Genomic DNA, 57,671 nt, shown 5'->3' on the forward strand with positions numbered 1-57,671 from the left:
GAGGTTGGCCTCGCCGTCTCCGCGCCCCCCGCCCGCTGTTTTGTATTCGGACGGGGCGGGGGGGGGGGGGGAGTGTTCCCAGGCCGCGAAGGGTTATCCCACACTTCAGATGGAGTGCCACGGTGCCAACGGAATCCAGGCCTCGGCTAGCTTGAGCCTGCCAACCCTAATTCCCGGCGACCACGGCGCAGTACTTGGGTGGACTCTTCATCCACAACCCACGCATCCGGTTGAATCCGTACGCCGTACTCTTGCATGGCCGTGGCGCGGTCGTAGTACCCGCGCCGCACGTCCTGGAGCACCAGCGCCGCCGGCCGCTCGAAAGGATCCCCGTAGCCGCCGCCACCCGGTGTTCTCAAGCTCAGCACGTCGCCCGGCTCCATGTGCACACCTTCATCTTTGCTGATATGTTCCGGGCGGAATTCCTCTCCCCGGAGGGTAAAAACGTGCTCGGCAGTCTGCGCAGACTGGCCGCCCAGAATGCCAAAGGGCGCAAAACGTCCCCGCTCTCCCAGCAGCGACGCGCTGGCGTCTCCATGACGTATTTGGAACTCAAAGATCACGCCGTACCCGCCCCGCCGCTTGCCCGCGCCTCCCGAACCTTCGCGAATGGCGTAGCGCGTGAAGAGTACCGGGTAACGGAACTCAAAGATCTCCAGCGCCTGCGTACGCGCCACGGCGATCGTGGGATTGCCGTTGATCAGCCCGTCGGTGAGGAAGTTGCCCCCGTAGCCGCCGCCGATGAATGAGTAGAAGACGTAGTAGCCCCGGCCCGGATTCTCACCGCCAACCGAGAGATTCGTCACCGTACCCATGGGCGCGGCGTAGGCCCTATCCGGAATCGCCTGCCCCAGCGCGCCGAGCATGACGTCAATCACGCGCTGGCAGACTTCGGCAGCACAGCCTGCCACCGGGCGCGGCGGCTGCGCGTGGAGAAACGTCGTGGTCGGAATGTCGACCGTGATCGGCGCAAAGCAGCCGGCGTTGATGGGCACGTCGGGAAAGATATGCTTGAAGGTGATAAACACTCCGGCGAGCGTCGTGCTGAAGACGCTATTGAGCGGCCCCCGACAAGGAGGACTGCTCTCCGAAAAGTCCACGTGGACGTCGCTGCCGCTCACCGTCAGTTTCAGCCGGAGTGCAAGAGGTTCCCACTCCACGCCATCGCTATCGATGTAATCGGTAAACTCATACGTGCCGTCGGGGATCGTTTCAATGTGACTCCGCATCAATCGTTCCGAGCGCGCCTTCATCTCATCTACGGCCTCAAAAACAGTCGCTTCACCGTAGCGATCGAGAAGCTTTGTCAAGCGGTCGGCGCCAAGATTGAGCGCGGTGATCTTCGCGATGATATCGCCTTGACGTTCGGCTGAAACCCGCACGTTGTAGAGAATGATGTCGAGAACATCTTGATTCAGCTTGCCCTTGTCCATAATTCGCACCGGCGGCAGTCGCAAGCCCTCTTGGTAGATCTCCGTAGCCCTGGTCGAAAAGCCGCCGGGCACACGCCCGCCGATATCCGGCCAATGACCGCTGTTTGCCAAGAAGGCCGTGAGCTTGCCTTTGTAAAAGAACGGCCTCACCATCTTGACGTCCATCAGGTGGGTGCCGCCCATGTAGGGATCGTTGACGATGTAGACATCGCCGTCCGCGATATTCGTCACTCGCTCGATTACGGAGCGGACCGTGAATTCCATCACGCAGATGAAATTGGGCAGGCCCCGCGGCCCCTGCATGATCACCTCACCGTCCCGCACGTGGTAGATGCCGCTGGCGCGGTCGAATCCATCCGAGATTACGGGAGAGAATGCCATCCGCTCGAGGGTAGCGTCCATCTCATCGGCGATTTGCTCCAAGCCGCCACGGATCACCGCCAGTGTAATTGGGTCAATGGGCATCCTAGGTCACCCCTATAAGCAGGCTACCGCCCTCTGCCACAGTGGCGCGGCACCAAGGTTCCAGCCAAACCGTCGTGTCCGATTGCTCGATGAGCGCCGGGCCGGACAGCACAGTGCCCCAAGGCAGCTCAGTACGATTGTAAACCGGGCATGACACGAAGCTCTCGTCTACGTATACGGAACGTTCCCCCTTGAGGGCGTCCACCAACGAAGTTTCAGGGGCTTTTACAAAGTCTCTCAATTGCACGTCGGTGCGCACGCCAACCACTGCCGTCCGGAGGTTGAGCAGGCGAATGGGGATCTGTGCCAGTAATTCCTCCAAGCCGCTAAGGCCCTCTTCTACGCGGCCATAGTGTTGCAGGTAGGCGCTGCGAAAACTCGCGGCGATGGCATCACGGCTGAGTTCTCCCGCCGGTAACGTAGTACGGATAACGTGGGTCTGCCCTTCATAGGAAATGTCGGCTTCGCGGACGACGTGCACGCGAGTGAGAGGCACGTTCTCGCCTGCAAGCATCTCCTCACCTGCCGCGAGATGGTCGGCAAGGGTGCGCTCTACCGCGGCTAGATCAAGCTCGCTAAGCAGACAGTTCTGCATAGTTACGAAGTCATGCTGGCGGTCGGCAATCACGCATCCCCACGCGGACGCGATTCCGGGATAGTACGGTACAATGCCTTGCCCGATGCTCAACTCTCGCAGAAGATATCCCACATGCAAAGGGCCGCTGCCGCCAAATGAGAAGAGCGCAAAGTCACGCGGGTCGTGGCCCTTGTCGATAGAAACACGGCGGAGGCTGCCGGCAATCCGGTTATTTGCAACTGTTACAATCGCGTGCGCCGCCTGCTCGGTGGAGAGACCCAGCGGCTTGCCGATATTCTCCGTAATTACCGTTCGAGCACTCGCTACGTCGAATGATGCGCCCGCAACGCCGGCTATTGGGTAGTTGGGGTTGATTCTGCCAAGGATCAAGTTGGCGTCCGTGAGAGTCGGCGCCGTACCGTTCCTGCCGTAACAGACTGGCCCAGGTTCCGCGCCTGCGCTCTGCGGCCCCACCTGCAGCAAGCCCCCCTGATCGATCCGCGCAATGCTCCCCCCACCTGCGCCAATCGTATGGATATCGATCATCGAGACCATGAGGGGAATGCCGAATTCCAGATCCATGCCGCCAGACGGGAGGGGCTTGCCCTCCTGCACGAGCGAGACGTCGAGGCTCGTTCCCCCCATGTCATAGGTGATGAGATTGGAGAAGCCACTCTCGGCGGCAACTCTCGTAGCGGCGATCACGCCTGCCGCGGGACCGGAGAGCACAGTGTTAAGGGGCAGGTTGCGTACGGATGCGGCGGACATCATGCCGCCATTCGACTGCATGATGAAGAGATCGCTCGCGTATCCACGCTCGCTGAGCCGTTCTTCCAACTGTTCCAAGTACCGGCCCACGTTCGGCTGGACGTAGGCGTTCACGACTGCCGTGCTCGTGCGCTCGAATTCGCGGAACACCGGCAGTGTCTCGCTCGACGCAACGACGTAGAGATGCGGCCACTCTGCCTGCAGGATCTCCTTGGCGCGAAGTTCGTGCTCCGGGTTCGCGTACGCGTTCATGAAGCTGACGACGACGGCTTCCACCCATTGCGCCAATAGCAGTCTCCCCGCCTCCAGCACATCCTCTTCGCACAAAGGGGTAAGCACAGTGCCTTCGGCGGCGATGCGCTCGGTCACCTCGAGGCGGCGGTCACGCGGGATGAGGGGTTCGAATGACCCGGTGAGGCCGTACATGTGGGGGCGGTCGCGGCGGCGCAGTTCCAGAATGTCGCGGAAACCACGCGTCGCTATCAGGCCGCAGCGTCCGCCGTCGCGCTCCAAGACGGCATTGGTAGCTACGGTCGTGCCATGGGTGACGAGATCGATATCGGCGTAAGATACATGCAAACCGTCCAAGGCAGAAATGAAGCCGCTGGACTGATCGTCGGGAGTGGTGGCGACTTTGTCTATTTGCAGTTCGCGGCGCGCCTCATCGAGCACGACCACGTCCGTGAACGTGCCGCCAATGTCTACACCAACGAGCGTGCCCATGCGCTGTGACCCTATAAGACAAAGATGATTGACAATATTGTGGAGTAAAGTGTTTAGGAGATGAGGCCCAAGCGCTTACCAACTTGGTAGAAGTTTATGCTCCAACCCCAGCCAAAAATGTGCGGCGTAAGAATGCGCGTGTCCTCCGGATTCCACAATCGTCCCTTAAGCCGCTCGATCGTCGGCGGGCTGAAGCTATAGGGAATGCCCAGTAGTTCTCCCTCAGTTTCGCGGCGCATGAAGGCTACAAGGCCGACAATTGCCGTGGCCACTGCGGCAAGCACGCCGGCGCGTTCGCTACGGTTGATCCTGCCAAAGGGTGCGATTGACACGATGCCAAGCAAGAGAGCAAAGACAATGAGGAGTATACGTTTGGTATTGTCGGACATGCCTAGTCTCCCTGCAGCCAGGTGCCGGCGAATACCGTCTGCGCCGATCCCCGCATGAGCACGCGACCCTCGCCGTCCCACGAAATGGTCAAATCGCCACCGGGTAGACCCACGGTGACGGTCTCGTCCGTCAGGCCATGCAAGCGGGCGGCCACAGCCGTAGCGCATGCGCCGGTGCCGCAGGCCAGCGTGGGCCCCGCTCCGCGTTCCCACACTTTGACTTCGATCCGATCGCGCCCAACCACGTGGGCAATCTCGAAGTTCGTGCGCTTTGGAAACGCCGGATGGTGCTCTACTTCCGGGCCGATAGTTGTTAGCGGGAAGGACTCGATGTCATCGAGAAACGTAATGGCGTGAGGGTTGCCCATTGAAACTGCCGTTATGGCTAGATCGGTGCCATTTACGCTGAGCGGCATGTCCTTTACCGGGGTAGTGCTCGCCTGAACCGGAATCTCCGCCGGGGCGAGAAAGGGCGGTCCCATGTCAACCGAAACGGAGAAATTGTCGTTATCTCCCGGGTGCACGTTGACCTTGAGCATTCCGGCAAGCGTATCGACCTCCAGCCAACCCTCGCCAATCTCTCCCGTATCGTAGAGATACTTGGCAAAGCAGCGGATACCGTTGCCGCACATCTCAGCTTCGCTGCCGTCGGGATTGAACATGCGAAATTGGTAGCTCTGGCTACCATCCGTATCGATAAGCAGCAAGCCGTCGCTGCCCACGCCGAAATTGCGGTCGCAGAGCTTTGACGCCAGGTCTGCCCACGCCCTTGCACCGTTGGCGCGGGTGTCTACCACGACAAAATCATTGCCCGTTCCGTGCATCTTTGTGAATTCTATGTCCTGTGCCATCACGTGCTCCCTACTCTCAGTTGCCAATCTGAAATAGACGCTAATGTCCTAGCGCGGGGGCTTGCCCCTCCCATCGGCGGGGGCCGACACAACTGTCTCCGCAATCACGTCAATCCAAGCGCATCAACTCTGACTGCCGCCCATTACCAGCTTACACAGATCGCCGCGGGCGTTACCAGAGCAAGCCTATTGCTAACCTCACACCTGGGCTAACGTCTCTTCGCCACCCAAGACAGGAGGCTTTCCCAATAATCCTCGTCTTACACACTGCGCTGCGATCAGAAGTACATCTCAGCAGCGTGTTGCCTAGCGCGGTATGAGTTCCAGCGCCGCCAAAACGCCAATAACCACAATTGCCACGGCATAGAGGTGCAACCGCATGCGCAGTTCCATCTCGCGCATGTCTGACTTGGTCGCTGTTTCCAATACCTTGATGTCGCCTTTGACTCCATCTATGTCGGCTCTGACACCATCTATGTCGACTCTTGTCGCCGCTTCCAATGCCTTGATGTCGCTTCTGACACCATCTATGTCAGCTTTGGTCGCCGCTTCCAATGCCTTGATGTCGCCTCTGACTCCATCTATGTCGGCTTTGGTCACCACTTCCAATGCCTTGATGTCGCCTCTGACTCCATCTATGTCGGCTTTGGTCGCCGCTTCCAATGCCTTGATGTCGCCTCTGACTCCATCTATGTCGGCTTTGGTCGCCGCTTCCAATGCCTTGATGTCGCCTCTGACTTCATCTAGATCTGCCTTGGTCGCAAGGGTATCCCACGAATCGCCAAGCGTATCCAGGAGGGCTTCGGCCATTTCCTTGCTGTATCCCGCGCCCCTGAGTCGCTCGAACACCTTATGGGTATCCTTAACCGCCACAGCTCATTGCTCCTTTACTCGCCCGGTACCTGGACCGCCGCTCGCATTCCCTGTAGAATCCTCTAATCTCTTCCCCCACAGATACTACAGTATCGGTACCAATCTCTGTCCATTGTATGCCCTTTTGCTTGCGGAACCAAGTCTCCTGACGTTTGGCGAGCTGGTGCGTGGCATACTTGGTCTGCTGGATTGCCTCCGTCAATGTGCATGATCCCTGCAAGTAGGCGGCGAGCTGGCGATACCCGGCGCTCTGCATGCTTGGAAGGTCGGTCGCAATGCCTGCGGCGAGCAAACCTTCGACCTCTGCAATGAAGCCATCCGCAATCATGCGGTCAACGCGTTCGTCTATGCGCTGATACAAGCTGTCGCGGTCGGTGCGCAGTCCAATCTGCAGAATGGGGAATGAGGGCGGACGGCGTTTGCGCTGCGCAGAGAACGGCTCGCCGGTAACTATACTGACCTCTAAGGCACGAATGAGCCGCCGTGGATTATGTCGATCTATTTGCGCCGCAGCCGCGGGATCTAGGCGCAGCAATTGTGCAAACAGAGCGTCGATGCCCTCGTCCCGCATTGTCTGTTCAAGCTCCGCCCGCAACTCAGGTTCAGGCGGCACAGCAGGAAGTACCAGGCCGTCTACGATGGACTGGACGTACAGTCCGGTACCGCCCACGAGCCACGGGCGCTTGCGGCGGGCAACGAGCTGCTGAATCGCGGCCTCTGCTTGCTCGCGCCAAACCGAAACAGAGTAGGAAGCACTATCCGCTGGCGCCACGTCCACAACGTGGTGAGGTACCTGTTTTCGTTCCGCCAGCGTCGGTTTTGCCGTACCGATGTCCAAACCGCAATAGACCTGGCGGGAATCGGCGCTGACAATCTCCGCATCAAACTCTGCAGCGAGGGCCATAGCCACCGCACTCTTGCCCACGGCGGTAGCTCCGACGATAGTTACGAGGGCGTCGGACGAATGGCATGTTGTCACAGGTCGGTCAATTGAATACGAGGCCTAATCTGCACTACTGTCAGCACTTACAGGGCTGCGTCGTGTCCTCGAATCAGAGCATGGATGACAACCATCTTCCTACGCAACAAACTCAAGGAGGGGAAAGAATTACAGTGCTAGAGTCGGTCTACATTTGGGACACTATAGGCCAAGTTCGCGGATGAAAGGCGATTCAATTGAATTGGCTTCTCTCCTGCCAATACGCTTGGGTACCAAAAGGAGAACTCTTTCCCGCGCCCGCGTGAATGCCACATAGAAGATCCTGCGCTCAGCTTCCGTCTGTAGTGGCGTAGTTGCATTCTTGCTTGGCCATATCCCGTCAATTACGTCTAGTAATACTACCGTGTCAAACTCCTTGCCCTTTGCGCGCAATGCAGTCATCAGATGCAAAGGGTGTTTCCAAAGATCGGTCTTTTGATCTTGACTGTCGTCGTCAAATGGCGGTATGTAAACTAGAGTATCCTTGGCACGTTCAATATCGTCTATGAATGTGTCGTAGTCTTCCCCGTAATGAGACGCGTATTCAGCTAACTGATAGAATGGCGGGTCTGTATAGAAGATGTCGTCTTCAGCTTTTCCAACATCATACTGCAGGCCTTCGAAATTGACACTCAGTTGCATCAGTGCATCTGAGACAGTCTCGGCATTCACGAATGCTTTCACGGCCTCTGAAAATGCCACGCTCATTGCACCTTCGGCATTCTTGCCCTTAAGCGCTCCTCAGTAGTTGGCTAGTGTATCGGACGCCGAAAAGACATCCCTTAGATTGCATTGCTGGAGAAACTTCCTTAAAGACTGCTTATCTTTCTTGTTTAGAGGGTAGCGCTTTACCAAATCGCACAACTCAATTAAGTCGTTTACGACTTGCGATTTCCGTTGACGTACTCTAGAACGAGTCTTAATCAATAGAAGGTCGAGGAGTTTGTCGAATGCGTTGCCCAAGAATACTTGCAAGTCTTCAGCAGCGCAAAAGGCAATCTCCTTGGACGCAAAGTGGACTTGATACGGAATGATTTGAGCTCTCTTGCGACCAATTATTGCGATGCGGCTTGGGCTCTTACTTTGAGTAATCGATTCCTCTATCATATTTGAAACATATTGAAGTGACGCTATAGGCCCATCAGTTCTCTTGATATCAATCTGTGCATCTTTGGAGGATGACGCACTTATTTGCTTTGGGACTCTGCGCATGTTGTTGGCAATCAACTGCTGCGACTTCTCAACAATGTTGTGAGGTGAACGGTAATTTACGCTAAGCGTGAAAGTTTCAAATCGCGATTTAAAGTAGTCTTCAGGCTCTAGGATGTACTCGGGCGAAGCCCCTCTCCACTCAAAAATGGCCTGGTCATCGTCACCCGCGATTGTCAATGTAGCGCGATTGCGTTCGACAATTGCCTTGATTAATGCAAGATCGAGTGGGTTGATATCCTGAAACTCATCAACAAATACATGATCGTAGCTTGCCGCACCAGAAAGCAGTTGCCCCTGTTCGATATTCTCGCGTGCATCAATGAAAGCAAAATACTTCTGGTCTTCCAAGGTGAACGTGGCATTACTCATTAAATGTGACACACCCTCTAGCCAAAACTTAAAAAACTGTTCGAAAGTTGTGCTGTTTCCATTGCGAAGCACCTCTTGACCACTCTCGTCCACTGAAACGTCAAGCACATCAAGACTTGCCAAAGCCTCAAGCTGTTCCTTCAGCTTCCAAGACAACCCTTGTTTGTGAAGCTCTTCAACATGCCTTTCAAACTGCTTGAAATTGGAATGCCGAATGTGATCAAATCCCAAGGACTTGAACGCATCCATGACTTTTAGCAACTTTTGCGGAGCGTTGCTCTTTTTCCACCTGTTGGCACTTTGAATTGATCTCTTTAGGCTCTCGTGCTTTTGCCAAATCGGTTGAAGCTGGTTCAACATTGCAAAGTGATAGTCAGCCTTTGACGTGATGAGCTTAGGGCTAATGGTTGCATTTTTTATCCGGCGGAACCCCCATGAATTCAGAGTAGTGATTTCAATTGCTTCTCGAATTTCCGCGAATTGACTGTCATCGTGGAGCCGGGTAAGCAACTCTTGCTTGGCGGCAACCGTAAACGTCACGATTAGGAACCGTGACCGGCGAGGTCTTCCCTGCCGGGCAAGATGGATGCATCGATAGAGCAAGCACAGTGTTTTCCCACATCCTGCGGGGGCCAGCAACCTTACATCACCAATCGGCGCTTCACAGAATGCTCTTTGCGACGGGTCTAGTTCTTCCATGTTGTAAATCCTAAGATCCATTCAGCACTTGGGACTGGCATTGTATTCGGACTTGGAGTAGACATCGTTAATCACATCAGACTGGCAGCCAGCACCAGCTCCGGCACAAACGCGCGGGGAGGGAGAGCAGCAATAAAGAGCGCCGCCTCCGCCACGTCTTCCGGTTGTAGCATCTTGGCGAATGCTTCCGGCGGCGGCGGCTCCGGCCGTTTTTCCATCAGCGGTGTTTCACAGGGGCCGGGAAAAACCACCGAAACACGAATGCCGCGGTCACGTTCCTCCATCATGGTGCCGTGCGCCAGTCCGCGTACGCCATGTTTCGTCGCTTGGTAGGCAATACCGGCAACCACGTTGGGCTTTTGCACGGCATCTGAAGAGTAGTGGATGATCGTGCCGGCGCCTTGCTCACGCATAGTCGGCAAGACCGCATCTACGAGGTTGTAGGCAACCGTAAGATTGTGCGCGATCATCATATCCCAATCCGCGGGCCCCATCTCAGTAAAGGCGCGGTTCTTGATATTAGTGCCCACGCTGTTGACCAGCACGTCAATTTTGCCAAACTGCTCGCGAGCCCGCTTGGCCATGGCAGCAACAGCGGCGCGGTCATTTGCATCAGTCGGCACTGCCAATGCGGTGCCGCCGTTCTGTGTAATTTCGTCCACCAGCGCGGCGAGCTTTTCAGTGCTGCGCGCCGCCACGACCACGGCTGCGCCTTCCTGAGCAAAGAGTCGCGCCGTCGCCGCGCCCATGCCGGAACTGGCGCCGCCTACTATGGCTACCATGTCATTCAGTTTTCCCACGCGTCCCCAAACTCCCTTCACGGCACGTTGCTTCTGCATTCGCGCCAACTCTCAAATGGTTTGTCAGTCACCACTAGTCTACGTCGGCCCCAAGTTCATCCAGCAGCCCGTGCAAGTATTCGCGGGCGCGCGTGGCCTCGTGGTGGACCTCCTCAATGGTTCCCTCGCCGAGTTGCTCAATCATGCAGGGACCGTCAAAGTCGTGGTCGCGCAGGATCGTAAAGAGCGCCTTAAAGTCAACGTCGCCGTCGCCGGGGGTCACATCCACCGAGCCATTGACGCCGCCGGTCTCATCTTTGATTGACATCCCTGCCACGTACGGCGCGAGTTCCTCAAAATCGTCTTCCGGCCGCTCGCCGGTGTAGAAGAGCACGTTGCCTGGATCGTAGAAGACCTTCAAATTATCGGAACTAATGCGCTTCATGAGCGCCACCAACCCCCGCGCGGTGGCCGTCACACCGCCGTGGGGCTTCATCATCACCACGATGCCTTTGCTCTTGGCATACTCCGCGGCTTCTTCCATGAGTTGCAGGAACTGATCGTAAAGCGCCTCGTCATTGGTGCCGCTATTGTGCATGTAGGTCGCGCCCAGCGTGTGGCTATTGTCCACATAGCTGTGTAGCGCCGAACGGGCAACGGATTCATCGCCCCACGGAATGCTCGTATAGTTCTCCAGGTTCTTTAGGTTGTACTTTTCAAGCAACCTGGCGAGATTTGCTACCTGGTCTGCGGACGCGTTGGGCGGCAACGGCGGGCCATCCCCCGCTGTCATGAATCCGAAATTCTTGAACCCCGCCTGCGCTGTGCCTTCCATCGAGACCTCCAACGCATACTTGGTCCAAGGCCGACTGAAACACCCCAGGTGTACTTTCATGAGATTCCTCTCTATAGGCGCTAAGAAGAGTGATAGCACGTATCAAAGGTGACGGGCAGAACGTAGCATGCGGCTGCACGCGCTGTCAACGCGGGAGGCTGGCGGCTAGCAGGCAGCAGTGTTGTATCGCCACGTCAAAGGCACGCAAAAAGAACCGGCGAAGCCTCGGGCAATGGGCTGTGCGGTCGTGTTTTGGCTCCGGCACTCCGCCGGGACTCTGTATACTGGTGCACATGGAAGAACGTCTGCAAAAATTCCTTGCTCGCTGCGGCGTGGCGTCCCGCCGGCGCGCTGAAGTCTTGATTGTCCAAGGCCGGATTACCGTAAACGGGAAGGCGGTGTCGGTGCTGGGTACGAAAGTGGACCCCGTTCGCGACAGAGTATCGCTGGATGGCAAGACGGTCGTGCCGCCAGCCGCGCTTACCTACCTGGCCTTGCACAAACCAGCCGGATTCCTGACAACCCGCGAAGACCCGCACGGTCGTCGTACCGTTTACGACCTGCTGCCTCAAGATTGCGCCCATCTGGTTCCGGTGGGTCGCCTCGATTACCAGAGCGAAGGACTGCTCTTCTTCACCGATGACGGCGCATGGGCCAATCACGTCGCGCATCCCCGCTACGGCGGCGAGAAAGAGTACGCGGTCCTGGTAAACGGTCGCTTGATTTCCCAACAGCAGGAAGCGCTGCGCGCGCCTATGGTCCTGGACGGATATCAACTCAATGCCATCAAGATGCAGTTGATGCATCGCGAGGATGAAGGCACGTGGATGACGATCACCCTCACAGAGGGGCGCAAGCGGCAAATCCGGCAGATGCTCGCGGCAATTGGCAAACACGCCCTGCGCCTGATCCGAGTCCGCATTGGCCCGGTCCGCCTCGGCAAATTAGCGGCGGGAGAATTCCGCTCGTTGTCGCAGAGTGAAGTCGAGCATTGGCATGACCCGCCGCAAAGCCCTCACCCGCAACGGAAAGCGGCCGCGCCTGCATTGCTTCGGCAAAATACGCCAGCCACAAACACAACCGGAGCCGACAGGGCAGACTCATCCTTCGCCAGCGCCGCGGTCGGGATACGCCACATTGATCACGTCTGAAATACCTCTTACGATCACCATTGACGGCACCGCGGGATCGGGCAAGAGCGCACTCGGGAGCCTCCTTGCCGCGCGATTAAACTACCTCTTCGTTGACACCGGCGCTTTCTACCGAGCCCTGACTCTCGCCGCTTTGCGCGCGCAAATACCTTTAGAGAAAGGTCCCGCGCTGGCGGCGTTGGCTCACACGCTGGATATCCGCATTGCGCCTCCCACCGTTGCCGACGGCCGTCAGTTCACGCTCTTGCTGGGCACGGCAGACGTCACCTGGGAGCTTCGCGGCGAGGCGGTTGATGCCGGTGTGTCACCGGTTGCGGCACAACCTGAAGCGCGCGCAGCCCTGCTGCCCATGCAGCAGCGCCTGGCCCGCAAGAAAGGCGTGGTAATGGTGGGACGTGATATCGGCACCGTGGTCTGCCCGGAAGCCGAGGTAAAAGTTTATCTCGTCGCTGACCTCGCGACTCGTGCGCAGCGCCGCCAGCAAGAACTCGCGACACGAGGCGCGTCAATCACTGACGACGACGTAGCCCGGAATCTCGCCGCCCGCGACCGCATTGACAGCAGCCGGGACGCGGCACCGCTTGCACAGCCTCCCGACGCTATCGTGCTTGATACCGGCAAACTTTCACTGGAGGAAGAACTCGCGGCAGTGCTCGTCAGAATCAAAGCAGTGCGTGATGCTTTGGCAGCAGAATAGACCCCAACATCGTCATCAACGCGGTGAGATTTACATTTTCTTAAAGAATATCTTTTAATTCTCTTGCGCTCTGTCGCTAGTTGTGGTTATAATTGAAATCAGAGATTGGATAACCAGATGCTACTGGGGGAAAGTGGAAAGGGCTATCTAAAGGGGTTGCCCAGGCGCCTCCACCATTGTGCGGCGCATGCCACCCAGCGGCACTTACGAAAAAGGAGTTAGTCATCATGGAGGATACGCATAAAGCCGGTAACGGTGATGCCAATAAAGAGGCGCCGGAGCAGCCATTCTTCCGCGTAACCATCGAACTACGCAACTCACCCGGTGACGCGTTTGAGAACCTGCAGGAGAGGTTGAGCCAGAAGGCAAACGCTGTCCTCGACTTCATCCGACGCGGCGTAGAAATCCGGGTCGAGACTAAAGCCAAAGGCGGTCAGGACAAGGCCGAGCGCATCACCATCGAATAGTCTTCCGGCAATGCACTGAACCGCAAAGGTCTCCGCCGAGTGGACTCGAGGGCGCTGTCGGTTCAGTTTCTGCACGACACGACGCAGGTCTTCAACATTGGAGGCCTGCGTTGCGTTTGGACCAAAGTGGCACGCCCACACACAGGCATGAACGCGCAAAGCGCCAACACTTAGGTGGATTTGCAGCAATTCTTACTGCCGCGCCGGAGGATCTGTGGCGACGTTGCGGCCCTCGCCACCCTCAGGATAGCGCTCAGCCGTGACCACGCCGCCGAGCCCTTGGGCAATGTAGTTGGCGATTGCCTGCTGGTATGTGACACCAAGCGAAACGAACGGCGCGTCGCGGAAGGGGTACTCATCGCCGCCGCGTGCGAGGAAATTAAGTGTCGCAACGTGCACGGGGCCCGCATCTGCCACGACGTCACCATCCCGCACCAGCCAGGTACCGTCGCCAAGCTGCACGCTGCGAATTCGCGTGCCCGGCGTGACCACCCGGCCGTCGTCATCGAGCACCTGTGAGGTACCGTTCGGATCCCAGGTCATGGTGAAACCGGCTATCTGCGGGAACCGACCGTCAATGTGCTCGACCCGCGAAACGGCGTTCTCGAGAATCTCTTTGAATTGTTCCACCGACACATTCGGCACGATGGCAAGGAAGTTCGGGAACGGGGCCATGTTATAGATGTCAAGTTCGTACAATGTGCCTGCCGGGAGCACGTTGTCGTTGCGAATGCCGCCGCCGTTTTGGAGCGCCACGTCTGCACCTTGGACTCTGTAGCGGTCCGCTAGTTCATTCGCCTGCCATAGCAGCGCGTCAGCAATGAGATTGCCCTGATTCGTCTCCCGTGTCCGTATTGCATGCCTTTGTCCGTCCAGTGACACTTCAGTGGTACCGACAGTGGTAGCCGCCAGGCCGCTGATGAAGTCCGCTACCGGATTGACAACGAGTTCCTGCAACGGCGGATGAGGTTCCACGGCGTCCGGATGGTCGCCCCCGGCCACGCGCACCGGCCCACTAGAGGCGTCAATCGCCGTGATAGTTCCGTTCACGTCAAATTCCACGATCAAGCGGCCCACGTACGTGTACCGGCCCGGCGCACCCACCACCGGTACGTCATTGCCATCGGCATCCGAGGCCAAGAGCGGATATGTGCCGAATACTTTTTCCTCGTCACCGGGCAACAGCAGATCGCTCTCGTTTGCCAGCAACTCGTCGCCGCCGCCGGCAATCAATATGTCAACCCCACGCAGCGCGGCGCCAAGCGCCACGTCTCCCGCGATCCCCTGCAGGTGACTCACGACGATGATCTTGTTTATGCCCGCAGCTTCCATTGCATCGATCTCCTGCTGGACCACCGCCGCAACATCCTTCGCGATCTGCACGTTGCGCGGACTGGAGAGATAACGGAGACCCGGCGTTGTGGCGCCGATGATGCCGACACGCTCACCATCGAATTCCAGTACTGCGCTGCGGGCCAGACGGCCTGCTGCCGCAAGCACGGCCAGCCGCGGCTCCCCACTAAAATCAAGATTGGCGCTGATAAAGGGAACAGTTGACGTAGAGCCGCTGATTGCATCCGCTAAGACGTCCGGCCCAAAATCAAACTCATGGTTGCCCAGCACCATCGCATCGTAGCCGATGTGATCGAGGGCGATAATATCGTAAAATGGCGCGGACTCACGCTCCAGACTCGCGCTAAACTCCGGTCCTGCGCGAAAGTTGTCACCGGCTGAGACTACCAGCACACTGCTGCCGCTGGCATGGGCTTCCTGTCTGAGCTTGGCCACCAGTGCGGCAAAGCGAGCCACGCCGCCAAAATCCTCCCGGTCCCTCCCGGCATGTATGAGCTGGGATTCACCGTCATTGTTATGCAAGATCGTGAGTCGAAACGCTTGCGGCGAGGGCGTAGCCGCAGGAATGGGCGTGGCGGTCGACTCGGGACTTGGGCTTGGAGTGGTTAACGGTACAGCAGTCGCGCACGCGGATAGTGTGAACAACAGCGCGAGCAGAATTGCAGGTAAATGGAGCGGCGAGCGCTTAGCCGGACAGGATGTCATTATGTCTCTCCGCGGTCTCCTGTGCGCCATGTGTGCACCGCACGATACTACAGCATGTTGCGAGAGGCGCTTGGGTCGAACTGTCGTGGCTTTCATGCCGTGTCTGCCTTCCGAATTCCTACCCTCTGACCAAAGCTGTATGGACCGCCCGCCGTGGGATTCACGTTGTACCATTGCAATGTACGCGTAAAGTATACGGCAAGCACAATTCCAGGAACCCCAACACAACACTATGCCGCCCATTCGCCCGAGCAGTTTCCTGGCCATGGCAATTGTGAGACAGCGGTCACGGTCTACGTGCAAGCGCTACTGCGATGGAGGTTGGGATGCTTGCGCGGCCGCAGCCGAGGACTGTTCGGCAACTGGCGAGCGTCTTATGTCGCGCAGGCGCAGCACAAGAGCAACGCCCATCAGACCAATGGCGGCAAGCGAGAATAGGGGTTGGATCGGCTCAAAATATGTAAGCGCGCCACTGGCGCCGGCGAGAGCAAGCACCACCTTATTGCGTACCGGACAGCCGATGCCCACAAAGAGCAGCAGGCCGCTGCCGAGAGCTTTCGAGTCTTGAAGCGAGCAACTCCGTGGCACACCGTACGTCGCCCCAAGCATCACGGCCAGGGCAGTTATGGCTCCTAGGTAAACATAGTCAGTGGGGCGTGCATCTAAGGGACGGACGAAAAACTGGTTCGGGATCACGCCGCTGGGAATACCCACGAGCAGCAGAACCGCCAGCCCCATGCCGCCGCCGTAAACGAGCGATTTCCAATTCATCGTCCGCCACATCATCTATTCCTTGATAGTCGCCCTATGTCTTCGCCGAATCGCCGGTCTCATTTAGTACGACCAGTTATGCCGTCCTCCTCGCGGTCAGAATAAGACGGCTGCTCTCGGGCGCGAGCGGTTCACCGTCCAGGCTACCGAAGAAATCAAGTCGATCCAGACCCGCGAGATTCAGCATTCGTTCCAGTTCATGCGGCAAGTAGACCCGCACCCGTAGCTCGCGCTCAATGCGCTCGCCACCCGGAGTAATGATAACGCGGCTCGTATGCTGGCACCCCGTCTCGTAGTCCATGCGGTTCCTATTCACCATAGCGTACCCGGTGGAAGCCATCTCCGAGTCCTCCCAGGCCTGCTTCTGGTAGGTCTGGATCGGATTTGACATTTCCATGACGAACCGGCCGCCGGGACGCAGCACCGCCGCCACGTCGTTCAGCACCTTTTGGTCCTCGTCATCGCTCTCCAGATAGCCAAGCGCCGTAAACCAGTTGACCACCCCATCGAACGCACAGTCGAACGGCAGCGCGCGCATGTCGCCCTGCACAAGATTGACGTCCAGGCCGCGTATCCGTCCGTCTTTGTATGCCTGGCGCATGAGCACGTCCGAGCGGTCAAGTCCGATCACCGTGTAGCCCTGGATTGCCAGGTGAATAAGGTGGCGGCCCTGGCCGCACGCCAGGTCAAGCAACGTTGACCCCGGCCGCAGTTCGAGCAACCGCTCGATCGCCTCCACCTCCGGCACCGTGTATCGGTCGCCAATCAGATCGGCGTACGTCGCCAGATAGAGTTCATCAAATCGGTTGCGATTTGCCGATCCTTGTGCCGGCATCCAATCTTCCTCTTTTTCGTTTGAGATTGCGTATTCGACTTGCAACTGAAGTCGTCTGCCCACTTGCTAAGGCCAATGACACTCCCAATCCTACTGAGCATCCCAAGCCGACTCCCGTTGGAGCAAAATCAATCTCTGTCACTGCGGCCTCGCAGGGCATATCCACCAAGTGTACTCTTCTCTAAGGATACTATGCCTTCACCGCACGCGTCTTTCCCTCGAGACTAGGGGACAGAGGCAACCGAGACTTGCAGGCGACTCCTTGCCTATCGCGACACGTGGTGATTCAGCGATTTCAGCAAACACCTCGGCTCACGGCAGATGAACAAGGCATCAGCACCCCTGCGGATTCTTAGTACTGCTGCAGGCTCCAAGCTTGGAAACATGCACCGGGAAGGTTCTGCAAGCTAAGATAGATAGGGTGACTATGGAAATGTCACCACGGTGTACACATCATGCGCCGCACGGTAACAGAGAGACTGCTCCCAAGGAAATCGGAAGAGACTGATGAATTCACGAGCACCACAACTAGGACTGTTAGGCATACTGGCCTGCGGCATAGTCTCGGCGGTCTTGTTGGTGCTGGCGTTTCCGCCGTACGACTATTGGTATCTGGCGTGGATAGCGCTGGTGCCGATGCTTGTGCCGCTGGCGCTGCCCACCCCGCGACCCCGCGCCGCGCGCGCTGCGGCTGCCCTGACGTTCGTGCTCTACATGGGCGTGCTCTTGTGGCAGGCGTTCCCGCCCGGCCTCACGTCCCGCGCGTGGCGGGGCAGCGATTTCCCGCCGATTCTCTTCCTTGATTCGCCGGCGCTGTTCGTGAGTGTCATCCTGCTTCCAACGCTCTTTGTGCTCTTCTATTTCGGGCGCATACCGATAGGCCCGCCGGTCTCACTGGCGCAGGCAAGACCGTACTTCTGGTTGCTGCCGCCGGCTGTGTGGACGCTTACCGAGTACGTGCGCTACCGCCTGCAGCTTGGCCACATCTGGGGCAATCTCTTCACGACGCAGCACACGTTCCCGACCACGATGGCGATCATGCGCCTTGGCGGGCCGTGGCTGCTCACGTTCTGTATTGTCCTGGCTAATGTGCTCATTGCGGCTGTCCTCGCTCGCTTGCTGACGCGCCGGCCCATGCAAGCGGCAGGAGTGACCGCGCTGGTCGTACCTTTACTCGTCAGCAGCGTACTGCTCAGTTCGGCGATGCGTGGGTCCGCGCCGCAAGCGCAGTCTGACCCGCAGACGATTGAAGTGGCACTCGTGCAGACGGGCCTCGACATGTCCGACTACTTCGATAAGGCGATGGTGCAGGGCGTACGAGACTATTACGGACTGGCGTGGAGCGATGTGGAGCAACTCACGCGGGAGCAAGCGCAGGGCGCGCAACTCATCGTCTGGCCGGAAGCGACCGTCTGGCGCGACGTACAGGCGGACACTGAAGCCCGCGAACGACTGGCAACGTTTGCCCGCGAGATGAACGCGTACCTCTTTGCGCCCTACTTTGTGGATACCGATCCGCGCGGCTTCCGCAATGAGGCAGTCTTAATCTCGCCTGAGGGTGAGTTCCTCGGCATGTATGCCAAGAACTACCCCATAATTTTCGTAGGCGAACAGAGCGTCACCGGCGGCGAGCACCCGGTGTTCTCCACGCCGCTGGGCACGTTCGCCACGATGATGGCGTATGATTCCGACTTTCCCGACGTTGCCCGCATCCTGACGGCCAATGGCGCGCAACTCATTGCAGTCACGAGCCACGACTGGGTGGAGATGAGCCCGTTCCAGGTGGCGGCCAGCGCACAACGCGCCGCTGAAAACAACGTGACTATTGTAAAGGCGGATTGGCGTTACGGCAGCGCGGTGATCTTGCCGAGCGGAGAGATCATCGCCAGTACCTCGGCGTTGGAGGCGGACCGCACGGTACTCCGCGCCGCCGTGCCGCTGCCGGAGTCCTCGGGCACGCCATACACGCGCACCGGCGATTGGTTTGCCTGGCTCTGCGCAGTCCTCGTCGTGGGGCTGCTCGCCCGGCTGTTTTGGGAACGGCGCGCTGCAGACCGCTAAGGGGGATTGAATGGCAAAGGAAACCCTCACCGGCAAGCAAAGTGATTTTCTCAAGATCGTGGCGGCCGCCGCCGGACGCGGCGATGTGGAGGCGGTACGGGCATTTGTCGACGACAACCCCCGTTGGGTGCGCACCGTCGGCTCCCATGGACGCACGATGCTGTGGGAAGCGGCGTACTGGGGCAAGCTGGCAGTGGCGGAATTCCTGGTTTCGCGCGGCGCTGATGTCAATGCACTTGGCTGCCACTACAGCGAACACTACGTGGAAATCAGTTGCTACTGCGTAGCCAGGGCCAAGCAACGCCATGCCCTTGCCGACTATCTGCTGGAGCAGGGCGCGACCGTAGACGTGTTTACGGCAGCCTATCTGGGCGATACGGCTGCAGTTGCCGGATATCTTGCAGCCGAACCCGCGCTGCTTGAAAGCTCCCAGGCGCAGCACGACTCCCAGCGGTCTGAAGGGAAAAGGCTGGTCTTCGACCACATGCCCAACTCCTGGGCCACGCCGCTTGCCTATGCCCTCAGCGGCGGTTGCAGAGATACGGTCGCACTGCTGCTCGAACGCGGCGCGGAGGTCCGCCAGCACGACACGCGGATGCTGGGAATCGCGGTGGGCCGCAACCGGCTGGACCTCGTGCAGATGCTCCTAGCGCGCGGGGCCGATGCCGGCAACCTCCCGTTGGCAGACCCCTCCCAGAACCGCGCATTAGCAGAACTGGCTATTTCCCACGGCTACGACGTCAATACCGGCCGCCCCGGCTGGCCGCCGCTGGTAGTTGCCAGCCGGGGCGACAAGGGAGAGCATCCCGAGAAAATTCAGGCGCTGCTGGAGCTCGGAGCAGACGTGAACGTCCGCGACTACAAAGGCAAGACGGCCCTCCACCGCGCCGCCACCGCCGGCTTTCTTGCGAGCATGGAAACCTTGCTGGCGAACGGCGCGGACATCGATGCGGCGGATGAGAAAGGTGAAACCCCGCTCCTCGACGCTGTGCGCGCCGGTCGGGTGGAAGCCGTAGCCCTGCTGCTGGCACGCGGCACCGACCCAAGGGTACAAAACCTAAAGGGAGATACGCCGGTTGCGATTGCTAGCCGAATGCGCAAGAAGAGCGCTGCTGCAATTCTGGAGATGATGGCATCTGCTGCATGGCCACACATTAATGAGCGATAGAGTACACCAGGTTGCCAAGGGTCTCGCGGAATGAACTCACTTTGAGTAATTCACCTAGACTATGGCGCGTTCAAGATTGCCTTAACGGTGTGAAGCCATCAGATGTTAAAGCCAGGTGATGTCTAGGATTCGTCATCCTGACTGGCGTGCAGGGTCTTCCAAAATACGTCTACAACACGGTCTGCAATAGTCTCTGGATCATTTTCTTCTTCACTGGAGGGTCTAGTAAAGCTTGGTTGCTCCCCAGTTCTAGACGGTTCTCCGGGGCGAGGGTCTTTCATCTTGGCCTCCTTTGAATCGTTGAAAATACTGTGGATTGATCTCTGGATTGAAGTAGTGCTTGCGCTTGATCCAGATGAAACCATCACCCTTTGAAATCAGAGCCACATCAATCGGTCCACCTACGGTTTCATGTTCCTCAGAAACCTTCCTCTTGAGCGACTGCAGACCAACCAATGCTTCAGCAACTGCCGGTAGCTCGCTCTTTGGCATCTCGGCAATTGCTCCCAACACGGGTTCTGCATATTCTTCCCACTCTATGCTATCCAATTCTTTTTGCAGAGCAACCATAGCATTCTCCAGAGCCCGGGAAACGTCTCTTTCGGACTCCTTTAGAGTGTCAGCCAAGATCCTCGAAAGTATGATTTCAAATATATCTAACAGCGTACCCTTGTATGATGGCTCGACCCCGTTCATGAATCCTTGAACAACTTCCTTTTGAGCGTATGGAAGGATGAGTGCCTCAATTCCTCCAATCGCTATGCTCGGTTTCTCGAGACGATAAATGAGTTGTCCTCGAAAGCCTAAGACTTCCAGCGACACAATTGCGGGATATATCTCTTTTTCTCCAAAGCCAGCTACGACAATGCCAGAGCGCGACCACCCTATCCCCTCTTGATCTATCCGAAAAGTGCTAGCTTGAACGTTTATGTACCGAATGAAATCCGATGTATAGTCTTCAATAGTTTCCCTGCCTTCTGTCCCCAAATGGTCTCTATACAACTTGATCACAGTTTCCCAGGGCACTTCTCCAAGACGAGTGTTACCGTTAATCATTATCCCTACTGGAAAATACTGTGAAAGCGCGAAGAGTTTATTGGCTGAGGTAAATATCTTAGTGACGTCTTCATATTCACCATCTACAATCGAGACAGCACTATCAGCGGCTAGAGCAACTGCTTCCTGGTTCATAACTGCAATCTCAGCGGTCACCAAGCTCTCCTTCAGGTGCACTTATCCTGCCAATTCTATTTCCAGTTCCGTCAGCCTTGTCTGGTCAATACTCCTTAATCTAGATTCCATAGTACACATCTCCGAATAACTTTCAAAGCCGCCAAGCATCAACGGACCTGCAGTAAGCTGGCAGCACTATCGCTAGAAAAGATGAAGACTCAGTAGCGCCCTACCCCAACTCGTCTCGGAACCGCTCCAGCGCCGCCAGGATGCCGTGCTCCGTCACATCCGGCGCGATCCAGTGAGCAATGGCTTTGAGGTCGGAATGGGCGTTGCCCATGGCGATGCGCAGGCCGCACTCTTGGAGGAATTCCACGTCGTTGGGCCCATCGCCAATGCCGATGATCTGCGCGGGCCGGATGCCGAGCATGCGCGCGTAACGGTGAACGGCGGTAGCCTTGGTGCCGAGTTTGTGGGTAATGTCCACGCCCCACGTCCTGCCGGATTCATAGGGAAAACGCGTGACGTGCACAGGCCGCTCCGACGGAAAGAGCTCTTCAAAACGCGGCAGGTCCGCCGTGGGCACCGGCAAGACTGTGATGCGCGTGATGCGCCAGTGGTGAATGTCCGCCACGGTCTCAACCACTGTCGTGTCGTCCACGGCGGAGAAGGAATAGGGGCTCCGTGCTACGGCGTCCAGCACGGTGCGCGCATCTTCCGGTTCCAGGTAGACGCAGTCGAGGGTCTCCATGGTGTCGGCGCGGAAGATGCGCGCGCCGCCGTCGGCAACCTGCAGACCCTTGAGATCGAAACGCGCGGCCATGGCGGCAACGTAGTGGAGGTCCCGGCTGGAAATCAGGCCCACATGACACCGCCGCGCCGCGGCGGATATCCCCGCGATCACCGGAGGAGAGGGCAGGACACCGTAGGGCGCGAGTGTGCCGTCGATGTCAGATAGCACGGCAGCATACCGCGGCGTGGATGACATTACTGCCACTTGCAGGGCGGCCTACAGGCCGGCGACCTGGTGTGCCGCCCGCGCCAGGGCGTCAACGAAGCGATCAACCTCAACCTGTCCCATCGGCGTAGAGAGCGCCCCGAGGCCCTCTTTGGAGACGATAACACCGGCGTCCATGAGTCCGCGATGCAGTCCGCGCATACGGGCTTCGGTCTCAGGTCCTTTAGGAATGCTGCGGTAGTTGACGATTGGCTCATCCGTCGGCACGACGATGATGAGCGATCCGGCGCCGCTGACCTGCCCCGGCACGCCTGCATCGGCAAAGACCGCATTGGCGCGGGTGCGCAAGTCATCGCCTAGTTCTTCCAGGCGTGTGTACGCATCCGGCGTGAGTTGGGAGAGAGCGGCATAACCGGCGATCGCGGAGAGCGGGTTGCCGCTGTACGTGCCGCCGGAGGCGAGCACGGGCGGCCCTGCCGTGGGATCCAGCAGCGACATAATCTCGGCGCTGCCGCCCACGGCGCCAATCGGCAGGCCGCCGCCGATGATCTTACCAAAGACCGTGAGATCTGGCTCGCCGCCAAAGCGGGCCGCGCCGCCTGCGTAGCTCACCCGAAAACTGATCACCTCGTCGGAAATGAGCACGATACCGTAGTCCCGCGTGATCTCGCGCAAGAACGTGAGAAAGTCATCCTGCGGCAACGGAAAGCCCGCCCGATTGCAAAGTGGATCATAAAGCAGCGCCGCGATATCGGACCCATGTTGTTCCAGCAGGCGTATCACGGATTCCCTGTCGTTGTAGGGCAGCGTCAGCACGTCGGACTCAACCGAGTCCGCCAGTCCGCCGCTGCTGGCCACGCTGTGGGGGGCGTCCGCGGGTCCCCATGTGTCCGGCTGAGAAGAGTAACTCACCTGTACGTAGTCGTAATAACCGTGGTAGAAGCCCTCGAACTTGGCGATGCGGCTGCGTCCCGTAAACGCCCGTGCCAGTTTGACCGCGAGCATTACGCCTTCAGTGCCGGAATTGGCAAAGCGGATCTTCTCTAAAGAGGGCACCCGTTCCACGAGCAGACGGGCAAGCTCCAGTTCCGGCTCGGACGGTTCGGAATACGCAGAGCCGCGCTGCAGTTGGTGAAAGATTGCCAGGTTTATCACCGGATTGGCGTGGCCGTGAATCAGCGCGGTCATGTTGTTGAGGTAATCAACGCGCTCCACACCCTCCACGTCGGTCAGGTAGCAACCGTTCCCGCTTTGCGCATAGATGGGATACGGATGATAGTAGTAGTGCAGCCGTGACGTGCCTCCCGGCATATAGCGGGACGACTCCTCAAATAGCTCAGCTGTCGCAGTGGTAGGGGGCGAACCTGCCTCCGGTTCAATCGCAACTCCCCCCTCGCTGTGCCGCTGGCCCATAACCACCTCCTCATGCGTGCAAGTCCTCTTGGCGATAGTATACCCAATGTCGCGCGGTCGCAGCGGAACAGTGCACCAGGCGCGGAGAGCGTCAATGATTGCGTGCGGTCTCGATTCATCCTTCCTATATGCTAGAATTCCCCTACTGAACTCTGCGCTTTGGCTAAGGTTCTAGGGTACGCATGCGCACGCCACACATACCTCGTTACGCGGATACGGTCGTCATCGGCGGCGGCACGGCGGGAGCCGCCGTGGCGGGACTGCTTGCCGAACGCGGCGACCAGTCGGTGCTGCTCTTGGAAGCCGGTCCGGACTACGGTCACCAGAAAGAAGGCCGCTGGCCCAGCGACTTGCTGGACGGTCGCGTGCTTGCCAGCACCCACGATTGGTCCTTCACCAGTGCGGCAACTCACGGCCAGCCAAACCACGAGCTCCAGCGTGCCAAGGTGATCGGGGGCTGTTCAGCCCACAACGGCTGCATCGCCATCTGGGGCAGCCGTGCCGACTATGACGGCTGGGCCGCCGCAGGCAACGACGGTTGGTCGACAGCAGAGGTTATCCCCTATTTCGAGCGAGCGATGGCAAGGTTGAGCGTGCGCGAGTTTGCCCCGGAGGAAGTTACTCCCTTTCACGGCGCGTGCCTCGACGCGATGGTCGGGAGCGGCATCCCCAGAACCGCCAATCTGAATGACTTGGACGAAGACATCGGCGCGGCGATCGCGCCGATCAACATCAGAAACGGCGTCCGCTGGAGCACGGCGCTCGCCTATCTCGATCCGGTGCGGGACCTGGGCAACTTGACCATAGTGGGCGACGCGCTCGTCAAGAAGATTGGAGTTCGCGGTTCGCATGCAGTTTCGGTCGAGGTAGTTCACGCAGGCCAAGAGTCAACGGTCGAGGCCGGACGCATAATCCTGTGTGGGGGTGCCTACGGCTCGCCCGCCGTTCTGCTCCGTTCCGGCATCGGCCCGGGCGATGAGCTGACTGCGTTGGGGGTCCCAGTCCGCTTGGACTTGCCCGGTGTCGGCCGCAACCTGCACGATCACCCGGGCGCAATCATGCTGCACCACGGCACAGATCTCTTCAATTCCCTCTCGACGGACTTTATCGCCGCCGGCAAGACGGTCTTCACGGAACAGAGCCTCGCCAAGGCGCGGAGCAGAAACTGCGGCGAGGCATTCGACCTGCACATTGCGCCCCTGACTCCGCCCTCTCCCGACAAGGACGGACGTTGGGAATGCGCTATGTACACCGCCCACATGGCGCCGCAGTCCCGAGGCCGTCTGACACTCCGCGACCGCAGCCCTGAGAGCAGTCCGGTGATCGATACCGGTTACTTTACGGATCCCGGAGACCGCGATCTTGCGGCACTGCTGGACGGCATCGCGCTGACCCGAGAAATCGCCCGCCAACCATCGTTTGCCGAGTTGATAGGTGAAGAACTGGAAGAAACAGCGAGTATGGTTACCGCTGAGGATGTGCGCCGCAACGGATTGCACTACTACCATCCGGTCGGCACGTGCAAGATGGGCCCGGCTTCAGAACCTGAAGCGGTAGTCGATGCAATGGGCAAAGTCCACGGCATAGAGGGTCTCCACGTCGTCGACGCCTCAATCATGCCTAACGTTCCCCGAGGGAACACCAACTTGCCCACGCTCATGCTCGCGGAGCGGATAATTGCCGGAGTCGACTAGAGTATTACAGCTCGGTGTGTGGCTCTGCCCATACCTGAGGATTGTATTGTTCGTTAGGACTGTTAACCGTTTCCATAGCCACTTCAGCGATTGCTAGGCAATTGCAATTGACGAGCAGTGAACCCCGCTTTAGTTCCGCGCTACTCAGAGTTGTCGAACTGTGGGTTGAAAAAAGGTGTGCATGTACCAAAGGGGGAAGCCAGACATGTTGACATTCAATTCGATCGATGTGGAAACCGCAAACGCTGATCGTGCGAGCATCTGCCAAATCGGAATTGTGCATGTTCAGGGGGGAAGAATGGAAGATCAGTGGGAAACCTTGGTGAACCCAGAAGATTGGTTCGATCCAATGAACATAATGATTCACGGAATTCAAGAGAGTGACGTGAGGCATAGCCCTACGCTTCCCGATGTTCGCGGTGAGTTGCGTGATCGGCTGTGTGGATCTGTCTTGGTAAGTCACACTGCGTTTGATCGGGTCGCATTTGAGCGGGCTATGGTGAAGTATGGCTTGGAGAAGCTTCGAGTCACTTGGCTCGACAGTGCCATGATCGCCCGTCGAGCATGGCCGGAGCGCTATGCGCAAAGAGGTTACGGTCTCAAGAGTATTGCGGAGGATCTCGGAATCTCATTCAGGCATCACGACGCGCTTGAAGACGCCAGGGCAGCCGCTGAGATCGTGCTCCGAGCCTGTCTTAATGCAGATATGGACATTGAGGGGTGGCTGCGCCGGGTTGATCGACCTATCGTTGATTCTAGTGCATACTCCGCCAAACGAGAGGGAAATGTCGACGGGCCACTATTCGGTGAAACTGTCCTTTTTACCGGAGCACTTGGCATTCCGCGACGGAGAGCAGCCGACATAGCTGCAGAAGCCGGGTGCCAAGTGGTCAACGGTGTCAGTACAAAGGTAACGATGCTAGTCGTAGGTATCCAAGACGAGACCAAGCTGAATGGCTACTTGAAGAGCAGCAAACATCGAAAGGTGGAAGAATTGGTCAAGAAAGGTGCGGATATTCAGATTCTTTCGGAAGACGACTTTTCCGTACTTATGGATGTTGACCTATCAAGCTCTCCCTGAGCTTGATCTCGCTTCCATGGCCGACATTGGTGCTCGCGGAGCGGATCGTGGCTGCGCTCGACTAGAGCCGCCTGGGCCGGATTTGGTGCAGCTTGGCAACCCCGACCGTACGCCAGCCAGAACCTACGCACTGAGATTCAACTCAACATCCCAGCCGTATGCCGATCCGTACTCATTGCTTTGGAGCGACCTGTCAATTGGTACAAGCAGAGCAGCATCGTCCGACCGCCATGGCTCTCTAGGCCCTTGTTCGGCCGTTAATATCACCCACCCACACTTCCAGCGATTCGTCCTCTTTCGAACTTAGAATTTTCTTACAAAAACCACTGGCTATTCCCTGAAAGTGGTGTATTGTGAAGTTAGAACCCAGGGGGACACGACGGAGCTTTCGGGCAGCCGAAATATCCTTGAAACGCAGTGAGGATGCCGATGTACGCCTCCCTTCAGACCGCCGATGAAACAACGCTGCCCGGGCCATTGATGGCCGGTCTCGGTGATGTCCGCATTCTGCATCCCCCAGGGACTTTTGCCTTGTCACCGGCTAGCCTGATTTCGGTCCAAGCGATAGTGGGAAACCAGGACCTGCTCAAGGGTATCGGGCTGGACTGGGGCACCGGTTCCGGGTGTCTGGCGATCACCGCAGCCAGAATTGCCGATGTCTTTCACGTGGCCGGGCTGGACATCTCCGAGACGAGCGTGGCAACCGCCTACAAGAACGCCTCGTACAACGCCGTCAGCGACAAGACTTCGTTCTTCGTCGCCAACTCATACTCGCCAGTGGACTGGCGCGTGCGCCGGGCGCTCGATTCCCTGGAGAGGCGCGTCGACTTCGTGCTTGCAAATCCCCCTGCCAGCGAAGATGACGACGGCTTCGGCTTCCGACGTGAAGTGCTCAAGGGAGCACGAAAGTACATGGCAGCGGGCGGCGTAGTCTTACTCGGCGGGTCGTCTCGCTATGGCCAGAGGGCCAAGCGACTATGCGACGAGGTGCCCGAATTCAGCTACGGCGGGGTTATCTCAAGCACCGGCTGGGTCCCGTTTGATCTTGCCCGGCCGGACTACCTGCGGTATCTGAAGCAGTACGCAGCGGAGGAGGAACGCGGCGGTCTGGACTACCGCTTCCAATGCAACCGTGTTCACGCCGGAGAGCCGATCAACGCGCGACGCGCACTCGCGCTCTTCGATGCGACCGGCCTGATGCCGTTCATGGACTGGCAGATGCACCTGTTCAGATACAACCGGAATTAAGTTTGGGTCCGACCGCCACACGGTCCCATCGCCCAGCGGTCATCTTATTTTTGCCCTGAACGCCGCATTGGCTTGGTAGTGCACGCCTCTCTTCGGGGCGAATCGTCAAGAATTCTGGGCTTACCTCTCACATGTGCCCTTCACCGGCGCTCTCTGCCGCGATGGAGTGATGCGTTTGACTACCACGCCTCAGATCTCCATGGGGATGGAAGTCGTGATCAGGCTGTGCCGATCGCCTGAATTGCAGCATCCTGCCGCGGCGGGCGGTGACCTACGACCCGCTTACATCTGAACAGCGTGACCGCTGTCGTGCAAGAGCCTCCGCCGATCAGGTGCTTGACCCCCTCGGTCCCGCCAACCAAAGTCGTTTGACAAGCCGTGGGTCATGGGTTAGATTTGCCTCGACTTTCAGGAGATTGACGGGCCCTCTTGGGAAAGCGTGCCGCAACGCATCTTTTCAGAGGAACCCGGCCAACGAAACACGGGCAAGATGTGCGGCAACCACACTGGCAAAGTACGCGCACTAGCTCAAAGGAGAAAGCTGTGAAGGTAGACCGCGGCCAATTCATGGACCAAGGATATCTGATCTTTCGCAATCTCATTCCGCCGGACAAGCTCGAAACCATGCGCGCGAGCTGCGAAACGATGTTGGAGCGGCAGAAGGCGAATTGGGCGCGGGAGCGCGGGCCGGACGACCCGCCCGGCAGCGAATACGATAAGGCCCGTCAACCCCGCGTCATGATGATGCGCCCGGGTCTCATCGATGCCGAGACCGCCAACGTCGTGGAGGACTTCTGGGTCGCCGACGAGACCTTGGAAGTTACCAGTCAACTCCTTTGCGAACCTGAGCCTTGCATTACCGAAATGATGATGATGTGCAATCCCATCCGCGACTGGCCGGGGGGCACGGGCTGGCACCGGGACATACATCCTGTTGACATGGCTCCGCTGGATGCTCTGACAGCAGACGTTATGGAAAGCGGCCCAAGATATACTCAGTGGAACGTGCCACTCTATGACGATAGCGTGCTGTGGGTGATACCGGGCAGCCATCGACGGCGCAATACCGCACAGGAAAACGCCGAGTTGCTCAAAGACCGCGCCGGGCCCGTCACCGGCGGCATGCCGGTGGAGTTGAACGCCGGCGACGGCGTGGTCTACATCAACTATCTCAACCACACCGGTAGCAACTACACCACCAAGAAACGACGGACGCTCCACGGCGGCCATGCCATCTACGGTACCTACGCGGAACTCGGGTTCTTAGAAAACCTTGCGCCTTGGGCGGCTGAGCGGTTCACATCCTTTGCCGCGCGCGGCGAGCGCATGAAGGACGTCACGGAAGCGGCACTCCGCGCCGTAATCGCCAGGGACGAATCCGGCTACCGTGCGGCCTTGGCAACCCTGCAACCGGGCGCCGGCCCCCACGGCAGAACGACGCTTACGATTTATCTGTCTAAAGTCGCGAAGCAAGTACACATTTTGAAAGACCCCGCGTACGGCCCGCTGGACGATCTCCATCGGTGGGTCGAAGGCGAACACCCCATTACCCTGAATTGGGGGCCCGACTTCGCCGGGAGATTTTCCGCTGAGGAAGCGGCGACTCTGTGGAACCGGTTCGAGGGAATGGACGCCGCGCTTCAAAGCGACGTGGATGTGTTCGAACCGGCCTTTCAGGCGCGGCCCATGCGTTACTACTTCAACGAACTGCCGGCTGGTGTCGACGCTGAGTCGTTCATCGCGGGTTGGTAGGGCCAGGTCGGAACCATATCGACAGTCCGAAAGGGGTGTGAGGGTGCATTGCCGCCAAGGGACACCTCGTTTAGGCTGCGGCGGCATCTGACGGCTGGTTTGAGAAATCGTCGCGCGCGGCCGCACGTGCAGGACAACCTCCCTTAAGGAGACCCTAGCGTACTAGACTCCGAGGTAAAGGCGTTATTCCCTCTCCTTGGGAGAACTTTGCATAACCCCACTTTCAAGCAGGGGCACTCCTCCTGTGGAGACCTTTGCATAAACCCTCGCCACAGCGCAGATGTCCCCTCTCCCTCGACGAGAGAGGGAATTCTCTCGCCTCCGCTAGGCTTATGCCATGGTCTCTGTCCGGGGAGTGGGAACTTCCTCACAGCGGCGAGACTTGTGCGATGGTTTCCTTTAGGAAACGGCAATGCTCCAATTGCGTTTGCCAGGCGGCACCATGCACTCTGTTTACGAGCGGGCGTATTGGGAAGTCCTTCTCCTGCGTGCCTCACCTATGTGCCGCTCTTGTGGCATTCTGGGAGAATCCCGTGGCAACAGTCAGCCTACAAACAAAATTGCGTGGTGGCTCGGTATAATTGAGGTAGATGGTTTCACAAAGAAGCAATCACCAATGAATGTCGGCATCTCAAAGAGGAGGCCTCTAGTGATTAGCCGGATACATCGTAGTATTACGGTTCTCTTAGCGACAGCGGCGCTCATGGTCGCGGTCTCGTGCAGTGTGCAAGTTGTTCAACCCCCACCCGATCCTGCAGAAGATCCTGCTGCATACACGCAGTACTTTGTGGAACAGGCGATTGCCCACTACGAGGCACACGGACTTGAGGCGACCGTTGCCCACTACAATACGCCCGAAAGCATTGACGGGGACTGGTACGTCTTCATTTTCGATGAGAGTGATGTCATGCTCGCCCATGCTGCCGTGCCAGCAAACGTGGGACTGCACGCCGACCAGATTTTGGGGCTGGGCGGCTATCCGGCGGGAGCGCAGGTAGCGGCAGCGGCCACTGAGGAAGGCGCGTGGACAGACTACACGTACATTAACCCCAATGCGAACGCGTTCCAGTCGAAGCATTCCTGGGTGGTACGGCACGACGGTCTGATCTTTGGTTCCGGTTGGTACGAAGACGGCGCGTCAAAGTCGAATCCGGCCGAGTACACGCAGGCTTTCGTAGAGCAGGCAGTCAGGCTATATGACGCGATTGGACTTGAAGACACAGTGGCGTACTACAACACACCCGAGAGCATCGATGGAGCGTGGTACGTCTTCATCGCCGACGAGAATGACATCATGATTGCGCATGCCGCCGTGCCGGCGAACGTTGGGCTACCCCCCGAGCAAATCCTAGGACCTGGCGGCTATCCGGCAGGAGCGCAGGTAGCAGCGGCAGCCACAATAGAGGGCGCGTGGACGGATTATACATACATCAATCCCTCTACCGGGGCATTCCAGTCGAAACATACGTGGGTGGTGCGGTACGACGGATTGGTCTTTGGCTCCGGTTGGTACGAAGACGGCGCTTCCAAGTCTGATCCCGCGGCGTTCACACAGGCGTTTGTAGCGCAGTCGATTCGGCTCTATGACGCCATTGGACGCGAGGCCACATTCGCTTACTACAACACCCTGGAGAGCGTCGACGACGATTGGTACGTCTTCATCATCGATGAGAATGAGAACACGGTTGTCCAGCCCACGCGTCCTGAAATCCGCGGCACTTCGCCCACGACCCGGGTTGACGTCCGTGGCAAAGCCTACGGCGCGGAGCTCATAGCCGCCACAGAGGACGGCGTCTGGGTGGACTACTATTTCCTGAACCCCTCTACCGGCTATGAGGAACAGAAGCATGCCTGGGTGGTGAAGCACGACGGCTTGATCTTCGGTTCCGGCTGGTACGAACGCGCCGAAGCGGAAGACGATGCGACGTATACGCAGTCCTTCGTGCACCGCGCAATCCAGCGCTACGATGCTCAGGGTCGTGAAGCCGCCCTTGAGTTCTTCAGTTCAGAGCAAAGCGTGCAGGGCCAGTGGTACGTCTTCGTCCTCGATGAGAACCAGGTGACCATTGCCCACCCCAATCCGGAACACATCGGCCGCACGCGGGAGCAGCGCATCGATAGGCGGGACTACGACTACGGTGCAGAGTTCTTGACGGCCACCGAGGAAGGCAAGTGGGTTGATTACGTATTTCTCGACTTGGAAACCAACCAGGAGAGGCTGAAGCATACTTGGTTGATCAAGCACGATGGGCTGTTCTTTGGTTCCGGCTGGTATGAGGATTTTGAGGAATAGCGCCAAAGTTGGTTTGGTGCTTCCGCCGGCAAGAACCTAAGGGCCTGTTTACGTTCGCCAATTCAATTCAGTCCCATTCATCCTTCGACAAGCCCGTACTGAGCCTGTCGAAGTGCTCAGAGCCTGCCCCGTACTCGATACAGCGTATCGCACGATACAGCGTATCGCACGATACGGGGGCGAACGTTGCGCGACCAGACAAGAAGCTTGTAAACAGGCTCTAAGGATATGCACAAAGCACGCGGCAGGCGTTTGCAGCGCCTGCCGCGTGTTGCTTTATCGTGCTTGCCGCGGCGAGTCGGCGGATTGACACTAATCCTTGCCACACTCCCGGAAACGAGCGGGTAAGCGGGACGGGAGGCTCCGGCTTGGAGCGCGCCTGCCGGTACTCCCTTTACCCAAAATTCACGCGCCTGCGCGCGAAGCGTTCGCTATAATGGGCGGTAACTCGCATGCGGACACGCGTCGTGTGGGCCAGCGGAGGTGATGAATCTAACCCGCTGCACACAGTAGTCACTGGATGGGCCGACATTGTAGAGAAAGGGGTGCGCTGATGGCCAATGGACTACAAGCCGGAGTCGGGCGCGCGACGATTACGCCACCGCTAGGTACGTGGCTGTGTGGGTTCGGCAACCGCGAACACGGGTGCGATGCCATTCTCGACGATCTCTACGCTACGACGCTCGTGCTCGCGAATGACGAAATTACCATCGCTATTGTAAGCTGTGACGTCTGCGGGATACCGTCACAGCAAGTTGCCGCACTGCGCGCTTTGATTGCGGAGCGCACCGACATCCCCGCTGCCCATGTGTTGGTCAACACCTCACATACGCACTCCGGCCCGTTCACGAGCATTCATGACGACATGTCGGACCACGAACGGGCGTATTCCACGAATCTGGTCCACGCCATTGCCGGTTCGGTCGAAATGGCGCAAAGCAGTCTTGAGGCGTGCCGGATAACCCACAGCGCCGGCAGCGTGGCCGTGAACGTCAATCGCCGCCAAACGCACACTGGCGGTAGCATGGTACTCGGCGAAAACGCGCGCGGCGCGCTGGATACCACCGTGCAACTCTTGCGCATTGACACGGATGACGGCGAGCCGCTGGCCGCGATGGTGCACTATGCGTGTCATCCCGTGGTGCTCTTTCCGCCCAGCCATGCCGTCTCCGCCGATTTCGTGGGCGTCGCCCGCGGCCTCTTCGAAGCGGCGAGTGGGGCGACCATGCTCTTCCTCCAGGGAGCGTGCGGTAACATCAACCCAATCGGCCAACGCAGTGAGATGGACATGCAAGAACGCCTCTGGGGCGTGGGCAGCGCTCTGGGCGCGGAAGCCCTGAAGGTCTATTCGCTCAGTGGCCTGCGCTCAGCCTTTGGGGAAGCCACGCCGCTTGAACCCGAGCTTGGGGCCGCGCACGAAACGCTAGCGCTCGAATTGCTGCCGCCGGGTGAACCACCACCCACGTTTCGGACGCGCACACCCGCGCTCCGCTACTGGACGCCGCCGCTGGTTGGCGAGAACCAGGTGGCGTTTGAAGTGCAGGCGCTCCGCATCGGCGACGTGGCCTTGGTTGGCGGCGCCGGTGAGGTCTTCATCGAGCTTGCGCACGCCGTGCAGGAACGCTCTCCCTTTGCGCATACCATGTACCTTGGCTATGCCAACGGCGATATCGGCTATATTCCCACTGCCACCGCCTACGCCGAGGGCGGCTACGAGGTCGATATCGCCCACTTCCACTACAGTCTCCCCGCCGCGGTCGCGCCAAATAGCGCCGGCAGGGTCGTGGACGCCAGTGTGGCACTCTTGGAAACTCTGATGAAGTCCAGATAACGCAAAAAATGCGGTCAAGTCTCAGCCCAAAATCGAAGTGGCAGGACGCTAGCTCAGAAGCAGATTCTGCCATAATTGAGAGACAAGGCTACGCTGCGAGGAGTCCAGACATGTTCACATCGCTTTCCATCCGCAATTTCCGTTGTTTCGATACGCTCTCAATCGACAACTCCCTAGATCGGGTCAATTTGATAGCGGGATTGAATAGCGCCGGCAAGACTGCGCTTCTTGAGGCAATCTACTTGCTAATTGGTATGGGAAATGCCGCATTGATTCAGCGTTTGAGTGTTTTTCGCAATGTAACTGATAGCTTCTCGGGAGGCCCCCAGCAGTTTAGCGAAATCTTTTGGGACCCGCTCTTCTACAATCTCGACTCTTCGAAGGACATCGAAATCAAAGGACTACATTCTGAAGGCCAGCATGTTGTGCGGCTTTCCATTGACCGTTCGCGCACGAAGCAGGTATCAGTTCTCTTAGGGGGAGGGAAGGGAGATAGTGATGGACTGGACCCGGTACCAATAGAGGGCGACGTCCTCAATAGCGATGCTCTCATTTATGAGCACACCAAACCAGATCAATTGACCATAAAGACTCAGTCAATGCTTGCGGAAAGAGACGGTTCGGTGACTAGTATCCATGTTTCACCAACTTCACCGGAACCCATTGGAGGCTCCTTTTACGCTGCGAACCAATCAGGAGGACCGCAAGAAGATGCTGCACGATACACAAGGCTTGAAAGTGGAAGAGAGCCAATTGACTTGCTTGATAGTCTGAGAATAATGGAGCCTCGTCTTGAGCGATTGCGGGTTGGTGTAGTGGCCGGCACGCCGATGCTGCGTGGTGACATAGGCATTGGTCGTATGGCCCCGCTCTCACTTCTCGGTGAAGGTTTGGTTAGGCTTACAGGCATTCTTCTTTCTGTAGCCGACGCACCAGGGGGCGTGGTCTTGATCGATGAGATCGAGAACGGATTCCATCACTCCGTGCTTAGCCGAGTATGGGCGGCGATTGGCGAGGCGGCGCGCCGCTATGATACGCAAGTATTCGCTACGACTCACAGTTTCGAATGTATAGAAGCCGCGCACGAGGCGTTTCGCGAGGACCGGCAGTATGCCTTCCGGCTGCATCGCTTGGAACGCATCGCAGGCGAGTCCCACGTGATTACATACGACCAAGAGACGCTTGCGGCCGCCGTTCGCTCTAACTTGGAGGTACGCTAGTGCCGCCGAGAAGCGGGGTACGAGCGTCAATCCAACTCCTCGTCGAGGGTGCAGACGCGCAATACTTCTTCATGCATTTCCTCAATCACATGGGCTTCAACAACGTAGAGGTGCAAGGAGAAGTGGAGTGGCGCGGTCACTCCAGAGTCTACAAAGATGCGCCTGACTTGATTAAGGGTTTGGGCCTGAGAAGCAAATTCGATGAGGATGATCTCGCAGCCTTTGACCGTATTCGGAACGAAATATTGGAACGGCTTGACCCTAGCGACGCAGAAATTAGCAACTTCGGCGGCGTCACTGAGTTGCACAGCTTTCTTGGGGCCGTTTGGAACTCGCCTCGTGCGCGAACCACAATAGAGGCCATCGGCATCGTCCGTGACGCTGAGTCAAATGCGCGCGGCACTGAATCCGCTGCGGAGGCAGCCTTCAAGAGTGCACACGCTGCTATCAGTGCATCAGGGTTGACTCCTCCTGATCGTCCGCTGCAGGTTATTGGCAAGAAACCCAGGATTGGTGTCCTCATTCTGCCGCCAGGAGAATCTGAAGGCATGCTCGAAGACGTATGTCTTGACGCCGTGCAGGCTGATCCGGCTATGTCATGTGTTGATGAATACATCGAGTGTGTCAAGAGAAGTGTGCGGAACTGGCGGGGCCAAAACCGAAAGAAAGCCAGCGTCCAAGCCTTTCTCGCCTCAAGGCCCGAACCCGGCTTGAAGCTCGGTGAAGGGGCGAAACTTGGCTACTGGAATTGGAGCCACGAGGTGTACAGCCCAATCAAGCAATTCATAGAGAACCTGATCGGCCAATAGCGTAAAGCAATCTTGTTGATTCTCACTGCATCCCCGACTTGGGAGTGTTTCTATGTTCACTCTTGGAGTAATGACCGATGAAGTCTCGCAGGACCTGGCGCATGCCCTCGACGTGATCGAGGAGTTTGGCGTGCGCTCGGTCGAACTGCACAGCATTTGGGACAAGAACATCTGCGATCTGGACAGCCATGAGCTGACGCAAGTGCTGCGCATGGTGCGCCAGCGAGGTTTTGCCGTGTGCGATATCGCCTCGCTCTTCCTGCGGTGTCCCATCGACGACCTGGACGCCTACAACGAGCACATCAAGATACTGGAACGGTCGATTCAGATCGCGCCGCTCTTCGACTGTCAACTCGTGCGCTGCTTCTCGTTCTGGCGTGAAGATGATCTCGATGCGCACTGGGACACAATTCTCGAACGGTTGGAACTGCCGGTGCGCATGGCGGAGACGGCTGGCGTGACGCTGGCGTTCGAGAACGTGCGCTCGTGCAATATCGGCACCGGCGCGGAGACGACGCGCTTGATGGAAGAGATAAACTCGCCGAACCTGCGCGTGATCTGGGACCCGGGCAATGCGTACGTGTCCGGCGAGGCGCGGCCCTACCCCGACGGCTACGAAGCGGTGAAGCCCTGGATCATCCACGTGCACGTGAAGGATGCGGTGCTCAGCCCCGCGGGCGAATCGGTGTGGAAGCCCATTGGTGCGGGCAAGGTAGACTACGCCGGTCAAATGAAGGCGCTGGCGGACGACGGCTACGAGGGTGTGGTGTCCTTAGAGACCCACTACAAACCGGAAAACGGTACTGCCGAGCAGGGCAGCCGGGAGTCTTTTGCGGGACTGCAGGCAATCTTGGCGGCACAGGGGATCGTTCCTGACTAGAACTCGTGCCCCAACTGCATCTCTTTGGGTGGGACATACCCTTCGGCAAGCTCAGGGCGAGCGGTAACTGCCTGATTAGAGGGTAAGCAGCGAAGCGAGCACGCACGATCACGGCAGAATTTCGTTACGGCAAGAGGATTCCCCTCACCCTAACCCTCTCCCCGAGGAGAGGGGACCGGAAGGGATGTCCTTTCGCGAATTGCGCCCTCGCTTTTTGCCGATAGGTCGTAGCGCGGGGGCTTGTCCCCCGCCTCTTGGCGAGAAGAGAAGTTACCCAGAGAGGCAATTTGCTAAAGCAAGACGTCGCAGACGGTCGCACGATGACCGCACATTTTCGTTACAATAAAGGCGTGTAGCATCTAAATTCCAGGGGAGAGCGCGGCATGAGCACGACAATCGGGACTTCCAAACGTACGCTTGACGAGCTCTTTGTAGAGCAATTCGCCGGTTCAGCCGCGCGCTTCCGAGAAGCAGTAGAGATCTTTCCCAACGGCGCGACCCACGACGGCCGTGCCCAGAAGCCCTTTCCGCTTTACATCGAACGCGCGCAGGGCGCGCACAAGTGGGACGTGGACGGCAACCAGATCATCGACTTTCTGGTCGGCCATGGCGCCTTGCTCTTGGGGCACGGGCATCCCGCTGTTGTCGCGGCCGTAACTGCACAAATGCAGCACAGTACGCACTACGGCGCAGCCCACGAACGTGAGATTGAGTGGGGCCGCTTGGTGCAGCACCTGATCCCTTCCGCCGAGCGCGTGCGCTTTACAGGCTCCGGCACCGAAGCCACCTTGATGTGCCTGCGGTTGGCGCGTGCCTATACCGGCAAGAACAAAGTCATTAAGTTCGAACACCATTTCCACGGTTGGCACGATTATGTCGTCGTGGAAGAACCGCCCGCGCCGCCGCCCGCCGGCGTTCCGGCCGGCACCGCAGATTCGATGCTCGTGCTGCCGGTGCATGATCTCGATCGGCTCGAATCCGTCCTGCGGGACGACCCCGACATTGCCGCCGTCATCATGGAACCCACCGGCGCCGGCTACTCCTCCTATCCGCTTGATCCCGACTTCCTGGCGGCTGTGCGCAAGCTCACGCTCGATCACGGTGTGCTCATGATCATGGACGAAGTCATCACCGGCTTCCGCTGTTCACCGGGCGGCGCGCAGGCCGCTACCGGCGTGATCCCCGACCTGACAAGTTTGGCAAAAATCCTCGCCGGCGGCCTGCCGGGAGGCGCGGTGGCGGGGCGTGCCGACATCCTCGCCCACCTGGAATACCGTGATGAACCGGAGTGGAACTCGCGTAAGAAGGTCCGCCACCAGGGGACGTTTAACGCTAACCCACTCTCGGCGTCGGCCGGCGCCACCGCGTTGGCGATCGTAGCCGAAGGTTGGCCTGCGCGCCACGTGAACGATCTGGCGGCGCTGCTGCGGGATGAATTCAACCAGGTCATGGACGCCCACGGGCTCTCCGGTTGCGTCTACGGCACGTACTCCATGTTCCATATCGCGCTTTACAATCCCAGCAATACCCAGGAGAAACTGAATCCGGACGACCGCTCGCAGCCGTTCATTAACATGCGAGACGTCAATCCCGCGCTCTACGGCAAGATGAAGCGCGGCTTGCAGGTGAACGGCGTCGATCTCATGGGCGACGGCGGCATGCTCTCCACTGCCCATACTGAGGATGACGTGCGCGAGGCTGCCGCGGCTTTCGACCGCACGATGGACCTTCTGAAGCAAGAGGGCGCGATCCCCGGCGTACGACAGAGCGAGTAGCTGCGCGGGGACCTGCAACCTGGTTTGGGCTCTGGGAGCAAGGATTATCCCTTCTATGAGGGCAATTGCAGTTTACTTTCTTTCAGGGGATCAATCCCGCAAGTACACACGGGCACAATAGGAAAGGGTAAGAGCGCGCAAAGATGAATGCTGCCAACGGATCGTCCTATGGAGGACCGGAACAAGAAGTATTCAAGCACGCGTTCTCCGATCCGATCATCGAGAACGAAATGCTCTATCCGGCGCTCACGACGCTGGACTGCATCTATGAGGCGAACTCCACGCTGCTCATGCCGGTCGAGCACTTCTTTACGGCGTATGAGAATCTGCAGATCGAAGCGGCGGAGACGTTGACACTCGACGGCGGCGCTACCCACCTCTTACAGGTCACCTATACGCTGGGCGGCGCCACGTATCACGGCCACGCCTATGCGCCCGCCGCGCCTGACACCGGCAAACCCGCCTCGCTCATTATTCCGGGGAGCGGTCTCAACTGCTCCGAGCCGATCTACCGCCAGGACCCGGCCAGCTATCACGACGGCATCCTTCAAGCGCTGGGCGAGGGCATCACGAATTACGTGTTCATCAAGCCCAACGAGGACTGCCTGGCCTTTCACAACGGCCAGGGCAAGGTGGACGTCAACTTCTTCGTGAACTGGCTGCTCAACAATGCCACGTCCTATTCCGCCGCCTACATCGTGAGCGCTATGGCCATCACCAAGTACCTTCAGGGGCGGCATGACAGCGTGGTGGTCGCTGGGCTTTCCCAGGGCGGCGGCGCGGCGCTGCTCACGTCATTGCAGTCGCAACCCACGGCCGCCGTAATCGCCTCCGGCTTTTCGGTCATCATGGAGCGCATTCACTGGTCGGGGCACAACCAAATCATCATCCCCGGCATCGGGCAGGCGTACAGCAACGAAAACGTGCGCGAGAAGATCAAGGCGTCACCCACGCAATTCCTCTTCACGTACGGCAAACAGGAAAGCGTCATCTACCGCCTTGAGGCGGAAGAGCACTATAGCTGCGACTTCCTCGCCGAATGCCCCAACGTGCGCTGCGAATCCCACGATGAGGGCCACATCTTCCACGTCGCGATCACCAGCGATTTCCTCCGCAGCTTCGGCTTGTAATTGGTAGATGCAATCTGGGCGACTTTACCGCCGCAGTCGTGGCGGCAGATTGTGCAGTACTTGTACAGGCCATTCTAAATTGGCGCGACTCATCTGGACTAAACATCTATGGATGCAAGTGAGCACTACACTGATGAGTGGACGCCCCTCAATCCCGTCATCCTGGAAGCCCATTGCCCGCAGTCCGACGCGGTTGTAGCAGCGATTTGCACGCCGCAGCAAGCCATCGTTGGTTCGTGGCAAAGTGTCTCGCTGCAGCTCACACTCGGCGCGGACGGCCTACGTCAAGGCGATGCGATTGTTGTGCAGTCCGCCACGCGAGGCTTGCAATCCTGGCCGGCCCTGCAACACCTCATGCCCGCTGAAGCGGGCTATTCAAGCGCTGCATCGGATTCCGGCAGCCGGGTAACGTGCCTTGTGGTCGGCCCGCATGTGCGCGTGATCGCAGCAGAGCCGCTGCCGGCGGGAGATATCCTCCGTATCTCTTACGGCGATCAGAGCGCCGGGGGTCCGGGCGTACGCATGACCCTAGCGGCGCTACGCCACTGGTTCCGCATTCTCTTAACTCCCCAGGACGGATCAGCCACGCGCGAGGTGGTCGCGGAGCCGCCCTACCTCGATCTGCTGCCAGACGCACCGGAGAGTCTGGACGTTCTGGCGCCGAGCCACATGCGCCGCGGGGAGAAGTCCACATTTGTCATCAAGGCAGTAGACGCCCACGGCAACACCGCAAGACCGCCTGCCGAACCCTCGATTGTTTCGCCAATAATCGGGGTGGAGTGTCCCGGAGACGTCCAACTAAACGAGCGGGATCGGGCAGCACGTCATATAGACCTAGTTCTCACGGAGGAGATGCCGCCCGCGGCGCGGCTGCGCCTTCGCGTGCGCCATTCGGCGACCAAAGGCATAGGTATCAGCAACGCGGTGGAAGTCCTGCCTTCAGGTGATGATAGCGATCGTGTCTATTGGGGCGACCTGCACGCGCACACGTCCCACGGCCACGCGTACGGGGAAATCGAAGACCTCTACCACTACGCCCGCGACGAAGCGCGGCTCGACTTTGTGGCGCACGTGGAGCACTACACCCGTGCCGGTGAGTGGCTGCACCCGTGGTGGCGGCGGCGCTATCCGGATTGTCACACCGTCGCGGAATTCGTCGAGCGTTCGTGGCAAGAACGGCTAGAGCAGGCGCGGCGGTTTGACGACCCGGGCAAGTTCGTGCCGCTGCTGGGACTCGAATGGGCGCACACAACAGGACACCTCAACGGCTTCTTCCCCAGCTTGGAGGCGCCGCTGGTCTATCCCACGAGCTTTCGCGACCCGGCCATGACGCCTGCCCACCTCAAGGGGTTGCTCAAAGACCAAAACTGGTTCGGCGTGCCCCACCACACCGCGTTCCCGCTGGGACGCGGCACCCTGGGCGGCTTCCGCTGGGAGCACTTCGATCCGGAAACCATGCCATGCGTGGAGATCGCGTCCAAACAGGGAAACGGAGAATACTTCGGCGCGCCGCACGCCGCATTGCCTATGGGAGTGGGCGGCACGGTGCGCGAAGGACTCGCCCGCGGTCTGCGCTTTGGTTTCGTGGGCGCGACCGATACGAACATCGCGCGTCCGGGCTCTTTCACGGCCCAGGAGAAGCGCCAGCGCCTGCCGGGTCTGACGGCGGTGTTTGCGCCCGCCTTGGAGCGTGAGGCGATCTACAACGCCATCCGCAAGCGGCGCTGTTACGCGACGTTTGGTGGCAGACCCATACTGCGCTTCACAATCAACGGCGCGTTCATGGGCGAGTCGTTGCACCTACCCCGCGCCGACGCTGTGAAGCATATCGTATGCGATGTTGCCGGTTCGGCGGAACTCGCCCGGGTGGAGGTCATTAAGAACGGCGAGACGTTCTTCCAATTCGTCACGACTGACATGGGGAGCCATAACCGCACCTACGACTTCCGCGAGGAGTTTCCCGACACCGCCCCCAGCCAAGCGGGCGACTATTACTACCTGCGCATCCAGCAATGCGACGGCGCGCTTGCCTGGTCCAGCCCAATCTGGATCGACCTATAGGGCTGAGGCGACCACCGAAATGGCGGAAGCTAAACGAATGTCTCCAATGCCACGAAGACGAAGAACACCGCCGACAGGGAGCTATTCACGTGGAAGAAGGCGGTGTTGACTCGGGAGAGATTGCCTGGGCTGACGAGCAAGTGTTCCCAGATGAGCAGGGCTGCCACGGCGGCGATGCCGAGCCAGTAGAAAAGCCCGAGGCCAAGCAGCATGCCAACTGCCACGAGGCAGAGTGCGGTGGCTGTGTGGGAAAGGGCGGAGAAGATTAGCGCTCCCGGTATGCCGAACCTCACGGGGACAGAGAAGAGCCCCTCTTTCAGGTCGATCTCGTAGTCCTGGCAGGCGTAGATCATGTCGAAACCCGCCATCCAGGTCACTACCGCCGCGCCCAGCAGCACCGTGCTCCACGCGAATTCGCCCGTAACCGCAATCCAGCCGCCCATGGGCGCCATGGAACCGGAGACTCCCAGCGCAAAGTGGCTGAGCCACGTGAAGCGCTTCGTGTAGGAATAAAACACCAGCCAGAATATCGCAATCGGCGAGAGCAGCACGCAGAGCCAGTTGAGCATGGCCGCAGCCAGCACCATCAGGGCGAGGTTGAAAATACTCGCGCCCCACATGAACTGCGGCGTGAGTATGCCTTGCGGCAGGGCGCGAATTGCCGTGCGCGGATTGCGGCTGTCGAGGTGGCGGTCGATAATGCGGTTGAGCGACATGGCCGCGGTGCGCCCCGTAGTCATCGCTACCGTGACCCAGATGAACTGCCACCACGTGGGCAGGCCCTCCGCCGCCAGCAGCATGGCGAGATAGGCAAACGGCAACGTAAATGCCGCGTGTTCGATTTTGATCGCTTCCAGGAACACGGGCACTTTGCGTATGACTGACCCCACGGAGGTTGAAGTCGCGCTCATGCTATCCCTCTCCCAATTCCACTTCCGTGTAGCTATTCATCGTCGAGCATCTCCGCGAGCAGCGTTTCCATGGTGGTGATTGGCAAGGGTCCGATGAACTTGGCAGCGATCTCACCATCCGGCGTAATGAAGAAGGTTTCGGGAATGCCGGAGACCCCGTACTCGATAGCGATCTTGCCGTTGGGATCAGGCCCACTGGGGTAGGTCTGCCCGAATACCTTGCGGAACTCGGCCGCAGCCTCCTCTGAGTCCCACAGGTTTATGCCGAGGATGACAACGCCGCGGTCTTGATAGCGCACATGCGTTTCCTGCAAAGCTAGCGCTTCGGCACGACACGGCGCACACCAGGAGGCCCAAAAGTTGATGATCACAGGCTGCCCTCGATAATCGCTCAGCCGCACCTCACGACCATCGCTGAGCGTGAGCGTAAAGTCCGGCGCCGGCCGGTTGTCCTGGCGAAGGAGGGTCGGCTCCAGATTGATGCCGGGCGAGAAGCCGGCCAGTTGCCCGCTCTGGGAAAGAACATAGAAGAGGAGCGCCAGCAGTCCCGCAACCATCGCGACAAAGAGCGGTATGAGAATGTACCGCAGCGGAATGCTCCGCGGCGGCGCTGCTGAGCTCACTGCACGATCTCCCAGATGTGCTCGATCAGGTACGCGAGATCGTCACCGCGAAAGACGGCAGTTCGCCCGTCCAGTCGCTCCTGGCGTGGAGAACCAAAGACGCTCTGATCCCAGATCTGCGTGTTTGTGACGGTAACCTGAATCTCGAATGGTGGCTGCAGCGACCACACCGGCGGCGGAGAAGCGGCGGTTACCACGCCACGCGCCACCTCGCCAAGCTCCGCCCGCACCTCAGCAGGAGTGCGCAGCTTGGCGGCCTGAAAGCCAAAGCCCCACTTCGTGGTGCACGTCCGCACACCCGGCAGCAGGCCCTCCGCCTCGGCGCAGGCGTGATTGTCGCCGCTCACCAGCACCACAGGCACGTCCTGTGCACCGCAGAGCGCGGCGTGGAGGCCGATCGTGCCCAGGTCCTGCCCATTGACCAGCACACGTGAAATACTCGGCGTGAGCGTCTGACACAGCACCGCACCCCACGTGCCGGCTTTGGCGGGGTGGCCCAGCAGCATAGCGGCATCGGCATTAGCAAGCTCGCCGAATCGCACCTGTTGGTGTTCGCCAAAAACGTAGATTGCACCGGGATGCAAGAGGTCTTCGTGAAACGGCACGAGACCCGTGGCATCGTGCACGACGATCTCCTGCGCACCGGCGTTCTGGGCTCCCTCAACGGCCGCCGAAATCTCGCGGGCCATCAGCCCGCGCGCTTCTTCATAGAGGAAGGCGGCCTCACTGTGCGGGTCTACCTGGTGACGATGCACAACGCCAGCGGTACCGGCGAATAGTGCGATGATGACAACTTTCATGGAATAGTCTCTTGTCGGCATCGCTGCAGCGATGCCTGTCTGCGATCATGCGCTACCCGGCGCGGTAACAAACTGCGGTACCCCGTGAAGATAGATTCCGCGCCCCCGCGCGGGGGCGAGCTTTCGCGGGAACCACCATTTCCCTATGTAAGCCACACGAAGAAATGAAAGTGGCGACTGGCTTCCTGAAGTCATTCCCATAAGTATTGAGTAATTCGCTGACAGATTCCGCTTTCCATTCTGAGGAGTTGACGGTGCATGTCATTCCGAGCGAAGCGTCGAACAGGGTTCGCGGAATCTAGGGTCCCTGCTCAACACACTTTCACGGCCTCAGCACTCTAGATTCCTCTCTTCGCTGCGCTTCGTTCGGAATGACATGTGTACTAGTCATGTCTAACACTGCGAAAGGTTGCTCTTGTTCTCAAATCTGTCAACGAATTACCTGACATGTACAGTTCCGGCGCAGGCCGGAATCCAGGGTGTGGGCGGCGAGGATAGATTCCGCGCCCCCGCACGGGGGCGAGCTTTCGCGGGAATGACGGAGTCCCTCGTGCTGTTTTCATGGCAATGACGGTTGAGCAGCGTAGTGGCGGCAGCATGGTCAAGCAACCAAGCAGTCCGCGTGATCGGCAGACTACATCGTCGGCCCAATTCGGTGGGGAGCGAATTCACGATGACCCAGGATTTCCGTTGCCGTGAGTAAGCCGTTGACGGTATCGAGCGTAAGGTCGAACAACTGCTCGCCCAACTCGCGGATGCTGGCCGTGCCTTCCAGCACCGGCACACCGGAGAAGTCGATGTTGTCCTGCATTTTCTCCACAGTCTGCGGATTGGCACACACCTTAATTACCGGCGCCACCGGATTGCCGAGCGGAGAGCCGCGTCCGGTGGTAAAGATGCAGACCTGCGCGCCGCCGGCCACCATGCCGGTAACCGATTCCGAGTCGTAGCCCGGGGTGTCCATCACCACCAGGCCCTTTTTGCTGGGGTAGTCGGCATAGCCGATCACCTCTTCCAGGACGGTCGTGCCGCCCTTGTAGATGCAGCCCAGCGACTTTTCTTCGATAGTCGTTAGACCGCCCTGAATGTTGCCCGGCGCGGGATTTGCGCCCCGAATCGACACACCCATCTTCAGCGCGTCCTCTTCAGCCTTGCGAACCACCCCGATGAGTTGCTCGCCGATTTCCGGCTCGCGCGCCCGCTGGGCAAAGATGTGCTCCGCGCCAATGAACTCCGCAGCTTCGCTAATCATCACCGTGCCGCCGGCTTCCACCAGCATATCGGAGACTACACCGGTAATGGGATTGCTGGACAACCCGCTGGTAGTGTCGGATCCGCCGCACTCGGTTGCCAAGACGAGCTCCGAGAGTGGGAATTCCTCCCGCTGCATGGTGGAAAGCTTGGACTGCAGCTTCTGCGCCATTTGCGCGCCTCCCTGGATTGTCTTGATGGAGCCGCCGGCCTCTTGTATCACGATGAGCTCCACCGGCTTGCCGGTCTTGGCGATGCCTTCGGCAATAAGAGGCGCTTCTGCTGTCTCGCAGCCCAGCCCGACCACGATGACAGCCCCGACGTTTGGATTGCTGCCGGTGCCAACCATGGTTTGCACAAAGAGGTCCGCATCCGCCCCCAATTGACCACATCCGTATTGGTGAATTGTCGTCACCGCTCCGGGCACGAGTTCCGTGATGCGCTGGCCCACGGTAGACGAACAAATCACTGATGGCAGAATTGCCAGGTGGTTGCGAATACCTACGCGACCGTCCGGCCTGCGGAAGCCCTTAAATGTCTCTGCACGTGCCACGGTGTTCACCCCCTTCCGGACTCTCTTGATGCTACTACCGACCTATCTAGCGTTGCATTCCTTCGTATTGTACTCTTCTCGTCAAAACAGTGTTGCCACTCCGCCAGGAGACCATTGCGTAACCCCGGCCGGATGCGCAAGTACTACCCCCTCTCCTTGGGGAGAGGGCCGGGGTGAGGGGATTTCTGCTTAACCCGTCATCTTTTCCAGCAAGACCGATACAAAAGAGTGCAATTACGGGAAAAAAGCTCCCAGATTGCAGGAATCTCCCCCTCACCCCCGTATCGTGTCGATACGCTGTATCGAGTTCGGGGCAGGCTCTCGCCCTCTCCCGGCGGAGAACCTTGCATAACCCCACTTTCAAGCAAGGGCACTCCCTCTCCCTGGGGGAGAGGGCCGGGGTGAGGGGATTTCTGCTTGCCCCATCCTCCTTACCTGCAAGTCCGATACGCAAAAGTGCAATAACGGGAAAAAAGCTCCCAGATTGCGGGAATCTCCCCCTCACCCTAACCCTCTCCCGGCGGGAGAGGGGACTTTCCCGTACCGGCAAGAGTTACGCAAAGGTCTCGCTAGGGAGAAAACGGCCGGATACGACGTCCGCGCCCAGTCTGTGCATGCGACGAGAAAGACTACGACATGGTTCGCTCTGCCGAGCGCTGCAAGTTGCACTCTCCCTTATGCCAAAGTGCTGAAGTTTGGGCGATACTGCACGGCTGAACCGCAATTCAGCAAAAATCACGCGCGCATCCTGCAGAATTTGCGGGTAATTTGACATTAACGAGCATGTAGCATACAGTGAATCCCTGTGCTACTGCACAATTTTGCTTGACACGATGAATGAGCAATTCCATGACACAGAATCTGCAAGCACGAATCGCCAAGTAGCTACGACTCTCGCCGATTGAATGAGGAGACGATATACATGCCCAGGATCATAATCTTTAGCGAAGATGCGCGTAACGCCATGATGAGCGGAGTTGAGCAAGTCGCCGACACGGTTCAAGCCACACTTGGCCCCAAGGGGCGCAACGTGGCGCTGAGCTACAAGGACAAGCTCCCTATCGTTACGCACGACGGTGTCACCGTTGCCAAGGAAATTGAGCTGGTCGACAACTTCGAGAATATGGGCGCTCAGCTCATGATACAGGCCGCGAGCAAGACCAATGACGTTGCCGGTGACGGCACGACTACCGCCACCGTGCTTGCCCACACGCTCATAACTGAAGGACATCGCCACATCGTCGCGGGCGCCAATCCCATGATTCTGAAGCGCGGTCTGGAGAAGGCCGCTCGGTCAGTGGTCGAGGAGTTGAGAAAGTCTTCCACGCCGGTAAGCGGCAAGGACCAGGTTACCGAAGTTGCCACTATTTCGGCTGGCGATGCCGGCATCGGTGAACTCATCGGCGAAGTGATGGACAGAGTGGGTAGAGACGGCCTTATCACCGTGGAAGAGGGACAGAGTCTTGGCATTTCAGTCGAATACGCGGAAGGGATGGAATTCGATCAGGGTCTTCTCTCTCCGTACTTCATTACCGACTCCCTCAATATGCATGCCGTAATCGAAGAGCCATACATCTTCATTACCGACCAGAAGATTGAGTCACTGGAAGAGATCTTGCCGCTCTTGGAGCGCATGGTGCAACGCGGCGAGAAGAATCTGGCCATCATTGCCTTGGAAGTAGATTCCCATGCCCTGGCAATGCTCATCACCAATAAATCACGCGGTGTTTTGAATTGTATCGCGGTGAAGGTGCCTGGGTTCGGCGACCGGCGCAAGGAAACGCTGCGAGATATTGCTATCGTCACCGGCGGCCAGTTAATTTCTGAAGAGGCCGGGAAACGCATCGAGGAAGTGGAGATTGAAGATCTTGGCCGCGCGCGCCGGATTGTCGCAGATAAAGACACCACTGCCATTATCGAGGGGCATGGAGACGTCGACGAGATTGCCGCGCGTGTGAACCAGATCAAGTCGCGGTTGAAGGATGGCGCCCCTGAATTCGATCGCGAAAAGCTGGAGGAGCGCGTAGCCAAACTCTCCGGCGGCGTAGCAGTGATTCACGTGGGCGCAGCCACCGAGATTGAGTTGAAGGAGAGGAAAGACCGCATTGACGATGCGCTTTCAGCCACGCGCGCCGCAGTCGAGGAGGGCATTGTGCCTGGCGGCGGGATTGCCCTCATTAACGCGGCGTCCGGCCTGGATCGCCTGCGATTGAAAGGCGATGAAGCGGTGGCGATACCGGTAATGCGCAAGGCCTTGGGAGCGCCGCTCAAGCGCATCGCCCACAACGCTGGACTGGATGACGCGGTTATTGCCCAAGACGTGCAGCGTTTGGCGAAGAACCGGCGCAACAAGAATACGGGCTATAATGTGCTGACCGGTGAGTACGTGGACATGATAGAGGCGGGGATTATCGACCCCCTCAAAGTGGCGCGCTCAGCAGTCGAAAATGCGACCTCGGTTGCTTCGATGGTGCTCACTACTGAGGCGCTGGTCGCCGACGTGCCGAAGGAAGATGTCGAAGTTGAGGGCACGCCTGAGTTTTAGTGACAGCTCCGCACAATGAATGCTATGGCCCCTCCAGCGCGGAGGGGCCTGCGTTTTCCCCCACCCCATCCCCGAACACTCAATCGCCGAAATTGTGCCTCCCGCGCGCGTGAGACACGCACGCGTTCGCACACGGCTGCGGCCCTGCACAGCGCCTGCGCCGGCTATTGATACCTTTCCCAAGATCGACTTCCCTAATCGGAATTTGGCGTAGATTTAGGGGATCGCGGCCCTAAAGACAACCAGATTCGGAACGTGTTTGGCAAGGTCTGATGATACTATGTAAATAAGGACCGAATGTGCCGCTACAAAGGAGTAGAACTCATGAATAGGCGGGCATTGCTGATTGCAATTGGCTTGATCGTCGTCGTGGTTGGTGGCGCGGGGGCTTGGTGGCTCGGGTCGCCCTTGTTTATCAACACGGTTGTCGAAGAGGAACTCCCATTCGAGATCCCGACCGCCGCAGAAATGGATGAAATGTCGGAGGACGAGCGTGAGAAGGTAGCCGCAGACGTAATGGATGCGGCGGCCAAAATGCCGGATAAAGAGATGGAAGAAGATATGCCGGAGATGGCGAATGACGCCCAACCGGTGGTGGTTGCGGAGGGCCAGTTCCAAGATGCCGACGAATTCCATAAAGGTACCGGCACTGTGACGCTCTACCGCTTGGCGGACGGCACGCACCTGCTGCGGTTCGAGGACTTCCGCGTGACCAACGGCCCGCAACTGCATGTATTGCTGGCGAACCATGCCGACCCTGTCAATCGTGCCGACCTTGAGGAAGGATACATCGATCTGGGTGGGCTCAAAGGGAACGTAGGCAGCCAAAACTACGAGATTGCGGCTGACATTGCCATCGACCCCATTAACAGCATCGTGATCTATTGCAAGCCCTTCCATGTGGTCTTTTCCACGGCTGCGCTTAGCAGCGGAAGTTAGCTTGAAGTCGAATTCCATAACGGACTAGAATGCCAAGTGAAGGCTGCCAAGCATGTAAGTAAACGGGTATCCCTAGGGGTACCCGTTCTTCGTACTTGCTTTTCGCAGCGATATAGAGTACCAGTCCATTCCGGGTGACCATGGGTGAGGTAGTGACCATATGACGGAACTGACCAACGAGCAACAACAGGTAATAGAGCATCCTGACGGGCTGCACGGTAAGGTGCTTGCTGTGGCTGGTTCCGGAAAGACTACGACCATGGCGTACCGCATTAAGCATTTGCTTCAAGAACACCAAGTAGCCTCACACCAAATCCAGGTGTTGATGTTCAACCGGTATGCACGTGAACAGTTTATCGAGAAGCTCACCGAGATTGGAGTGTCCGAAGGGCAGCAGCCTCCAGTCCAGACTTTCCATGGCTATTCGTATGGGGTGATAAATACTTTAGGATACCGTACTTGGATTGGTGACTCCGAGGGGCTTGCCCATTTGGCTCTAAAAAAAGCCATCTCCCAGGTGTGCCGAACAAAGAGACTGGATGAGGACGAAATTGATGTTGCTGAGGCTGGGCTTGCGATTGGTCTGTGGAAGGGAACTTTGACCCCTCCGTCTCAAGCAGGTTACCACGGTGAAGGCGGTGACAATTACATAGCGGTGTACAAGGAGTATGAAGAGATTCGGCTAAGCGACAATGCCATTACGTACGATGACTTCGTTCCCTTAGCACTAAGCGCACTCGAAAAGGATAATCTGTCGCGGCAATCGACATCAAATAAGCTGCGATACATAATCGTGGACGAATACCAAGACGTCAACTTTGGTCAACAGAAGCTAATTGAGTTCTTGGCCAGAGATGGAGCCGACATAATGGTGGTAGGCGATGACGACCAGACGATCTATGAGTGGCGGGGAGCGCGCAGCGATTTCATACTTGGCGGATTCGAGAATGTATTTGATAACAAGCGGCATCGCGCCTATACACTGACTAACTCCTTCCGATTTGGCTATAGCATCGCGCAGTCAAGCTACAATGTAATCCTCCACAATGCGAGCCGCTACAACAAAGACTTGATTACCAATGATCCAGCAGACGACAGCAAGGTAACTCTCATTACTGATCGAGAGGATCAAGGAGAGAGTGCCAATCGACTACTAGCGGAAGAGATCGTTTCTCTGGTAAAAGACAAGGGAGTCGCTCCTTCTGAGATTCGGGTACTGGGCCGCACCTACTCCCAGCTAAACTCAATCTCCATGGAATTCTTGACTAAGCAGATACCTTTCAAGGTGATTGGACGCGCTCCATTCTTGCAGGAAGGTGAGTGCCAAGCACTCCTCAATTACGTACGCCTCGGTGCAAGCATGAATGAGGTCCTCAATTCTGCCGCTAGTCAACAGTTTCTAGGTGTCGCCAACAAGCCTAGGCGGTTTCTCTTGCGAAGAGATGTAGAACGAATGCTGAATTCTGGACAACAAAGAGAAATGAGTCTAGGAGATTTGCTTTGGGAGACGATACAGGACAAATCGCAGTTCTCTCGAGGTACCGCCAAAGAGAACCTAGAAGACCTGACATCGATTCTGGAAGACATTCACCGCCGATTACATAGAGACGGTAAGCTCGCCCCGGCCAGTCAAATACTTGAGTGGATAGACAAAGAAGTGGGGTTTCGACAACATTACTCGGACTATTACGGCCATGATGTAGAGGCACTTTCACGCATGGAGACAGTGAAGGCATTCATTTCCTATGCAAAGTGGATTGAATTGGATTGGATTCAGTTCATTGGTCATGTGGACAATACCGATACAACCCTAGGCCGACCCGATCACGAATGCATCAAGATGTCGACTATCCACAGCGTCAAGGGGCTAGAGTTCAAATACGTCATTATTCCCGATTGTAAGGAAAGGCACTTGCCTGTGATAGGCAAGAATGACAATCCAACTTACCACAGGGATGATCCAAAACGTACGCCGAAGCCATCGGAATGGCTTGAAAACGAGCGGCGATTGTTCTATGTCGCGGCAACACGGGCGAGCAGCGAGATATTCATTGGTGCTCCTGCACTGTTGGGAAAAAGTGAAAAGAATCCAGAAGAAGGGCAGGACGATCGACCGAAGTCCTCACGGTTCTTGGAAGAGATGGAACTGGATCCGACTCAGGCAGTGGCAGCCGAGTTGGTGCGAGCGGCCCGAGGCGACCGCAACAATAAGCTAACGGAAGTCTGCCAACGTTTTTCAGGCTACCATCATATTGTTACACCACTGAAGACACTTTATTTGCAAAAACTACCTACGTGGGTCCAAGAACCGCTGCAAAGTGTCAAGACTACAGTGGCACGGGTGTTTGGATACAAACAGGAGTACGACGATCCCATTGAGCGCACCCGATTAAGGCCCAAGCTGCCGGAAGGCGCAGGCGGCACAGCGGCCGACATGGGAGAAGAACAAGCAAGCGTGACGTTTGAAGAAGGTGTGCGCGGGTTGCTTGGCCGCGATATATCGGCGGCTGAGTTGCGCGTGGCACGATTGCTGGCGAATCAACAGGATGGTGCCTATTATGTAGACGGCGAGAAAGCCGTGCGTTTTGAGGGCGACCGCGTGCCGTATGCGATTGGTCAGGATGTTGCTGCGGAAATACTGCGGCGGCAGGAGCATATTGATGCTGGCATCCGTCAGGGTGAGCAGGCAACAGGCGAGCTGACGGGCGATCAGTTGGCGTTTGCGCGATATGGTGCCCAGCGCATTGCGATCAACGAGTTGAAGGAAACGGATGCCGAGTTGGTGGCCTTGGGCGCAAGGGCGGCGGCTCGTGCGGCGAGGACGTGGAAGTTGGCTCCGCCGTACCATATCGAGCGGATATCGCGGCATGTAGCGCGTACTGACCAACCAAGAAGGTGAGGGGAGTGCCTTTCCGGTAGCTGGTGTTCTCGATCAGCCTGAGGGTGGAGAGGTTTTGTTTAGCGGTCTCGGTCTGACGCCTGAATCGTTGCAATGGGCTGAAAAGTTGGTGGGCAAGGCCTACGGCAAGTGGTCTGAGTTGCCGCGTCGCGCAAAGATACCCATGCTTCTACAGAACTGGCGCAAGGCATCCCAATAGTAGGGTTGATCTCCGTACAGCTATGAATGTAGTATTCGCAGCTATTGCTATGAATTACTGTAGACTTGCTTATGAGTTGGCGTTGCCCAATTTGGTGCAATGCCAAGCGCCGACGGTCGGCGCTCGTTTTGTACGTGATGCCGATTTTCACATGTTCATGCCGGGTCGGGCGCAGCCGATTCAGTGTGCGACGCGACCGGGGCGGCGATTTCTTGCGTTTGCTCGGCTTCGCGGGTAAGCGGCCAGAAGAAGAGCGCCGTTCCCGCAGCCATGATCAAGGAGGCGGTGAAGACGTGGGCGACGCGCAGCGCCGTAGGCAAGCCCATGAGCACCTGCGTAAAGCCAAGTGTGATCTGCAACGCCAGGAGTGCGATCACGAGAATTCCCAGGTATTTCGCACTGGTTTGGTCCACGCGCAAACGCCAGCCCGCCAGCAGCGCGAGGGCAATCGCGAAGACGTAGGAAGCATACCTGTGGCCCATATGCACTTCCTCGAGGACACGGCTTGAGCCGCCCCCGCCATCGCAGCTCAGCACGCCGTGGCAAGCAATTCCGGCTCCCATGCCGACGACCAATGCGCCGGAGACCACGACGAGCAGGCCGGCCGCTAGGGCGGCAATACCCCGCCATCTCGGCATGCCATCTATACTCAGCGCACGATTCTGCACATGTACGGCGCCCATTACAGTCGCGGCAATAAAGAGCATGGAAATCGTGAGATGGGAACCCACGAGCAGAGCCGGTAACTCTGTGAGTACCGTCACTGCACCCAGCACAATCTGCACAACGAGCAAGATGGAGAATGCAAGCACGATGGGTCGTATCTGGCGCAGGCTGCCTTGACCGAACCACGCCTTGACTAACACCCAGACCACGCCAACGGTCAAGAACAACGCCAGGAAGCGATGCACAAACTCAATGACTGCTGCCGTTTCGAAAGGCGGAATCACTTGACCTGAACAGAGCGGCCAATCGGGACACCCCAGTCCCGAGCCCGTTGCCCGTACCACCGCTCCCCATAGAATATGAATGAGGGCCAGTGCGACGACACTCCACATTACCCGCTTCACCCACGTTTCGGGGTGTTTCATCGCATTACTCACGCTTTCCTCCTCTTGTGTACGATCCTGCTTAGAGTGTAGCACTAATCCTGCTTTGATGACACTATTTCACGAAAAAATCGAGTTGCCAGGGGGGTGCATCCGTGTCATTATCATGGGCAAAGCAGTTGCCGCCCTAGAATCGGCTTGAAGTCGCCTGCTCCCACATAGATAGCAGTCTCGGAGCGTAGGCGGTCCGGCAAAATGGGCATAGCAGCGGGTAGATTACGTTTTTCAGCAAGGAGGCATCCATGTCGGGAAGAGTCAAAATTGTTGCCCTCGAATCGGCACACCCCCACATACACAGCTTGATCAGGCAGGCGCAAGAGCAAGAAGGCGCTGAGTTTGTCGGCTTTGCCGATCCCAATCCCAAACGCCGCGCTCTCACCAAGGAGCGCAACGAGTTTGACGATGACATGGTCTTTGCCGACTATGAACGACTTCTCGACGAGCGCCAGCCGGATGGTGCGCTCATTTGTTCCACCAATGCCGATCACGTCAAATACGTGGAGGCGCTGGCGCAGCGCGGCATTCACATCATGTTGGAGAAGCCGTTTGCCGCGAGCCTCTCGGATGCCGACCGCATGATCGCCGCGTGCGAACAGCATGGTGTGACGCTAATGATCAACTTTCCCACGGCGTGGGGTCCGGCCTTGCGGCGGGCGCGCGAGATTGCGCAGTCCGGTGCGTTGGGGCAGGTCTTTCAGATCGCTTTTCGGGGCGGACACATGGGACCCACCGGCGACTTTGACACGTGGTGGTACCGCCCGCAGGACGGCGGTGGCGTGTTGCTGGACTACTGCTGCTATGCGGCCAATGTCTTTACGTGGATTCTCGGCAAGCAGCCCCGCCAGGTCTGCGGCATGGCCGACACGCTGGTGAAGCCGGTACGGTCCGAGGACAATGCCGTACTGCTGCTGCGTTACGACGACGCGCTCTGCGTCAGCCAGGCCACCTGGACCCGCTTCGGACCCGAGCCGATCCACGGGCCGGTCATTAACGGCACCGAAGGCAGCGTAACCATGGTTGGCAGAGAGCAGCTCAAGCACTGCACGCAGGAGAACCCCGAAGGCGACATCATCGACGTGCCGCCGCTGCCGGAACCGCACATGCAGAACGGACCTGCGTACTTCGTCCACGCGCTGCAGAGCGGCACGCCCATCGAAACGCCGTGCGACCCCGCTTTCAACCGGGACGGACAGGAAATCCTGGAAGCGGGCAAGATCGCGGTGCAGACCGGTGTGACCGTGAATCTGCCCATACTGCCGGCCTAGGCTGAACATCCTAGCAACTCAGTTGGACGATGGAGAGGGAATGCGACGCATTCCCTCTCTCGGTATAGATGGGAGTTTGCAATGGCGCGCCGCGCGAACACATCCGATTGGCCATTGAATTCTGAGAATGCGTGCAATTGGCCGGGATTTCTCATACTAGAGCGCCGGGCCAGTTCGAATTAGCCATGAGACTAGATGCAGTGCGGAGGCACGGGCAAGATTACATTAGACCTGCAATTCGTTCAGGCTGCACGTAGCAGGGCTCGCGCAGCCCTCAACACGAACGGTACCAGAGGAGTACATGCTAGTCTGCTACAGGTCTTGACCATCGATTATACCCCCCAGTAGTATAAAGATAGTGATGTAGTTGGTGCGCCGCTGGAGGCTTGTGCATAGAGCGGCGCCAACAAGCGGCAATTGACTGGGCCAGGTTCTTTCTGCCGGCTCCGCTGCCAGGTTCTCAATTCCAAGAAAGTTGATCCATGGCAATTGCTGAACATACAAAGCGAAAAGAGTCTCTTGCGCTGGCCGTAGAGGGCATGACGTGCGCGGCCTGCGTATGGCGAATCGAAGAAGCCATCACGCGCCTGCCCGGCGTGCATGAAGCGGCCGTAAACTTGGCGACGGAACGCGCGCAAGTGTCATACGACCCGGACGCAGTGACACCCGCCGCCGTCGCGCAGGCCGTGACAGCAGCGGGCTATACTCCTGCCGTCGTCAAGCGTACGTTGCGCGTGCCCGGCATGCAGGACGGCTCGGCGGTCAGCCGCGTTGAAGCGGCGCTCCACGCTGTGCCGGGAGTCCTGAGTGCGAACGTCAATCTGGCTGCAGAGCAAATTCTCGTCTCTCATCTTCCCGACGTAACTGAAGTGAACGCGCTCAAAGCAGCGGCCGCTGCTGCCGGTTACACGTTGGAAGACGAAGAACAAGATCCGGCTGCGGACCAAGAGGTAGCCGCGCCTGCGGCGAGGAGTGCGGCGCAACGCGACTTGCGTGTCCAATTGGGCGTCTCTCTGGCGCTTTCTCTCGTGATCCTGCTTGGCAGCATGGGAGGCCAATTCCTGCCCTTTGTGCGCGGCTCCATAATTGAAAACCCCTTCCTGCTGTGGGCATTGGCGACGCCCGTGCAGTTCTGGGCGGGTTGGCGCTTCTACCGGGGCGCGTGGGCAACGCTGAGGCATTTTGCCTTCGATATGAATGTGCTCATCGCCATCGGAACGAGCGCAGCCTACTTCTTCAGTGTGGCGACTGCGCTGGCGCCGGAATTCTTTGCCGGCCAGGCTGTAAGCGGCGAAGCCCCGCACTATTTCGATACGGCTGCGGTCATAATCACCCTGATTCTGCTGGGGCGTTACCTGGAGACACGCGCGAAACGCCAGACCGCGACTGCTATCCACGCCTTGATGGACTTCCAACCGCAGATTGCGTTGGTCGTACGTGACGGCACACCCGAGGAAATTCCGCTGGCTCAGGTAGCCGTAGGCGATGTCATGCAAGTGAGACCTGGAGATCGCGTGCCGGTGGACGGTGTAGTGATCGAAGGGCAGAGCGCGGTCGATGAGTCGATGCTCACGGGCGAGAGCATGCCGGTGGAAAAAGGCCCCGGAGCTGAAGTCGTGGGCGGTTCGCTGAATACGACCGGAGCATTCACCTTCCGCGCCTCGCGAGTAGGCAAAGACACCGCGCTTGCGCATATCGTGCGCTTGATTGAAGAGGCCCAGGGATCTAAAGCGCCGCTCCAACGACTAACGGACCGCATCGCCGCTCACTTTGTGCCCGTCGTGATCGGTGTTGCCCTGCTCACGTTTCTCGTTTGGTTTCTCGTTGGACCCGAGCCGACATTTACGCCTGCGCTGCTGGCCTTTGTGGCGGTCCTCATCATAGCCTGTCCCTGCGCGCTGGGCCTGGCGACACCTACGGCTGTGATGGTTGCCATGGGCGCAGGCGCCGCCAAGGGCGTGCTCGTGCGCGATGCGGAGGCGCTGGAACGCTTACATAGTGTGACCACGGTAGTCCTGGACAAGACGGGCACGCTGACCCAAGGTACACCGGAAGTTACGAATATAATCGCAAGGGGCATGTCCGAATCCGAGTTGCTCCGTCTCGCCGCTGCGTCGGAACAGTCTAGCGAGCATCCCTTGAGTCAAGCGGTGGTGCGGGCAGCGCAGGCCAGAGGCCTGGCAATCCCTCCCGCCGTGGGCTTCATCGCAGCGCCGGGGCGGGGTATCCGCGCAGAGGTAGCAGGCAAGCTCGTTCGGGTCGGCAATCAAGCCTACATGGCAGAGAGCGGGGTGGACCAACAATCGCTCGCCGCGCTCGAAGCGCAGGTGCAAGCATTCAACGACGTTGGCAAGACCGTGCTCTTGGTGGCTCTCGATGGCGCGGTGGTAGGCACGATCGCGGTAGCCGACGCGCTCAAGCCAAGCGCCCAGGCAATGGTCCAAACGCTGCGCGCCCGGGGACTGGCGATAGTGATGCTCACGGGTGACGCGGTGCGCACTGCTCACGCAATTGCCGCTCAACTCGGCATTGAAAACGTGTTGGCGGAGGTTATGCCCGGGCAGAAAGCGGCGGTCATTCAGAAGCGGCAAGAAGCTAATGAGGTCGTCGCCATGGTGGGAGACGGCATAAACGACGCTCCAGGGCTCGCCCAGGCCGACGTGGGCATTGCGCTGGGGGCCGGCGCCGACGTGGCGCTGGAAGCCGCGGACATTACCCTCATGGGCGAGAACCTCGGCGCCCTGGAGACCGCTTTCACGCTCTCCCGAGCTACGCGCCGCACCATTTGGCAAAACCTGGGCTGGGCGTTTGGCTACAACGTGGTGCTCATCCCGGTGGCGGCAGGCGTTTTGTATCCTCTATTCGGCATCGTCCTTAGCCCCATGCTCGCAGCGGGGGCGATGGCGCTTTCATCGGTCTCAGTGGTGACAAACTCCCTGCGTTTGCGGAGCATCGTATGAGGACCTTCTAGGAGTAAAGAGGGAGGAGGGCAGATGTGCGTTCAGCCTTTTTGGAAGCGTCCGAGGAGCGTCTTTCCGAGCGCAGCGTCGAACTCTGTTCGCGGAAAACTCGGACTCTAGCTGAGCACCCATATTGCGT

Annotated in this window: 43 protein-coding genes; 22 read left to right on the forward strand and 21 right to left on the reverse strand. The window is 58.4% G+C overall.

From position 1 onward, the window contains the following. Nucleotides 1-146 precede the first annotated feature (146 nt). The 10 genes from OXE05_11845 to OXE05_11890 all read right to left on the reverse strand — a co-directional run bounded on the left by OXE05_11845 (nt 147) and on the right by OXE05_11890 (nt 11,012). Nucleotides 147-1,898 (reverse strand): hydantoinase B/oxoprolinase family protein, encoded by a 1,752-nt coding sequence (locus OXE05_11845; GenBank protein MCY4438009.1) that lies wholly within the window; start codon nt 1,896-1,898, stop codon nt 147-149. Nucleotide 1,899: 1 nt separating this feature from the next. Then, entirely contained in the window at nt 1,900-3,966 is a 2,067-nt protein-coding gene (locus OXE05_11850) for a hydantoinase/oxoprolinase family protein (protein MCY4438010.1), read from the reverse strand. A 53-nt stretch (nt 3,967-4,019) separates the two neighbouring features. After that, entirely contained in the window at nt 4,020-4,355 is a 336-nt protein-coding gene (locus OXE05_11855; GenBank protein ID MCY4438011.1) for a DUF5808 domain-containing protein, read from the reverse strand. 2 nt (nt 4,356-4,357) lie between these two features. Beyond that, complete coding sequence (gene dapF / locus OXE05_11860; GenBank protein MCY4438012.1) at nt 4,358-5,206, reverse strand: diaminopimelate epimerase; 849 nt, start codon at nt 5,204-5,206, stop codon at nt 4,358-4,360. 306 nt (nt 5,207-5,512) lie between these two features. After that, complete coding sequence (locus tag OXE05_11865; protein ID MCY4438013.1) at nt 5,513-6,079, reverse strand: hypothetical protein; 567 nt, start codon at nt 6,077-6,079, stop codon at nt 5,513-5,515. Continuing rightward, nucleotides 6,069-7,058, reverse strand: a complete 990-nt coding sequence (miaA, locus tag OXE05_11870; GenBank protein ID MCY4438014.1) for a tRNA (adenosine(37)-N6)-dimethylallyltransferase MiaA — start codon at nt 7,056-7,058, stop codon at nt 6,069-6,071. Before miaA ends, OXE05_11865 begins: the two co-directional genes overlap by 11 nt. A gap of 162 nt (nt 7,059-7,220) precedes the next feature. After that, nucleotides 7,221-7,760, reverse strand: a complete 540-nt coding sequence (locus OXE05_11875) for an ATP-binding domain-containing protein (GenBank protein MCY4438015.1) — start codon at nt 7,758-7,760, stop codon at nt 7,221-7,223. 39 nt (nt 7,761-7,799) lie between these two features. Beyond that, the gene (locus OXE05_11880; protein MCY4438016.1) at nt 7,800-9,338 is read right to left on the reverse strand and encodes an ATP-dependent helicase; all 1,539 of its coding nucleotides are present in this window, start codon (nt 9,336-9,338) and stop codon (nt 7,800-7,802) included. A gap of 71 nt (nt 9,339-9,409) precedes the next feature. Further along, entirely contained in the window at nt 9,410-10,177 is a 768-nt protein-coding gene (locus tag OXE05_11885; GenBank protein ID MCY4438017.1) for an SDR family NAD(P)-dependent oxidoreductase, read from the reverse strand. A gap of 34 nt (nt 10,178-10,211) precedes the next feature. After that, a complete protein-coding gene (locus OXE05_11890) occupies nt 10,212-11,012 on the reverse strand; it encodes a sugar phosphate isomerase/epimerase (protein ID MCY4438018.1) in 801 nt (266 codons plus the stop codon). A gap of 179 nt (nt 11,013-11,191) precedes the next feature. On the opposite strand from OXE05_11890, the gene OXE05_11895 reads away from it, so the two are divergent. The 3 genes from OXE05_11895 to OXE05_11905 all read left to right on the forward strand — a co-directional run bounded on the left by OXE05_11895 (nt 11,192) and on the right by OXE05_11905 (nt 13,267). Beyond that, the gene (locus OXE05_11895; GenBank protein MCY4438019.1) at nt 11,192-12,103 is read left to right on the forward strand and encodes a pseudouridine synthase; all 912 of its coding nucleotides are present in this window, start codon (nt 11,192-11,194) and stop codon (nt 12,101-12,103) included. Next, nucleotides 12,090-12,800, forward strand: a complete 711-nt coding sequence (gene cmk, locus OXE05_11900; GenBank protein ID MCY4438020.1) for a (d)CMP kinase — start codon at nt 12,090-12,092, stop codon at nt 12,798-12,800. The genes OXE05_11895 and cmk overlap by 14 nt, the downstream gene beginning before the upstream one ends. Nucleotides 12,801-13,027: 227 nt before the next feature. Further along, nucleotides 13,028-13,267 (forward strand): hypothetical protein, encoded by a 240-nt coding sequence (locus tag OXE05_11905; protein ID MCY4438021.1) that lies wholly within the window; start codon nt 13,028-13,030, stop codon nt 13,265-13,267. Between the two features lie 192 nt (nt 13,268-13,459). On the opposite strand, the gene OXE05_11910 is transcribed toward OXE05_11905, so the two are convergent. From OXE05_11910 to OXE05_11920, 3 genes are all read right to left on the reverse strand, one after another. Continuing rightward, nucleotides 13,460-15,325 carry a bifunctional UDP-sugar hydrolase/5'-nucleotidase gene (locus tag OXE05_11910; protein MCY4438022.1) on the reverse strand — a complete coding sequence of 622 codons (1,866 nt, stop codon included), beginning with the start codon at nt 15,323-15,325 and terminating at the stop codon, nt 13,460-13,462. Between the two features lie 306 nt (nt 15,326-15,631). Beyond that, nucleotides 15,632-16,096 (reverse strand): hypothetical protein, encoded by a 465-nt coding sequence (locus OXE05_11915; protein ID MCY4438023.1) that lies wholly within the window; start codon nt 16,094-16,096, stop codon nt 15,632-15,634. Nucleotides 16,097-16,172: 76 nt separating this feature from the next. Beyond that, nucleotides 16,173-16,931 carry a class I SAM-dependent methyltransferase gene (locus tag OXE05_11920; GenBank protein MCY4438024.1) on the reverse strand — a complete coding sequence of 253 codons (759 nt, stop codon included), beginning with the start codon at nt 16,929-16,931 and terminating at the stop codon, nt 16,173-16,175. A gap of 507 nt (nt 16,932-17,438) precedes the next feature. Here OXE05_11920 and OXE05_11925 point away from each other — a divergent pair. Together OXE05_11925 and OXE05_11930 are read left to right on the forward strand one after the other, a co-directional pair. After that, complete coding sequence (locus OXE05_11925) at nt 17,439-18,992, forward strand: hypothetical protein (protein ID MCY4438025.1); 1,554 nt, start codon at nt 17,439-17,441, stop codon at nt 18,990-18,992. Nucleotides 18,993-19,002: 10 nt separating this feature from the next. Beyond that, the gene (locus OXE05_11930) at nt 19,003-20,160 is read left to right on the forward strand and encodes an ankyrin repeat domain-containing protein (protein ID MCY4438026.1); all 1,158 of its coding nucleotides are present in this window, start codon (nt 19,003-19,005) and stop codon (nt 20,158-20,160) included. A gap of 249 nt (nt 20,161-20,409) precedes the next feature. Here OXE05_11930 and OXE05_11935 read toward each other — a convergent pair whose 3' ends face one another. The 3 genes from OXE05_11935 to OXE05_11945 form a co-directional block, all read right to left on the reverse strand. Further along, complete coding sequence (locus tag OXE05_11935) at nt 20,410-21,372, reverse strand: hypothetical protein (GenBank protein ID MCY4438027.1); 963 nt, start codon at nt 21,370-21,372, stop codon at nt 20,410-20,412. A 190-nt stretch (nt 21,373-21,562) separates the two neighbouring features. Beyond that, on the reverse strand, nt 21,563-22,321 hold the full coding sequence (locus tag OXE05_11940; GenBank protein ID MCY4438028.1) for an HAD family hydrolase: 759 nt from the start codon (nt 22,319-22,321) through the stop codon (nt 21,563-21,565). A 21-nt stretch (nt 22,322-22,342) separates the two neighbouring features. Further along, nucleotides 22,343-23,704 carry an aspartate aminotransferase family protein gene (locus OXE05_11945; GenBank protein ID MCY4438029.1) on the reverse strand — a complete coding sequence of 454 codons (1,362 nt, stop codon included), beginning with the start codon at nt 23,702-23,704 and terminating at the stop codon, nt 22,343-22,345. A 182-nt stretch (nt 23,705-23,886) separates the two neighbouring features. Between OXE05_11945 and OXE05_11950 the strand changes: the two genes are divergently transcribed. The 12 genes from OXE05_11950 to OXE05_12005 all read left to right on the forward strand — a co-directional run bounded on the left by OXE05_11950 (nt 23,887) and on the right by OXE05_12005 (nt 41,478). Beyond that, entirely contained in the window at nt 23,887-25,398 is a 1,512-nt protein-coding gene (locus OXE05_11950) for a GMC family oxidoreductase N-terminal domain-containing protein (protein MCY4438030.1), read from the forward strand. Between the two features lie 205 nt (nt 25,399-25,603). Beyond that, entirely contained in the window at nt 25,604-26,479 is an 876-nt protein-coding gene (locus tag OXE05_11955) for an exonuclease domain-containing protein (protein ID MCY4438031.1), read from the forward strand. Between the two features lie 429 nt (nt 26,480-26,908). Continuing rightward, entirely contained in the window at nt 26,909-27,727 is an 819-nt protein-coding gene (locus tag OXE05_11960) for a methyltransferase (GenBank protein MCY4438032.1), read from the forward strand. 543 nt (nt 27,728-28,270) lie between these two features. Beyond that, nucleotides 28,271-29,479 (forward strand): phytanoyl-CoA dioxygenase family protein, encoded by a 1,209-nt coding sequence (locus tag OXE05_11965; protein MCY4438033.1) that lies wholly within the window; start codon nt 28,271-28,273, stop codon nt 29,477-29,479. 649 nt (nt 29,480-30,128) lie between these two features. Further along, entirely contained in the window at nt 30,129-31,772 is a 1,644-nt protein-coding gene (locus tag OXE05_11970; protein MCY4438034.1) for a cache domain-containing protein, read from the forward strand. Between the two features lie 553 nt (nt 31,773-32,325). Then, complete coding sequence (locus OXE05_11975; protein MCY4438035.1) at nt 32,326-33,603, forward strand: neutral/alkaline non-lysosomal ceramidase N-terminal domain-containing protein; 1,278 nt, start codon at nt 32,326-32,328, stop codon at nt 33,601-33,603. Nucleotides 33,604-34,382: 779 nt separating this feature from the next. Further along, on the forward strand, nt 34,383-34,823 hold the full coding sequence (locus OXE05_11980; protein ID MCY4438036.1) for an AAA family ATPase: 441 nt from the start codon (nt 34,383-34,385) through the stop codon (nt 34,821-34,823). Continuing rightward, nucleotides 34,823-35,632, forward strand: coding sequence for a hypothetical protein (locus tag OXE05_11985; GenBank protein MCY4438037.1), 810 nt, complete (start codon nt 34,823-34,825; stop codon nt 35,630-35,632). Before OXE05_11980 ends, OXE05_11985 begins: the two co-directional genes overlap by 1 nt. A gap of 52 nt (nt 35,633-35,684) precedes the next feature. After that, nucleotides 35,685-36,512, forward strand: a complete 828-nt coding sequence (locus OXE05_11990) for a sugar phosphate isomerase/epimerase (protein ID MCY4438038.1) — start codon at nt 35,685-35,687, stop codon at nt 36,510-36,512. 383 nt (nt 36,513-36,895) lie between these two features. After that, entirely contained in the window at nt 36,896-38,287 is a 1,392-nt protein-coding gene (locus tag OXE05_11995; protein ID MCY4438039.1) for an aminotransferase class III-fold pyridoxal phosphate-dependent enzyme, read from the forward strand. 143 nt (nt 38,288-38,430) lie between these two features. Next, nucleotides 38,431-39,417, forward strand: coding sequence for a hypothetical protein (locus tag OXE05_12000; protein MCY4438040.1), 987 nt, complete (start codon nt 38,431-38,433; stop codon nt 39,415-39,417). Nucleotides 39,418-39,525: 108 nt separating this feature from the next. Then, entirely contained in the window at nt 39,526-41,478 is a 1,953-nt protein-coding gene (locus OXE05_12005) for a DUF3604 domain-containing protein (GenBank protein MCY4438041.1), read from the forward strand. 29 nt (nt 41,479-41,507) lie between these two features. Here OXE05_12005 and ubiA read toward each other — a convergent pair whose 3' ends face one another. From ubiA to OXE05_12025, 4 genes are all read right to left on the reverse strand, one after another. Then, the gene (gene ubiA, locus OXE05_12010) at nt 41,508-42,389 is read right to left on the reverse strand and encodes a putative 4-hydroxybenzoate polyprenyltransferase (GenBank protein ID MCY4438042.1); all 882 of its coding nucleotides are present in this window, start codon (nt 42,387-42,389) and stop codon (nt 41,508-41,510) included. Between the two features lie 32 nt (nt 42,390-42,421). Next, a complete protein-coding gene (locus OXE05_12015) occupies nt 42,422-42,946 on the reverse strand; it encodes a redoxin domain-containing protein (protein MCY4438043.1) in 525 nt (174 codons plus the stop codon). A gap of 62 nt (nt 42,947-43,008) precedes the next feature. Beyond that, nucleotides 43,009-43,812, reverse strand: a complete 804-nt coding sequence (locus OXE05_12020; protein ID MCY4438044.1) for a M55 family metallopeptidase — start codon at nt 43,810-43,812, stop codon at nt 43,009-43,011. Nucleotides 43,813-44,446: 634 nt separating this feature from the next. Continuing rightward, a complete protein-coding gene (locus OXE05_12025) occupies nt 44,447-45,616 on the reverse strand; it encodes a UxaA family hydrolase (GenBank protein ID MCY4438045.1) in 1,170 nt (389 codons plus the stop codon). Between the two features lie 922 nt (nt 45,617-46,538). Between OXE05_12025 and groL the strand changes: the two genes are divergently transcribed. The 3 genes from groL (at nt 46,539) to OXE05_12040 (ending at nt 51,999) form a co-directional block, all read left to right on the forward strand. After that, a complete protein-coding gene (groL, locus tag OXE05_12030; protein ID MCY4438046.1) occupies nt 46,539-48,161 on the forward strand; it encodes a chaperonin GroEL in 1,623 nt (540 codons plus the stop codon). A gap of 324 nt (nt 48,162-48,485) precedes the next feature. Beyond that, on the forward strand, nt 48,486-49,100 hold the full coding sequence (locus OXE05_12035) for a DM13 domain-containing protein (protein ID MCY4438047.1): 615 nt from the start codon (nt 48,486-48,488) through the stop codon (nt 49,098-49,100). 160 nt (nt 49,101-49,260) lie between these two features. Further along, nucleotides 49,261-51,999, forward strand: a complete 2,739-nt coding sequence (locus OXE05_12040) for an ATP-dependent helicase (protein MCY4438048.1) — start codon at nt 49,261-49,263, stop codon at nt 51,997-51,999. A gap of 354 nt (nt 52,000-52,353) precedes the next feature. On the opposite strand, the gene OXE05_12045 is transcribed toward OXE05_12040, so the two are convergent. Continuing rightward, on the reverse strand, nt 52,354-53,301 hold the full coding sequence (locus tag OXE05_12045; protein MCY4438049.1) for a COX15/CtaA family protein: 948 nt from the start codon (nt 53,299-53,301) through the stop codon (nt 52,354-52,356). 248 nt (nt 53,302-53,549) lie between these two features. On the opposite strand from OXE05_12045, the gene OXE05_12050 reads away from it, so the two are divergent. Both OXE05_12050 and OXE05_12055 read left to right on the forward strand, forming a co-directional pair. After that, nucleotides 53,550-54,572 (forward strand): Gfo/Idh/MocA family oxidoreductase, encoded by a 1,023-nt coding sequence (locus OXE05_12050; protein MCY4438050.1) that lies wholly within the window; start codon nt 53,550-53,552, stop codon nt 54,570-54,572. A 482-nt stretch (nt 54,573-55,054) separates the two neighbouring features. Continuing rightward, nucleotides 55,055-57,532, forward strand: a complete 2,478-nt coding sequence (locus OXE05_12055) for a heavy metal translocating P-type ATPase (protein MCY4438051.1) — start codon at nt 55,055-55,057, stop codon at nt 57,530-57,532. Nucleotides 57,533-57,671 lie beyond the last annotated feature (139 nt).

This window comes from Chloroflexota bacterium (assembly GCA_026710945.1).
GTDB lineage: Bacteria > Chloroflexota > UBA11872 > VXOZ01 > VXOZ01 > VXOZ01.

Bases quoted from the DNA above. Each gene is read 5' to 3' on its own strand.
- OXE05_11845 (MCY4438009.1), bottom strand. From the start codon at position 1,898: ATGCCCATTGACCCAATTACACTGGCGGTGATCCGTGGCGGCTTGGAG.
- OXE05_11850 (MCY4438010.1), bottom strand. From the start codon at position 3,966: ATGGGCACGCTCGTTGGTGTAGACATTGGCGGCACGTTCACGGACGTG.
- OXE05_11855 (MCY4438011.1), bottom strand. From the start codon at position 4,355: ATGTCCGACAATACCAAACGTATACTCCTCATTGTCTTTGCTCTCTTG.
- dapF (MCY4438012.1), bottom strand. From the start codon at position 5,206: ATGGCACAGGACATAGAATTCACAAAGATGCACGGAACGGGCAATGAT.
- OXE05_11880 (MCY4438016.1), bottom strand. From the start codon at position 9,338: ATGGAAGAACTAGACCCGTCGCAAAGAGCATTCTGTGAAGCGCCGATT.
- OXE05_11885 (MCY4438017.1), bottom strand. From the start codon at position 10,177: ATGCAGAAGCAACGTGCCGTGAAGGGAGTTTGGGGACGCGTGGGAAAA.
- OXE05_11890 (MCY4438018.1), bottom strand. From the start codon at position 11,012: ATGAAAGTACACCTGGGGTGTTTCAGTCGGCCTTGGACCAAGTATGCG.
- OXE05_11905 (MCY4438021.1), top strand. From the start codon at position 13,028: ATGGAGGATACGCATAAAGCCGGTAACGGTGATGCCAATAAAGAGGCG.
- OXE05_11910 (MCY4438022.1), bottom strand. From the start codon at position 15,325: ATGACATCCTGTCCGGCTAAGCGCTCGCCGCTCCATTTACCTGCAATT.
- OXE05_11915 (MCY4438023.1), bottom strand. From the start codon at position 16,096: ATGAATTGGAAATCGCTCGTTTACGGCGGCGGCATGGGGCTGGCGGTT.
- OXE05_11920 (MCY4438024.1), bottom strand. From the start codon at position 16,931: ATGCCGGCACAAGGATCGGCAAATCGCAACCGATTTGATGAACTCTAT.
- OXE05_11925 (MCY4438025.1), top strand. From the start codon at position 17,439: ATGAATTCACGAGCACCACAACTAGGACTGTTAGGCATACTGGCCTGC.
- OXE05_11930 (MCY4438026.1), top strand. From the start codon at position 19,003: ATGGCAAAGGAAACCCTCACCGGCAAGCAAAGTGATTTTCTCAAGATC.
- OXE05_11940 (MCY4438028.1), bottom strand. From the start codon at position 22,321: ATGTCATCCACGCCGCGGTATGCTGCCGTGCTATCTGACATCGACGGC.
- OXE05_11945 (MCY4438029.1), bottom strand. From the start codon at position 23,704: ATGGGCCAGCGGCACAGCGAGGGGGGAGTTGCGATTGAACCGGAGGCA.
- OXE05_11950 (MCY4438030.1), top strand. From the start codon at position 23,887: ATGCGCACGCCACACATACCTCGTTACGCGGATACGGTCGTCATCGGC.
- OXE05_11955 (MCY4438031.1), top strand. From the start codon at position 25,604: ATGTTGACATTCAATTCGATCGATGTGGAAACCGCAAACGCTGATCGT.
- OXE05_11960 (MCY4438032.1), top strand. From the start codon at position 26,909: ATGTACGCCTCCCTTCAGACCGCCGATGAAACAACGCTGCCCGGGCCA.
- OXE05_11975 (MCY4438035.1), top strand. From the start codon at position 32,326: ATGGCCAATGGACTACAAGCCGGAGTCGGGCGCGCGACGATTACGCCA.
- OXE05_11980 (MCY4438036.1), top strand. From the start codon at position 34,383: ATGGAGCCTCGTCTTGAGCGATTGCGGGTTGGTGTAGTGGCCGGCACG.
- OXE05_11990 (MCY4438038.1), top strand. From the start codon at position 35,685: ATGTTCACTCTTGGAGTAATGACCGATGAAGTCTCGCAGGACCTGGCG.
- OXE05_11995 (MCY4438039.1), top strand. From the start codon at position 36,896: ATGAGCACGACAATCGGGACTTCCAAACGTACGCTTGACGAGCTCTTT.
- OXE05_12000 (MCY4438040.1), top strand. From the start codon at position 38,431: ATGAATGCTGCCAACGGATCGTCCTATGGAGGACCGGAACAAGAAGTA.
- OXE05_12005 (MCY4438041.1), top strand. From the start codon at position 39,526: ATGGATGCAAGTGAGCACTACACTGATGAGTGGACGCCCCTCAATCCC.
- ubiA (MCY4438042.1), bottom strand. From the start codon at position 42,389: ATGAGCGCGACTTCAACCTCCGTGGGGTCAGTCATACGCAAAGTGCCC.
- OXE05_12015 (MCY4438043.1), bottom strand. From the start codon at position 42,946: ATGGTTGCGGGACTGCTGGCGCTCCTCTTCTATGTTCTTTCCCAGAGC.
- OXE05_12020 (MCY4438044.1), bottom strand. From the start codon at position 43,812: ATGAAAGTTGTCATCATCGCACTATTCGCCGGTACCGCTGGCGTTGTG.
- groL (MCY4438046.1), top strand. From the start codon at position 46,539: ATGCCCAGGATCATAATCTTTAGCGAAGATGCGCGTAACGCCATGATG.
- OXE05_12035 (MCY4438047.1), top strand. From the start codon at position 48,486: ATGAATAGGCGGGCATTGCTGATTGCAATTGGCTTGATCGTCGTCGTG.
- OXE05_12040 (MCY4438048.1), top strand. From the start codon at position 49,261: ATGACGGAACTGACCAACGAGCAACAACAGGTAATAGAGCATCCTGAC.
- OXE05_12050 (MCY4438050.1), top strand. From the start codon at position 53,550: ATGTCGGGAAGAGTCAAAATTGTTGCCCTCGAATCGGCACACCCCCAC.
- OXE05_12055 (MCY4438051.1), top strand. From the start codon at position 55,055: ATGGCAATTGCTGAACATACAAAGCGAAAAGAGTCTCTTGCGCTGGCC.